The organism is Acinetobacter sp. YH12069, assembly GCF_013419675.1.
Lineage (GTDB): Bacteria > Pseudomonadota > Gammaproteobacteria > Pseudomonadales > Moraxellaceae > Acinetobacter > Acinetobacter amyesii.
In genome coordinates this window covers 57,672-115,342 of sequence record NZ_VOZS01000013.1, presented here as the reverse complement: position 1 = coordinate 115,342, position 57,671 = coordinate 57,672, and the positions used below count along the sequence as shown (strand labels likewise).

The window sequence follows — 57,671 nt, the reverse complement described above, 5'->3', positions numbered from 1 at the left end:
TCTTGTCCGTCGATTAAAAGATGCTGGATTTGATGTGCGCGTGGTGATGACTCAAGGTGCGCAAGCCTTTATGACCCCGCTAACGTTTCAGGCGCTTTCAGGCAACCCTGTACATACCGAATTACTCAATCCCGAAGCAGAAGCGGGTATGGGGCATATTGAATTGGCACGTTGGGCTGATTTGGTATTGGTTGCTCCTGCAAGTTGCGACACGCTGGCAAAATTTGCGGCGGGTTTAGCAGATGACCTTCTTTCAACACTTTATCTTGCGACTAAAGCACCCGTCTGGGTTGCCCCTGCGATGAATCAGCAAATGTGGGCAGCCAAAGCGACACAGCGTAATTTAAATACACTGGTTGAAGATGGCGTACATGTGATCATGCCCGATGCCGGTTCTCAAGCCTGTGGAGATGTGGGCTTAGGACGTATGCCTGAGCCAGAAGATTTAGCGGATCAAGTGACGGCCTATTTTCATCAAGCACAGCGAGCTATTGCTGAAAAATTTGGCATGCTTGCAGGTAAACATGTAGCGATTACAGCAGGTCCAACACGCGAGTCGATAGATCCTGTTCGTTATATTTCCAACCACAGCACAGGGAAAATGGGTTTTGCACTGGCAGCGGCTTGTTATGCAGCTGGGGCTAAAGTAACGCTGATCGCAGGACCCGTCAGTTTAGATACACCAAATGGTGTACGACGGATTAATGTGCAGTCTGCAATTAAAATGTTAGAGACTAGTCTGCAAATGTTAGATGAAGGCTGTGATATTTTTATCGCAACAGCGGCTGTTGCGGATTATCGCGTGGCAGAAGTTGCAGAGCATAAAATCAAAAAAGCTGGCGATGAACTCAATGTGGCTTTAATTAAAAATCCAGATATCGTTGCAACGATTGCGCAGCAGTCAAAACGTCCATTTATGGTGGGATTTGCCGCCGAGACACGCAATGTCGAAGAGTATGCTGCAGGCAAACTTGTGGCGAAAAAACTCGATATGATTGCGTGCAATGATGTCTCACGTAAAGACATTGGCTTTGCTTCAGACGAAAATGCCATGACCGTGTTCTTCGCCGATCAATATCAAATGGAAAAGCGTGATTTAGAGAAGGCGTCAAAACAAGAAATTGCACAGCAATTGGTGGAAGCCATACATGATGCGCTACATCATGAGCCTGAAATGGACGATGAATAATTTCAGTTGATTCCTTAAAAATCCCCGCAATATTCGGGGATTTTTTATGGCGCCTTTACGATGTTTTATTTCAGGATTTATATTGAAAATTCACAATGGAATCGTTTTCATGTTGAAAATATGAAGGTTAGGAAACTACTACCAAAATGGTCATTTTCAACAAAAATATGTCAGCAAGAGACCAAGGTTGTCAGTGTTTTAAAACAGTAAAAATGCAATTTAAGTGATTGATATCAAAATTAAATATAAAATTGAGAAATCTTGATAATTTGGCTTGTACTGTGTGTTTTATTGGCTATTATGAAGCAAACAATGAGGAATGTTTGGATCGGAATCTGTGATCGGTCTGACTTTTTCATCAAGAATAAATGCATCATGGGGGATGCAATATGTTTCGATGGCTCACCATTTTTTTACTGTTGAGTTTGGCTGGTTGTAGCTATTTTGTCTCGACAGATGAATTATCTCGGCAGATTGAGCAGCAGATGCAGCACGAGTTTGATCAGAATCCAGATTATCGGCAGTACCATTTACGGATTCAAAATATAAAAGTGTTAGAGCGTAAGGGATTAAGCTTTAAGGCTCAGGCGACATTGCAATACGATGGTCAGCCTTATACAGTTTTGGTCGATATTTACAAAGACCTGCAAGGCTATGCATGGAAAATAGATGAAGAACAATTTGCCTTCATTGACGAAGCTGAAATTGCAAAATATCAGGCGCAGTTAGATCAAGAGTTGAATCATTTGGTTGAGGAATTGGAACAGCCAACCGAAGAGGTTGAACCTGTTACATCGGCGCCTGAGAGTTATGTGGGTATGCGTGAGGAAGAAGATCCATCTGATTATCAATGGACTGGCTATGATGATGAACCTTTTCCCAAAGGGAATATTACGGTCAATAGTCATTGAGTGATGATGTGACTGTTTAGATGATTTAGCTGAGTTGTAACGATGTTGCAAAACACGTACTTTGTGAAGCATGACAAATAAAAAAGCCCGCTACTTTGCGGACTTTTACTTTTAGAAGATTAATCTTCTAAAACGACTTTAGGATGATCACGTAAATAGTCTTCAGTACGTTGCATTGCATCTTTAATATTTTGGATGGCATTTTCCACATCGGCAAAGGTTTTGGCATTGCCACCACTTAAAGCCTGACGCCATTTTCGAGCACCTGGTAGATTTTGGAATAAACCTAAAATATGACGGGTAATGATAGAAAGCGGCGCACCTTCTTCCATACGTTTAGCAATATACGGTAGCATCTGATCGATAATATCGAAACGGTTGGGTAATTCGAGATCCCAAAGCTGACCGATCTCAGCCAATAAATACGGGTTGTGATAAGCCTCACGACCAATCATCACGCCATCAACATGTTGTAAATGTTGCTGTGTTTCAGCAAAGGTTTTCACCCCGCCATTAATTTCGATCAATAAATTTGGACGTTCTTGTTTCAGACGATAAACATCTTCATAACGTAAAGGTGGCACATCACGGTTTTCTTTTGGCGACAAACCTTGCAGCAGGGCAATACGGGCATGCACGATAAAATTGTCACAGCCAGTCTTTGCCACGGTATCGACAAAATGCAGCATTTCTTCATAAGACTGCATGTCATCAATCCCGATGCGGTGTTTCACGGTCACTGGAATATCAACAGCATTTCGCATTTCAGCAATACATTCAGCCACCAAATCAGGCTCTGCCATCAAGCATGCGCCAATTTTATTGTTCTGAACGCGGTCACTCGGACAGCCGACATTGAGGTTCACTTCATCATAGCCCCAGTCCTGTGCCATCTTGGTACAGGTCGCTAAATCTTTAGGATTTGAACCGCCTAGCTGTAACACAATCGGGTGTTCTTCGTTGTTATAGTCCAAATGACGGTTGGCACCGCCAAATAAAATCGCACCTGTGGTGACCATCTCGGTGTAGAGAATCACATTGGGATTAAACAAGCGTGCAAAGAAACGATAGTCACGAGTCGTCCAATCCATCATTGGGGCAACACTGATTCGCGGTTGAAGTTTATTTTCAATGGGTTGGAGATCAGTCATTAAAAAAACACGCCTTAAAAGAACAAGATGGAAGAACGAAATGGAAAATGGTGAAGAAATACCAAAAGCTGTCTGAAATACTATGAAAAAAACCGCATTTCGAGATGCGCGCAATATTAGCATAAATTGTGGTTTGGGGCATGGTCTTGCTAGCGTGACGTATTCAAGGTCAGGCTAGAAAGAGTCGGAAGTGTGGCTTAAGTAATTTAAATTTTTATGTGATTAATCTATAATTTTATAAACTTTATTGTATGGTTTCTCAGCAGATTTAACTGCCTACCTATATGTCTTTATTTTCCCAATATCTAATGCAACGCCAATTTTGTATCTCGTTTGAATATCTAACGATGCAAAAACCGCATCTCGTCCCAAAGACATTTGCAGGCTTTCCTGTGTGCATGACATTGGCTGATCGAGTACAAAGTGACACGGATATTGCTCCTTTAGAAGCGATGCAAGACTACCCTCAAAGCATTGAAAAAATTCTGCATTATTCGGGGAAAGGTCGAGATATCTCAGATTTTCAAAATTTTCTGAAAGATGCTCAGCAGCACGGTGTAGAGAATTTACTCTTGCTCAGTGGTGATAAGCTCAAACAGCATCAGGATGGGGCAAATGATCCGAGCTTACGGAGCCGCTATTTAGAGTCTGTGAATCAAGTCATGGCAGCCAAAGACTTTGGCGGGTTTTATTTAGGGGTAGCATTTAATCCTTTTAAATATGCAGAAGCAGAAAAGGATGCGCAGTATTTTAAACTGAATAAAAAAATTCAAGCTGGCGCTGACTATGTGATTACACAGTTGGGCTTTGACATGGATGTGTTGAGCAGTTACCAGCGCTATATGCAGCAATATTATCCACGTGTGCCTGTATTGGCTTGTGTCATGCCGCTGACATTTGCCCGTGCCCGCTTTATGGCAAAGCAAAAAGTCGCAGGCATCGTGCTTTCAGCAGATGTATTAAATTTTTTGCAACAAGAACAGCAAACTGATGCCATACAAGCTGAACAAAATGTCTATGCTCGCTGCGCTTTACAAATTTTAATGTGTCAGCATCTGGGCTATGCAGGGGTTCATTTATCGGCCTGTCATAAAGCGGAAGAACAAGAGAAGTTGCAAAAAGCAATTTTGCAATTTGCCACATTAACGTTTGAACAGTGTTTAGCAACATGGAAAATACTTTGGCGCTCTAGTGTTGAGGTGAACTTCCAACCGACGGGCGCAAATAACCATAAGGCTCCAATTGAACAAGTTTTGAAATATAAAAGTATGCATGTCATGCATGAGTTATTTTTTAGTTCAAAACTGGCCAAAGGGGTGGGATCTTATGTTTTTGCGGCCAAATTATGGCAAAAACCGAAAGCCGATGCAGCCTTGCTGAAAACAGAATTTATCAGTAAACATGGCATCGTGGGCTGTGAAAGTTGCGGACAATGTCGTTTAGGTGAAACCTTATATATTTGTCCTGAAACCTGTCCCAAAGGATTAGCCAATGGACCCTGTGGTGGCTCCAACCTTGACCGCTGTGAGTTTGAAGACCGTGAGTGTATACACTCGGTCAAAGCGCGGTTGGCGAAAGCCGTTGGTCAAGAAAAAATGCTGAAGCAAGAGCTCATCCCTACCGTTGCAATTGAAACTCGCCACAGTAGCTCTTGGAAAAACTGGTTTGTTCCACCGACTTCTTCACCTACAGAACAATAATTAACTTAAAGCATTATTTAGTCTAACTCTTCATAAATGTGAATTTTTAAAGTGTTAATCATTCTAAAAATCAGACGAATAGTCGTATAAAAAAATGAAAAAGATGAAAGAAACAATTAAGATCAACAGCAGATGAAAATCAAAAAATTAAAAATAGAAATGTGAAGAATTTGGGGAATACCACATGATGAAACAAACCTGCTTAGGATTAGCTTTAGTTTTCACATTGTCAGGAACAACAGGCTGTTCAGTTGTTATGGCAAGCAAGCAGCCGAGCAAGAAAAATACCGAAATGATTCAACACGGCCTGTCTCGTAACTTGGTGATTGCTGAATTTGGCGCACCGATCACCTCTGAATATAAAAATGGCAAACGCCATGAAATTTATACTTTTACCCAAGGTTATTCGACTGCCAGTAAAGTGGGGCGTGCGTTTTGGCATGGTGCGGCAGATGTGGCGACTGTGGGTTTATGGGAGCTTTTCGGAACACCTGCCGAATCCGTTTTTAACGGGAAGAAAATGTCTTATGAATTAATTTTTGATGAAAATGATCAGTTAGAACGTTATACCTATCTCACACAAGATGAGACCAAATAGTTGAATACAGAGATATTTTGATTGCATGCCGGTAAACAATTGCGCTAAGTTCAAATGGTAGAAAAATAAACGAATTATCCATTGGAATTTAGCAGGCATGATGCTACTTGAAGAAATATTTAAAAGTAAAAAGTCGGAACATACCGACCAATTTAATTTACGCATTCATCGAGGTTTAAGTTGGCTGAAAAAGTCGATTGATCTTCAAGATGATCTCGATTTGCAATTTATCAGTTTGTGGGTGTCCTTCAATGCAATTTATGCGCAAGACTTACAGATTGCGCAGGACAAGCAAAGCTTAAGGCAGTTTTTATATGTGATTTGCCAAAAGGATGCAGAGCATAAAATCTATAATATTTTATGGGAACGTTTTAGTCAGCCGATACGATTGTTTTTGGATAATCCCTATGTTTATCAGGGCTTTTGGGATTATCAAAATCAAAAAATTAGCCATGACGCATGCAAAGAGGGCTTGGCGCATGAAAAACAGAAAGTACTGCGCGCGCTTAAGGAAAAAGATTCCGTTGATATTTTAATGGTGCTGTTCAATCGCATGTATACGCTACGCAATCAAATGGTTCATGGCGGCGCGACCTATAAAAGTTCGGTCAATCGGAAACAGCTTCAAGACGGCTGCACAATACTGTTGGCACTACTACCGGTATTTATGGTAATTCTTTTGGAAAATGCCGAAACATTGGATTTAGGCAAACCCTTTTATCCCGTGGTGCAGGTCAGTTAGTTTCAAAAAATAAAGCCACTTATAGTGGCTTTATTGCGGTGATGAATACTTCTCATTGTGGATATTTTAGTTGCCGCGCAGTGTAGAGTTGATCGATCAATACAAAAAATCCAGCAGCAATGACTAAAGCAATCCCTGTCATGCAGGTGGTGGTCCAGCCGCCATGATGCCATGCAAATACGCCCAAAGCTGAACCACATGCACCACCGACAAAATAAAAAGTCATGTAAATTGAATTGATTCGAGAGCGTGCAATCGGGTTGAGTTGGAAAATAATATTTTGATTACAGCTATGCACCATTGCCAAACCTAGATTGATTAAACCATAGCCCAAAATATAAAAGGCGAGGGACGATCCACCCAAATACAGCAGTCCCCAACTGAGGGCTAAGATGCTGCAACCGAGCCAAGTTAATTTTCGGTTGAAACCCATATCCGCCCAACGGCCAATCCACTGTGTCGAAAGGGCTCCAAACACACCAACTAAAGTCACAATACCGACCCAAACATCTGCCAATTGAAAAGGTGGCTCAGTCAGTAACATGGCAATGGTGGAAAACAGCATACTCATCGCAGCAAAGACACAGCCCCCAATTAGAGAACGGAAAATTAACCGTGGCTCATGTTTGAGTAATGTGCCCATTGACTGGAAAACTTGGCTGTAAGGCATCCGTGTGATGCTGACCACGGGCAGACGTTTTTTGAGTAAGACTGCTAATACCAACATCAAGAGCGCACTGAGGATGTAAATCGATTTCCAATGAAACAGATAGGACAATAAGCCAGAGAGACTGGTTGATAGCAGAATGCCGACCAATAACCCACTCATTAAAAAGCCGACAACAGCCCCAATTTTTTCGGGTCGAATCGCAACCGTGACCAAAGGGATGAGGACCTGAGCAGCCACTGAAAATAGCCCGGTGATAATGGTTCCTGCCCAAAGCATGTATAGATTGGTCGAAAAAGCACAGAGGGCTAAACCGACAGTCGCACCAAGCATGAGCAGAGGAATAAATTTGGCTTTATTCACAATATCGCCAATCGGCACAATAAACAGTAGACCCAAAGCATAAGAAATTTGCGCAAAGGTGACGGTTAGCGCCACTTCTGATTGAGGAATTTGAAAGCTTTGTTGGATAGAAGCCACTAAAGGTTGGCAATAATAATTGGCACCCGCACATAAACCACATGCAGCAGCCATAAGCCATAACAGGGTTTTATCATGGCTAATGTCGATCGAGGCTTTCATAAATTGTCCAGATATTGGGCGGAAGCGTATGCAAAGAATTTGCTGCCACGCTGTTGTGGTCACTATAAGGAAAATCAAACCGGTCTTAAAGTGTTTCTCTGTGAATAGTATCCAAGCACGTGTTTAGGATTTCTTACTGAGACTGATCATCAAGACACCCAGCATATTCAGACCGCAACCGACCCATTGCCATAGGTTTAAATGTTCATTCAATAACGCGACGGCCAGTAAAATCGTTAAAATGGGCCCGATAGAGGCAATCATGGCCGATTGTGCAGCTCCCAGTCGGATGATACTTTGCATCATCAAAATGGTTGGAAGCACGGTTACTAATATTCCGAGCGCTAAACCATATAGCCAGACTTGACTCGGAAGTTGTTGAAGCAAGGCAATGGGCTGCAGTGTTGCAAATAGAAAATGAATAATCGTCCCAATGCAGGCAATGCTCAGGGCTAGACCGGTAAAGTGTAAAGAACCAAACTTTTGCATGAGGCCTGGCGTGAGTAATAAATAAATCGCAAATAACACGGCACTGGCAAAAACCAAACTACATCCGAGCCAAAAATACTGATCATGTGGTGTGGCACTTTGTTCTTGTAGCATCACTAAAACTGTCCCGCCATAACTTAAAATCAGGGCAAGAATAGTTTTAAAACTCAGGGGCTTTTTGAATAAAACAGCGGAAGCCAGTACGGTTAATGTGGGATATAGAAAAAGAATAATCCGTTCAAGCGAAGCACTGATATACATCAAGCCACGGAAGTCGAGCCAGCTTGAAAAGTAATAGCCGATTAAACCGGAAATGAGCAAAAGTACCCAATCTTTTCGTTGAATCGTTTGATAGGAACGTCGACTTAGCCATGCAATGATTAAGAAAAACGGCAATGCACTCATCATGCGTAAAGCCATGAGGACTGTGGCATCGACAAGAGGAGAAAGTGCATAGGTTTGCTTAATAAAAATCGCTTTGGTACTAAACAAGAAGGCAGCAATCAGCGCAAAAATTGCACCGATGAAGTGCGGACTAAGGTTTCTTGACATAAGTGACGGTGTGCCTCATGACGACTGAATAAATTCGACAGCACAGATCTAATGAATTCGAACTGTCATTTTGATTATAAAAAATGCATCGTGCGAGTAAAAATGCAAAAAAAGAATAGTACTTATTCCTTTATGCATAAGGCATTGCTAGATCAAACATGAAAACAGCGGAAGAAATGACCAATTTGGTTTTAAATTTTTTCACCGCAACATGACTCGGCAGGTCAAATATATCAGGCTGAAACATTTAAGGTGAAAATTGCACACAAATGGTGCAATAGTGTTTTTTAGGGATAGAAACTCAGTAGCGATATCATGATGCTAAATATTCAAAAAATTATTTTTTTAACTAAAAAAGTCAATTCTAAGACTTAAGGCGAAGCATCAGGTGGGGAGGACAAGATCTCAATAAACCCGAAACGTGCGCAAAAATTCATCGAATATTCAAGCTGACCGATTTGACGAGACTGTGGCAGAAAAAAGTCAGTTTTCAACACAGGTCAGCACGTCAAAACTGTCAAATGAGTCAACGAACTGATGCAGTTTGGATGAAAGAGTGGCTTTACCTGACTTAAGTCGATTTTTCACGACACGTTCAGGTCATTCTGTGTTGAATGAAAATGTCACAATGATCAATACAGTGAAACAATCTGCACTAAAACCAGCGAAATTATTTATGTTTTTGGTCTTAAGTAATATTAAAAAGTTATAAATAGGATAAAAACGAGTAATAAATCGACAAATAAAACTGAATAAATGAAATATCGCACTATTCTTTTCATGAATCATGAGTTCAAAATATGGGTATTTATTAAATAAATATTGGGTAGTATTTTAAAAAAGTTCAATTAGAATCCAAAAATTGTACAAAAACACATCCTGAGGGGAGACATCGCGGATTGCGATGTTTACTTAAGAAAAATTAGCTTGAGGAACGCTCATGCAGATCGGAATTCCAGCCGAAACTGTTGTCGGTGAAAATCGCGTCGCTGCGACGCCTGAAACAGTAAAGAAGTTGATCAGCGCTGGTCATAGCGTCGTTATTGAACGTGGAGCAGGGGTAAACGCTGCTTACATCGATAGTGCCTATGAACAAGTTGGTGCCAAAATTACGGATGATGCCTATACCGGTAGTCAAATGATTTTGAAAGTTCGTGCGCCTAAAGGTGACGAAATTCAAAAACTCACAGCGGGTACCACCGTTGTGGGGATGTTTGACCCTTACCGCAACACCGAACTTGACCAATTTGCGTCACAAAACGTGTCTGCATTTGCATTGGAACTTTTGCCACGGACCTTATCTCGTGCGCAAAACATGGACGTACTTTCATCTCAAGCCAACCTTTCAGGTTATAAATCTGTGCTTTTGGCTGCGGCAGAATATCAACGTATGTTCCCAATGCTTATGACAGCAGCAGGTACAGTGAAACCTGCACGTGTTGTGATCATGGGCGTAGGTGTTGCAGGCTTACAAGCTATTGCAACAGCAAAACGTTTAGGTGCCGTAGTTGAAGCAACTGACTTACGTCCTACAGCACGTGACCAAGTTGAATCTTTGGGTGGTAAATGGTTAGACGTACCAATGTCACCAGAAGAGCAACAAAAAGCAGCTGATGCTGCGAAAAATGGTTATGGCTGGATGCCGGGTGAAGACTACATTCGCGACCAAGCGATTATTGTTGATAAAGCCGTATCGAATGCTGACATCGTGATTACGACTGCATTATTGCCGGGTCGTGACGCACCACGTTTAATCAAAGCAGAAACTGTTGCCAAAATGAAACCAGGCTCAATCATTTTAGATATGGCGGTTGAAACTGGCGGGAACGTTGAAGGTTCTGTCTGCGGCGAAAATGTTGTGACTGCAAATGGCGTGAAAATTCTTGGTATTCCAAATATTCCTTCAACAGTTTCGACTGAAGCGTCGGCACTATACGCACGTAACGTTTTGAATTTCATTGAAACCCTGTTTGATAGCGAAAAGAACTTCGCAATTAACCCTGAAGAAGAAATTCAAAAAGCACTACTTGTCACTCATGGCGGCCAAGTGCTGCTGAAACGTGGTTAAGGAGAATCATCATGGTTGAAACGATTACTATTTTTGTCTTGGCAATCTTTGTTGGTTACTACGTGGTTTGGGGGGTAACACCTGCACTACACACACCATTAATGGCTGTAACCAATGCTTTGTCATCGATCATTATCGTTGGTGCGATGATTCAAACCGTTGGTATCCCAGGTATTGTGGATGCAAGCGTACAGTTCCAAAGCATTAACGTGGTAAGTATTTTAGGTGCGATTGCCGTTTTCCTTGCAAGTATCAATATTTTTGGTGGCTTTGCGGTGACTGCACGTATGCTTGAAATGTTCAAACCTAAGCAAAAGAAAAAAGAGGGTTAATCCATGGAATTCATTAAAGAATATGCGGATTGGTTCTACCTGATTGGTGCCGTTCTTTTTATCTTAACGTTGCGTGGTTTGTCTGGTCCGAAAACTGCGATTCAAGGTAACCGTTACGGCATGATCGCAATGGCGATTGCTGTAATTACTACATTCTTTGTCGCAGATCATCCAGTGATTTGGATGATTGTGGGTGCAATGGTGTTGGGTGCGGTCGTAGGTATTGCACGTGCAAAAACAGTTCCGATGACGCAAATGCCTGAAACTGTGGCACTGATGCACTCATTGGTCGGTTTGGCTGCGGTACTGATTGCGATCGCTGCGATTCTACATAACAACCAATTGACTGCGGCATTCGCGGAGAATGAAGCGGTATTAACAGCAGCGGGTGTAGAACATGCCCACATGAGCAAAGTTCATTTATTTGAATTGTTTGTAGGCTGTTTCGTTGGTGCGATTACATTCACAGCGTCGGTATTTGCTTACGGTAAATTGGCTGCGAAGAAATGGGCAAAAACCATTTCAGGTGGATGGGTAAAACCTGTTCAAGCCTTAATTTTCCTTGCGATGTTGGCGTGTGGTATCTACTTCTTCACTACAGGCAACATGAATGCTTTCTGGGCAATGACTGTTCTTGCACTTGCATTTGGTTGGGTATGGATTGCGCCAGTAGGCGGTGGTGATATGCCAGTGGTGGTATCGCTACTGAACTCGTTCTCAGGTTGGGCTGCAGCAGGGATTGGTTTCACGCTTGAAAACAACATGCTGATTGTTGCAGGTTCACTGGTTGGTTCATCGGGTGCGATTCTGTCTTACATCATGTGTAAAGCCATGAACCGTTCAATCATCAACGTCTTGTTTGGTGGTGCAATGGGTGGTACAGCAGTAGCGGCGGCGGATAATGGTGAAAAAGCACAGCGTAATCACCGTTCAGGTTCTGCAGACGATGCTGGCTTCTTGATGTCAAATGCGGATAGCGTTGTGATCGTACCGGGTTATGGTATGGCGCAAGGTCGTGCACAAAATGCCGTGAAAGAATTGTGTGAAATCTTAAAAGAGCAAGGTGTAAAAGTTCGTTTTGCGATTCACCCTGTGGCAGGTCGTATGCCGGGCCACATGAACGTACTTTTAGCTGAAGCTGACGTTGCATATGAAGACATTCTTGAAATGGACGAGATCAACTCTGACTTCCCTGCAACAGATGTAGTACTCGTGATTGGTGCGAATGACGTTGTGAACCCAGCGGCAAAAGACGATCCAAGTTCTCCAATTTACGGTATGCCAATCCTTGAAGCGCATAAAGCACGTACCATTATGGTGATCAAACGCTCTATGGCTACAGGCTACGCAGGTCTAGACAATGACTTGTTCTATAACGATAAAACGATGATGATCTTCGGTGATGCGAAGAAAGTTGTGGAAGATATGACAAAAGCCATTAATGGCGGTGGTCATTAATCCATATTGCCAAAGTCCCGCTGTGATAAAGCGGGATTGAGGAAGATTTAAACCACCTTCGGGTGGTTTTTTGTTTTCTTCGCTTTTATTTTCTTGGCTTTTGATTAATGAATGCTTCACACTAAAAGTGCACAAATATTTAGCGCATCAGGTGCTTGAATCAAATTGATGCGTGTTTTGAAACCAAGGTACAGATCGATGAGCTGTTTTGTTCCATTAAATTCGATCTCAGTGATTCAAAATATTGTCGCGAACTTGTTTTGTGACGCAATGCATTGAAAAATAATTAATTGTCTGAAATTTGGTATTCTTTTTGCACAGCATGGTTATTCTTGGGGGAATAATCATGAAAAAAACATACTTGATGGCACTGTTTCTGAGTGTCCTGACATCGACTGCATGGGCAGTCGACCCGCAAATCGCCAGTAATATTCAAGACATTCGTATTTCGCTCGACAGTATTTGGGTGGTACTGGGTGGCATCTTGGTGTTCTTTATGCAAGCCGGATTTGCCATGATCGAAAGTGGTTCAGTTCGCAGTAAAAACACCGTGAACGTACTCATGAAAAACTACATGGATGCCTGCTTGGGTGGTCTGGTGTTCTGGTTGGTGGGTTTTGGTCTGATGTTTGGGGTAAATACCACGGGCTGGTTTGGCTTAAGTCATTTTGCACCCGATCAACTGGATGATTGGCACTGGAACCTTCTATTTTTCCAAATGATGTTTGCTGCAACGGCAACCACTATTGCCAGTGGTGCAATGGCGGAGCGGATTCATTTTGTGGCTTATGTGGTGAGTGCGGCCGTTGTCTCAGGTCTGATTTATCCTGTCTTTGGTAGTTGGGCATGGGGCAGTTTATTTGGCGGAGACGGTTGGTTAAAAGCACTCGGGTTTATCGACTTTGCTGGTTCGACCGTGGTGCATTCGATGGGCGGCTGGGTGGCTTTAGCGGGCATTATCGTACTGGGTCCACGTTTGGGTCGATTTGGACGTAATGGGCAAAGCCATTATTTACCGGGGCATAACTTACCTTTAGTGGCATTAGGCGGTTTTATTTTATGGTTAGCATGGTTTGGTTTTAATGCAGGCTCGACCATTAATGCCAATGTCAGCGTAGGACGTATTGCTTTAAATACGCATCTTGCAGCGTGTGCGGCAGCGGTTGCATATATGTTGCTCTGCCTCATCCGATCTAAAGCCATTTTGATCCGCAGCACGATCAATGCCTCACTGGGTGGCTTGGTTGCCATTACGGCAGGCTGTGCAACGATGTCTCCACTCTATGCAGTCATCACCGGTTTATGTGCAGGTGTAATGGTGACCTTCCTGCCAATGCTCATGGAAAAAATGAAACTGGATGATGTGGTGGATGCGGTGACGGTACATGGTTTCTGTGGCGCATGGGGAACATTGGCTGCAGGGATCTTCCTTGAAAATAATATGTTTAATGGCGATGTCATCGCGATACAAGGGCTTGGGGTGATTGCAGCCTTTTTATGGGGCTTTGGCGTTGCGTTCATTGTATTTAAGGTCTTGGATCAATTGTTGGGTGGCTTACGGGTGAGTAAGCAACATGAACAACGGGGTTTGGACTATACCGAGCATGCTGAATTGTCTTATCCCGAGTTTCAAAAAGATGTGACTTTTGAAACGGATGATATGACCAAGCGTCATTAACAGGAGTAAAGCAATGAGCACCGAACTGTTAAATTTGGCACAACGCCGCGAAGCTTTAGAAAAAGGCTTACAACATTTTATTCATGGGACGTTACTCGACAGTGCGCTACGGCACTGGGAGCAGCAGTACAGCATGAAACCATCATTTGTATTGAATCGCTTCTTAAATGATATCTGTACCACAGAGGAGCTTCGCTTTTATCGTAAAGATATGCTGAAGCAAGTTTTGTATGAGTTATCTACCTTGGAAAAGCAGGAACTGTTAAGGGGTAAAAAACCGCAGGAGCAGGAGCAAGACGACGAGCTCATTGCAGAGACCATTAGCGACGCTTTTTTAGGCTTTATCGAGTCAGTCATGCTGACGGTGAAATCTACAGATCAGGCTGATTTCACCCAAGATGTGATTGAGCAATTAGAAGAAATCGGGCTGGCAATTGCGGCAAATGCACAAATAAATACGGCGAGTTTTGTCGAGTTTTTGCCCTTGACCAGTTATGCCAAAGTTTTAACGAGCATTTATGAAGTGTATTGTGACTTTTATGGCCCGATGCGTGCAGACCAAGTTTATGCACAAACCAAGCTGAAAATTAAAGCCAATTATCCTGAGGTGGATTTACATCAACTGCTTTAGTGTAGGGGGTAAAACACCATGAAGCTGATTGTCCGTGTATAAAGTGAAGGGATAAAAAAAAGCGACCTAATTAGGTCGCTTTTTTCTGGAAGCTTAAGCTACAGTTTCTGGAGCTGTACGCCATAAGCTTTCTAAATCATAGAATTTACGTGCTGTAGGTAACATCACATGTACCACTACAAAACCGAGATCAATCAGGATCCATTCTGCATCACGTTCGCCTTCAACACCGATAGGGCGGAATCCAGCTTTACGTGCTTCTTCTGCCACGTTGTCTGCAAGAGACTTAATGTGACGAGTTGAAGTACCGCTCGCAATAACAATCGCATCTGCTACGTTGCTGATAGTGCTGATATCAAGTTCAATAATATCTTTGGCTTTTACATCTTCAAGTGCTTCACGTACAACAGCTAAGCAAGCTTGTACGTCTTTGATTTGCGTTGATTTTGCGAGATCGAGAGAATTAGAAGCGCTGGGCGATGGTTCTAAATTCATAGAGGGTATGATTTCCTGACAATTTTACATGGTCTAATATAGCGGTTTTGTTGCTGAATTTCAAATCAACACGTTATTGACCATTAGCTAAATGAGGGAAGTATTTGTCTTTCCACGCAAAAGAATGTGATGAGTTGCTTCGTGGTCGGTATTCAGCCGCGATGTAGCCTGTATATTGGCTTTGATCTAACCATTTAAAAATCTCTGCAAATGGAATCTGCGCTGAGTCAGGTTCATGTCGCCCCGGACAGTCAGCAAACTGTATGTGACCGATATCCTGAATATTTTCTGCCAAAGTACTGAGAATATCTTCACCCATCATCGCCATGTGGTAGCAGTCATATTGCATCTTCAAAGCAGAGTGTTGTACAGCTTCAAGCATTTCCTGAGCTTGGGCAATATTTTGGACCAAAAAGCGCGGCATATCAGTGCCATTAATCATTTCAAATACCGGTTGAATATGATGTTCAGACAACATGTGGCACGCCAGTTTGAGGTTGCTCGACAAGGTATTTAAACATGGGAGCAAGTCAGCATCTTGTGGCTGTTTGCCGGCTAAAATATTGACACTCGGTACATTTAACGCAGTGGCATAGCGAATGCATTGTTCTAAGGCTTGATGAAATTGATTTTCACGCCCCGGAACTCCCGCAAGACCATCACCACCTTGCATCAAATCACCCGCAGGGACATTGATTAAACACAGGCTTAAATCATTGATGGTGAGTTGGGTTTGGATCTGCTCAATACTCAGCTCATACGGAAACTGAATTTCTACATGCTTAAAACCGTGTTCACGAGCCAACGCAAAACGCTCTAACAATGGCACTTCGGTAAAAATCATGGATAAATTAACCGCGAGCTGAGTCATGTATATCGTCCTTGAAGCAATTTACTTCTAAAGTGAAAGTCGTTAGTTATATTCGACATGTTGAATGATGGTGGCTAAATCTTTTTCTGCAAAACCATTGTCCTGATGGGCTTTGAGTTGCGATAAAGCAAGGCTAGCAACAGGGATGCTTAACTCAAACTGGGCAGCCAGTTGGACTGCATTATTCAGGTCTTTAGATAAAGTTTGAACTTTCCATTGCACGGGCTCGAACTGATGCGTTGCCATACGTGGAGTTAAAATCTGAAAAGGCTTTGAGTCTGCAAATCCACCAGCAAGTGCTGGTGCTAATAACGTGGTGTCTACACCTGATTTCTCGGCTAATGCGACGGCTTCTGCGATTAACGTGCTATTGGCAGCGACGATCAGCTGATTACAAATTTTGGTGGCTTGACCTGTACCTGAGTCGCCCATGCGGGTAACACGTTGTGATAAAACATTGTAGATCAGACTCAAATCTTGAATCGTTTGAGCATCACCACCGGCAAAGATGACCAAAGTGCCTTGCTCAGCGCCTGCTGTGCCCCCCGAAACAGGAGAGTCAATCCAAGTGACTTGTTTCAACGTTGCAGCATGAGCCAATTGATGAGTTTGATTCACAGAAAGACTCGAGAAGTCGACAATAATTTGTCCTGCCGCTAAATGATTTTCGATGCTTGCATACACCGCGGCAACAACAGCATCATCTGCGAGACAAGATAAAACCACAGGATAATGGGCAATATTCTCCAATTGAAGCGCTGTCGCGCCAATCGCAATCAACTCATCACACGCAGCGGCAGTTCTGTTCCACACCGCAACTTCAAATCCTGCCTGAATGAGGCGCGTGGCCATGCGGCTACCCATCAGCCCCATACCTAGAAATGCAATTTTTGTATTACGATCAAACGCCATGTGCTGTACTCAATCTATCCTGTGTGACTATTTTACTTATATTGGCGTGGTAAAAACTGAACCTCTGGGTTCTTGTCTTTTTTACGTGCCAATTGGCTGTTTTTGCCGAGCAGTAATTTAAATTGCCAGATTTTTTCTAAACGTAAAGATCGTTTTGGACTATGTTCCATGGCATCTAGCACTTGTTTTGCTGCTGCCAAGGCATCTGGTGAACGTTGTGATAATTCTTCGGCTAACTGCTGCGCTTGAAGCAAAGGCTGTTCATTTAAATGCGTCACTAAGCCAATTTCCTTGGCATATTCTGCGTCAAAAATACGTGCTGTTAAGGTTAATTCTTTGGCTAAATCTAGTCCTATCACACCTTTGAGTGAGCGAGTTAAGCCCATATCAGGAACTAAGCCCCAACGACTTTCCATAATCGACATTTGCGTTTTCGGGTGGGCAATACGGATATCGGCAGCCAAGGCAAGTTGCATGCCTGCTCCAAAACAAAAGCCTTCAAGTGCGGCAATCACCGGCACAGGGAGTTGTTGCCAAATCAGAAATGCTTTTTGAAATAAACTTTGACCGGGCTTTAACAGTTCCCACGCGGCATAGGCACGATTTTTCGGATCATTGAGGTCAGCCAAATCAATGCCAGCACTAAATACATTGGCTTCACCCGTTAAAATGACACAGCGTAAGCTACGATCTTTTTTTAATTTTTCAGCGGTGCTAACCAATTCTTTGAGCAATGCAAAGCTCATTGCATTACGTTTTTCTGGACGGTTTAAGTAAACCGTTGCAATGCCATTATTTTTTTCTACACGTAATAAAGCCATGGTAATTACTCTTGTTGTTTCTGCGCCCGAGCATAGCATGCACCCTGACAGGATACATGACAGTGCAGTCACAACAGAAGCTGGACGGCACTGACTTTAGTCGGACTGCGCTTAATTATTTTGTTTGGCTAAGATTTGTTGAGCCGCGTGTTCAACTTGCCTCATGACATTTTTTAACTCATCAAAACGGTTCAGGGTTTCTTGAACAAAAGCTTCATCTGCTTTACGGCGTTCCTTACGTAAGGTCGATACAAATTGCTCAAATTGACCTGAAACCTCTTGGAGGGTCGGAGCGCCCACATAGCGGGTTGCACCATAAAGCCGATGTAGCACATGCTCTAATTGTGGAAAATCTTCATCTTCGATGAGCTGTGCCATTTCATGGATTTCTTGCTCAAAGCTATCGACGAGCATTTTCAGTAAATCGACTGCAAGGTCTTCTTTATTCGCGGCCAACTGCAAGCTTTGTTGCCAATCTAAAATGCTCGGCTCTAGGGCTTCAATCACTGAACTGCGCTCTAAAACCGGCACTTTCTTAAAGTTATCGGTAGTCCATTGGGTCAAGATTTGAATAATTTGATCCATCTGAATTGGCTTCGTCACATAGTCATCCATACCACTTTGCAGCAGCTTTTGTTTTTCATCTGACAGGGCATGAGCAGTAAGCGCAATAATTGGCAAGCGTTTATGTTCTTCAAATGTGGACTCTAAAGAGCGAATCGCTCGTGTAGTATCAATACCAGACATGACTGGCATTTGAATATCCATAAAGACCAGATCGAAAGCCGATAAATTTTGTTCATGTCGTGATTGAATAACTTCAATGGCTTCTTGCCCACTGAGCACTTTTGTGGTTTTGACATTTAATTCTGAAAGTAAGGCTTCAAGTACAATTAAGTTGGGTAGATGATCATCCACCGCCAAAATGTGTAAACCTTGCCCATTGAATTCTTCATGTTGTTCTTGATCGAACCATGGTTCATTACTCAAAAGTTGAACTAACGCAGTACGGCTGAGCGGTTGGTGCAATGGACGAGCTCGGTACTCATTCAACATGTTTGGATCAAGCATCATTTGATAACCGTACACGGCTAAATTGCCGGTATAACGGTTACGAATTTCTTTCAATAAGGCTTCAGAGTCACCACTATGATCGACAATCAGCCAAGTGTTTTCATTGCTTTGCAGTTGATTGAGTCGGCTAAACAAATCTAAAATTGACTGAGTTTCAATGTGCTGCACATCATAATCTTCTAAATAATGACGAAGTACATTCGCGGTGGCAGGGTGTGCTAAATAGGACACCACTTGCAAATGGCTAAACTGTGGATGAACAATTTCAACGTCATCATCTACACTAAAGCGGGCAGTGAACCAGAAGGTTGAACCTTTTTCGGTCGGTGCACGTTCTTGGTTGTCTTCAAAGCCAATTTGCCCATGCATAAGGCTTACCAATTGTTTTGAAATTGCCAGTCCGAGTCCTGTTCCACCAAATTGACGGGTCACAGATGCATCACCTTGCGAGAAGGATTCAAACAGTTTTTTGCGGTCGGTACCGCTTAAGCCAATTCCACTGTCTTGGACACTAAAGTGCAGCAGACATTGACCGATGTCATCATGCTCCATACGGACACGGACAATAATTTCACCATCTGGGGTGAACTTAATCGCATTTGAAATTAAGTTGGTCAAAATTTGCTTGAAGCGTAGGGCATCGCCGACCACAAATTTCGGCACATTGTCCGCATAGTAGAAGGTCATATCAATATGCTTTTGCGCTGCCAATGGCGACAACATATCCATCACATCAAAGACGGCTTCTTCTAGGTCAAATTGCGCAGTTTCGAGTTCTAGTTTGCCGGCATCAATTTTGGAGAAATCGAGCACGTCATTAATTAAAGCCAATAAATGTGCAGAAGATTTACGAATCGTTTGTAGATATAAATTTTGCTCATTACTGAGGTTGCCTTGGCGCAGTAAAAGATGAATAAAACCATCAATACTGTTCAGCGGTGTGCGCAGTTCATGGGAAATATTGGCCAAGAACACCGACTTAGACTGATTGGCATGGATTGCTTGGTCACGTGCTTGACGGTAGGTGATGTTTTGCACTTCTAAAGTATCAAGCGTGCGTCTTAAATCATCTTCAGTTTGTTCGGTATGTTCACGCAGTTCTAAAAAGCTGAAATGTAAGCGTTTAACCACATTGGCAATATCACGCTGTAATAAACGGAGCTCGCCAGTACTGTTAATGATCATGTGCTGATCTAGAGTATCGGCATTTAAACGTTGTAACTGCATGCGAATTTCGTACATTGGTGCGATCCAACGACGTGAATAAAAATTCAAACACAGCAAAAGTAATAAGAGTGTCAATAAACCTGTTGCAATCAACACGATTAACACGCGATAGCGGGCAATTTGCAGCGGTTGATTATCCAGTTCAATGCTTAACCATGCCGGCGTCTGGGTTGAATCTGAAATTTTCAGGGCATAAACATGGTTACCCTGATGTGGAATTGGTCCAATAAAAGATGCTTTACTCTCAAAAGCAGGCCAAATAGCTTGATCTTGAAAGCCAATGCTCAGGCGGTTATTGCCTTTGAAATCTATAATCGCAGCACGAATCAAATGTTTTTCGTTCAACATGCTTTGCATGGCATTACGAGCTTGATCAAACTGCCACGGATAATGGTTGAGTAACTCTATGGCAGATTCTGACGTGGGTTGATAGCGCGTCAGGATCGCGACAGCCATTTGTTTTTGTTGTGCTTTGGCTGCATTGGAGGTTTCTGTTATTACCAACATTGCACCGACACAGGCCAAAATGGTGATCGGCACGAAAATAAGTGCAATCAACTGACCATAGGCATGATTTAAGTGTAGGCGTTTAAAAAGCTTTTTGTTGATATTTGACATGGTTTAAGCAGTTTATTCCTTATGCCCCGAATATTAGCATGGATTATTTAAAACTGATTGCGCTTTAATCACTTTCGCGAAAAAGCGAGGCAAATGGGTGCAGGCAAAGGCATTTTTTCATACAATAGGCGCACCTCGATATAGGTGTGAATAATGAGTAATACAACCCCTGATTTTCAAGCAGACGATTTTTTATTAGACCATTACGTCGGCAACACGCCGTTAGTGCGTTTACAGCGTCTGGCAAGTCATACTCAAGCAACAGTATTAGCCAAGTTAGAAGGCAATAACCCAGCGGGTTCGGTCAAAGATCGCCCTGCATATAACATGATTATGCAAGCGGAAAAGCGTGGTCAGATTAAACTGGGTGATACGTTGATTGAAGCGACGAGCGGAAATACGGGGATTGCTTTAGCCATGGTTGCAGCAATGCGTGGCTATAAAATGACTTTGATCATGCCCGCAAGTTCTAGCCAAGAGCGTAAAGATGCCATGCGTGCCTACGGTGCTGAACTGATCGAATCAGAAAACATGGAAGAAGCACGTGATCTTGCCCTTCAAATGGAAAAAGACGGCAAAGGTTTAGTCCTAAACCAGTTTGGTAACCCAGACAATGTGGAAGCACATTACCTTACTACTGGGCCTGAAATTTGGAAACAAACAGGTGGTAAAATTACACATTTCGTCAGCTCAATGGGAACCACCGGGACCATTATGGGGATTTCGAAATATTTAAAAGAACAAAATCCGGATATTCAAATTGTTGGTTTACAACCGTCTGAAGGTTCAAACATTGCCGGTATTCGCCGTTGGCCACAAGAATATCTTCCTACGATTTTTGACCCTTCACGTGTTGATCGCATTATGGATATTCCGCAAATTGAAGCGGAAAAAACAGCTCGTCGTTTAGCACGTACAGAAGGTATCAGTGCAGGTACCTCATCGGGTGGTGCGGTATGGGCTTCAGTTAAATTGGCTGAAGAAAATCCGGATGCCGTGATTGTTTGCATCGTATGTGACCGTGGTGACCGATACTTGTCTACTGGTCTATTCTCTGTTGTTGATCCTGAATAATTACAGTGGCCGATCGGCACTGGTGAGTACTTATGCGTTTACCTGTTTTAATTTTTGATATCGAAACACTGACAGATTTGAAGTCAGGTGCGCATTTGTATGGACTGGATCTGCCTGAGGTGGATCTAGATGCTGCGCTGACTAAACTGCGTCGCCAAGAGGCGGGCACGGATTTTCAGCGTTTGGCCTTGCATGAAATTGTCTGTATCTCTGGACTATGGATTGATGAAAAGGGCATGAAGTTGTTTTCATTTAGCCGTGAAGACAATAGCGAAGCTGAAATTTTAAAAAAATTCGTTTCTATTTTTGAAAAGCGTCATCCGACCTTGGTCAGTTGGAACGGTTCACAGTTTGATTTGCCTGTGATTTTGTTCCGTGCCATGTATCACGGACTATCTGCACCAAGTTTGTTCGATCAGGGCGAGATTGATACGCAAAAGCGCTATAATAACTACCAGAATCGTTATCATCATCGTCATGTAGATTTGATGGATGTCATGGCCATGTTCCATGGTCGTCATTTTCAAAAGCTCGACGATGCAGCACATTTACTTGGTTTCCCCGGTAAACGTGGTGATGGTGGCTACCATGTGCCTGAATATGTGCGTGAACAACAGTGGATGGAACTGACCAGCTACTGTGAAGGTGATGTGCTCAATACATGGTTGATTTATTTACGCTGGCTGTTGCTGAAAGGACAGTTATTGTTGAATGATCATCAGCACTTGATTCAAAGTACGATTCAATATTTACAAACTCAGCCGCAACACGCTGACTTTTTATTGGTATGGCAGCAAACCTCGCAACGTACCGAATTCACCCAATCTGATTTCCCATCTTCCACACATTAGGTACGCATGAAACACAAAGCCAAACCCCAAAAAGCCCAACAACCCATTTATACATTTCAGGTTGAATCGCTTTCACATGAGGGGCGAGGCATAGCGCACTTTGGGACGCATTCAGATCATCCTGCGGAAAAACACGGTAAGAAAGTATTTATTCGTTATGCATTGCCAGGTGAAACGGTGCATGCGCGTATTACTAATGTCGTTAAGCGTCTCGAAGAAGCAGATAGTCTGGAATTGCTGAGTGAAGAGTCTGCTCTACGGGTTAAACCGGCCTGCCCACATTATGGGGTCTGTGGTGGGTGTAGCATGCAGCATATTCATCCCGACGAGCAAATTCGTTTAAAACAAGATGTTTTACAATCACATTTGCAACATTTTGCTGGGATACAACCTGATCAATGGTTAGCTCCTTTACGTTCATTGCGTGAAGATTACCGTCGTAAAGCGCGTATCGGTGTGCGTTACTTACCTGCAAAAGATAAGCTCGTGGTCGGCTTTCGTGAAAGCCAGTCAAATAAACTGACTTCGATTGACCGTTGTATGGTGTTGGATCGTGAGTTTGGCTCAATCACCACACTCAAACAACTGTTACAAGGTTTGCAAGGTAAAGCAGATATTGGGCATATGGAACTGGCCATGGGAGATCAAGAAATTGCTCTCCTGATTCGTCATACGGCGGAACTTTGCGCGGAAGATGTCAACCAATTAGTAAAATTTGCGTTACATAAAGAGTGGCAACTGTACTTACAACCTGAGGGACCGGACAGCTTACATCGTGTGGATCATCCCGATGCACCGATGCGTCTGCACTATGGTCTAAGTGACTTTGCTGTGGAATTTGGCTTTAATCCTCAAGACTTCACGCAAGTGAATTCCACGATTAATCCGCAAATGGTGAAACTGGCATGTGAATTGCTTCAGTTACAACAGGGTGAGCGAGTTCTAGATCTGTTTTGTGGCTTAGGAAACTTTTCTTTACCACTTGCTCAATGTGTGGGTTCAACGGGTCAAGTCGTTGCAGTTGAAGGGAGTGAAGAAATGGTTCAGCGTGGTGCAGAAAATGCACAAAACAATGGCCTTTCGCAACTGAAATTTTATTCACAAGATTTAACAAAAGATTTTTCGCATCATTCTTGGGCAAAACAAGGATTTGATGCATTATTGATAGACCCACCACGTTCTGGTGCAGAAGAAATAATGCGTTATGTGCCCAAATTTGGTGCAAAAAGAATCGTTTATGTGTCATGTAATCCTGCAACACTAGCACGCGATGCTGGAATGCTGGTACAACAAGGCTACCGTTTGAAAAAAGCGGGTGTCATGGACATGTTTACCCATACAGGGCATGTCGAATCGATTGCTTTGTTCGAAAAAGAAAATCAGATAAACGATCAAAAGTTATGAAGCGTAGAAAACTAGGAGTAGGGTATGGTCACAGTACGTGAACAATTACCTGGACGTCTCAATGAGCTGTCTCAGGAAACGACTGTAGAACATGCCGAGCAAGCACAGCATGATTTGGCTGAATGGCTAGAGCGTGTGAGTGGCATGTTTGACGGGGCTCCTCTAAAGCAACTCGAAGAAGTTGCACATCTGACTTTACAGAATGAACTTGAAACAACGGTCAACCATCGCTCGAATACCTTCTATACGGGTATTGAAATGGCGGATATTCTTGCTCATCTGTATGCGGATGAAGATACGTTATCAGCAGCCATGCTGTATCGAAGTGTTCGTGAAGGCGTAACCAGTTTAGAAGAAGTCCAAAGCAAATTTGGCGATCAAGTGCATGCTTTGGTGAAAGGCACGCTTGCCATGGGTAAGTTGTCTGACCTGATTGAGCAAAATAAACGTTTAGAAGATCATTTTAATAATAACCAGCGTGAACATTTGACCGGCATTTATAAAATGCTGATTTCGGTGACCGAAGATGTTCGCGTTGTATTAATCAAACTTTCTGAACGTACCTATGCATTACGTGAGTTAGCGCATTCAACCAAAGAACGTCAAGAGCGTGTCGCACGAGAAATTTTAACCATTTACTCGCCGCTTGCGCACCGTTTAGGGATTGCACAGCTTAAGTGGGAGCTTGAAGATCTCGCTTTCCGTTATCTTGCACCTGAACGCTATAAAGAAATTGCCTCTTTACTGAATGAAAAACGTTTAGAGCGTGAACAATATATTCAGTTCGTGACAGAAAAGTTGCGTAAAGAACTATTAGATCATGGCATTGAGGCCGAGATTAATGGTCGGGTGAAACACATTTATTCGATTTATCGAAAAATGAAGAGTAAGAACCTGAGCTTTGATCAGCTTTATGACATTCGAGCGGTTCGTGTTTTGGTGGATAATGTGCCTGAGTGTTATCACACATTGGGGATCGTTCATCAGATTTGGCGTCATATTCCGCATCAGTTCGATGATTATATTACCAACCCGAAAGCCAATGGTTATCGCTCACTGCACACGGCCGTGATTGCAGAGAACAAATCTTTAGAAGTGCAAATTCGTACGCATAATATGCACGAAGAAGCTGAGCTCGGGGTGTGTTCGCACTTTAACTATAAAGAAGGTTCTAAAACCACAGATTATTCATTTAATCATCGCTTACATTCTTTACGTGCAGTGCTTGAACATTATCAAGAACGAAATGATGCTAGCGCCCATAAAGAAGATGAGGCTTCTGAAAACTTCGAACAAATCCAAGAGTTTGAAGATTTTGAGAAAATCTATGTGTTTAGTCGTGATGGTGATATCAAAGAATTACCACGCGGTTCGACTGTGCTCGACTTTGCCTATCATGTGCATACTGAAGTGGGCAACAAGTGCTATGCAGCACGGGTGAACCAACGTTATGTACCTTTAACCTATACCCTAAAAACTGGGGAACAGGTCGAGATTTTAACCAAGAAAGATCGTGAACCGAACCGAGATTGGTTGGTAAACTCGCTGGGTTATATCAAGACGGCTCGTGCACGTGATAAGTTGCGTCATTGGTTCCGTCAGCAAGACCGTAGTAAAAACTTGGAAGTGGGACGTGAGATTCTGAATAAAGAATTGTCACGTTTGGCGATTCACCCGAAAAGTATCGATTTGAATGATTACTGCAATCATTTTAATGTGAAATTGGGTGAAGATATATTGATTGGCTTGGTGAGTGGTGACATTAGCTTGCATGCTTTAATCAATCAGGTTAACCGTCATATGCACCTCGATCAGGATGAGCCTGAACTGGTGTTAAAACCAACCTTGAACCCACGTGCAAGTCATACGCTTTCGGCGCATGGTATTTTGATTGATGGTTTGGACAATGTAGAACTACACATTGCTCAGTGTTGTCAGCCTGTGCATGGTGAATCGATTGCTGGTTATATCACCCTGAATCGTGGCGTAAGTATCCATAAGGTCGCATGTCCGGATTATATCCGTATGATTGGGCAAGAGCCTGAACGTGCGGTTGAAGCGGATTGGGAAATGCAACCAACTCGTGGTCAAAGTGTGCAAATCGTGGTGGAAGCTTATGACCGTCGTGGTTTGCTTAAAGATCTGACTCAAGTGATTTTCTCAGACCAAATCAATATTCGTCAGGTGAATACCATTTCCGAGAGTGATGGTATTGCCAATATGAAGCTGTTGATTGAAGTGAAAGGCTTGGCGCAGTTGTCGAAACTGTTGGCACGTCTAGAGCAACAACCAGGCATTATCAGCGCACGTCGCTTGGTACAAGGTAGCTAAAAATAAAGCTGTATAAAAAACCCGCTGCGTGCGGGTTTTTTATTATATTGGGGGAGAGAAATTATAAAATTGAATGCTTATGCTGCCTTCAGAGCTTTTTGAAAAGCGTCGACAGAATCTAACACAAGCCATTGACCACTGGGTGGCAACAGGCTCTTTTAAAAATGGCAAAGCCGTGTGTGAACATTTTGGCTTAGCAGTTCCTTTAATTTCCCAATTATTAAATAGTCATCGGCAGATTGGAGAGAAATTTGCACGTGAATTAGAGTCACAATTGGGACTCATAAAGGGAAGTTTGGATGATGAAGTTCAGTTTATAGAGCAAGACAAGCGCGCTAAGGAGCAAGTAAGTTTAGTCCTTTTTGAAATGCAGGTGGTTGAGACACAGGCATTTTCATTAAAACCGATTTCAAATAATGCATCTCAATATTCAGCATTATTTAAAAACACTCAAGACCTGTATTTCATTCGAATCACAGCGTCGTATTATACCCCTGTATTACAAGAGGGTTGGCTTGTGGTCTGTGATGAACGGCGAGGAGTGGAGAGATCGGATCTAGCCTGTGTATATTTGCGGAATGGTTTAAATCTTATTTTAAACGTAATGCAGCAAACAGATGATACGTGGCAATTTGCAAGTCTAGACCAAAAACGACAGGTGGAATTCCTGCAATCAGATATTGAAAAATTACATCCTATTATTGCGATCTTACCTAGCCCATTTATTTAACGTAGTCGCATAAAAAAACCCATCCGAAGATGGGTTTTGATCTGAACTATAAGTTGAAAAGCTTAAGGAATCTCTTCTTCTTCAAATTCAGGCTTCACTTGTACAATGAAGTCTTGACGGTTTAGACCACGCCATAGCGCGAAGGCTGTACCAATGTAGATTGATGAATATGTACCCACAAATACACCAACAAACATTGCAACAGAGAACCATTTCAGACCATCACCACCCAGTACCATCATTGCTACAACAACCAATAATAGTGTCATAGAGGTATGAATGGTACGGCGAAGTGTTTCAGTCAAAGCACTGTTCACAACTTCAAGAGGTTCAGCACCGCGAATCTTACGGAAGTTTTCACGAATACGGTCAGATACAACGATGTTATCGTTGAGCGAGAAACCGATAATCGCGAGTAGCGCAGCCAAAACTGTTAAGTCAAACGGCCACTGCATCATGGCAAAGATACCAATGGTCACCACGATATCGTGGAATAAAGACAGTACAGCACCCATCGCAAGTTTGAACTCAAAGCGAATAGTGACATAAACCAGCATGAGCAGTAGGGCAAGACCTACAGCACCCGCAGAACGCACATAGAGTTCATTACCGACTTGACCACCAACCACATCAACTTTATGTACTTCTGCTTTATTGCCTGGCAATTGAGCGGCAGTCGTAATGGCTTTGGTTAGGTCTTCAGCTTCAATGTCTTTTTGAACTGGCATACGAACCATCAGGTCGCGGTCAGATCCTAAGGTTTGTACCACAGGGTCTTTAAAACCAGCTTTTGTCAGCGCTGAGCTCACATCGGTAGATTTTACTGGTTGACTATAGTTCAACTCTGCTGCCACACCGCCAGTAAAGTCCAAACCGAGGTTTAGACCTTTGGTGCAAATAAAAAAGATACTTGCGAGCGTTAAAATAATCGATATAAAGGCTGCCGGTTTGGCAATCTTCATAAATGGAATAATGCGCTCGTTGTCCGGACGGCCGTATTGTTTCGGTTGAGTATTTTCAGTCATCTTCGATCTCCTAAATGCTCAACTTCTTCAGGTTACGTTTTTTACCATAAATGATTTGTACGATTGCACGTGTCACAGTAATTGCTGTGAACATTGAGCAGACAATACCAATCATTAGGGTAACCGCGAAGCCTTTAATTGGGCCAGTACCAATTGCGAACAGAATGAAAGCCACCAAGAATGTAGTTAAGTTGGAGTCAAAGATGGTGTTATACGCACGATCATAACCCGCAACAATCGCCTGTTTTGGCGAGGCACCCCATTTAATTTCCTCTCGTATCCGCTCACAGATCAGTACGTTGGCATCGACCGCCATACCAATGGTAATCACGATACCTGCAATACCCGGAAGGGTGAGGGACGCGCCAATCCAAGACATGATGGTTAAAATCATGGCAAGGTTAACCACGAGAGCAAAGTTGGCAATCAAACCGAACACACGGAAGAAGACCACCATCCAAATCGCAACCAATAAGAAACCGATTTGAGTTGATAATACGCCTTTGTCGATGTTTTCTTGACCGAGACTCGGACCAATCACACGTTCTTCCACGAAGTACATTGGCGCTGCTAATGCACCTGCACGTAACATCAATGCAAGTTCAGACGCTTCTTGAGGTGAATCTAGACCAGTAATACGGAACTGGGAACCCAATACGGCTTGAATCGTTGCCGCATTGATGACCACAGATTCGGTATAAGGTGTACGAACTTCAGTTTGTGTGCCTGTTGTAGGGTCTGCAACATAACTAATTTTTTGTTTGTTCTCGATGAACAAAACTGCCATTCGTTTGCCTACAGCATTACGAGTAGCTTCAGACATCAACTTACCGCCCGCAGTGTCCAAAGTAATATTTACTTCAGCACCACCTGTATCTTGGCTAAAGCCTGATGACGCATTTTGTACACGTTCACCTGTTAAGATACGGTTACGGTTAAGCAATAATTGACGACCGCTGTCCAAAGATTCATAAGCAAATGCTTCTGTACCTGGCGGTAATGAGCCTTTTGCTTGACCTGTGTAAGGATCGATATATTGATCATTTAAGTCAGAAACCAAGCGGAACTCAAGGTTCGCAGTACGACCAAGTACACGTTTTGCTTCAGCAGTATCTTGCACACCCGGTAATTCAACCACAATACGATTGCTACCTTGAGTTTGTACTAATGCTTCCGCTACACCTAACTCGTTAATACGGTTACGTAAAGTTGTTAAGTTTTGGTTGACAGCATAAGACTGAATTTCTTGTTTACGTGTATCTGTGTAGCTTAAACGTAGTGTTGAACCTTCAGTTGTTGCAACCGCTTGTTGAGTATATTCATTGCCGTTACGACGAAGGAAATCCATAGCTGCAGAACGGTCATCATTATTTGCAAATTGCATCGTAATGGTGTTGTTGTTCAAAGATAAGCTATTGAATTTTAATTTATTGTCGCGAAGTTGGCGACGTAAGTCAGCCGCAGACGTTTCCATACGTTGTGAAATGGCTTTATCCATATCCACTTCAAGTAGGAAATGTACACCACCACGTAAATCCAGACCCAGCTTCATTGGTTTAGCACCAATTTTTTGTAGCCATTCTGGCGTAGTAGGCGCAAGGTTTAATGCGACGACATAATTTTCACCGAGCCCACGACGCAGTGCTTCTTTCGCTTTTAATTGTTGTTCGCTCGAATCAACACGTAATAAAGCGGCATTATTGGTGAAGCTATTGTCATGGCTGGCAATATTTTCAGATTTTAAAATCTGCTCTGCTTTTTGTACGATGCTTTGGTCAATCTGGGTACCGGCTTTGGCACCTGAAATTTGAACAGCAGGTTCATCAGGATACAAACTTGGCAGGGCATATAATGTACTGATGACTAGTACCACTAGAATCAGTAGATATTTCCATGCTGGGTAACGCATTCGTTTTCTTCTTAAAATGAAAAAAGCCGTGCGGGTGCACGACTTATTTTTTGATTAAAGGTTATTTAGAGTGCCTTCAGGCAGAACTGAAATCACACTTGCGCGTTGTACTTTTACTTCTACGCCACGGTTCAGTTCAACAACTGCAAAATCACCTTCGATTTTTGTGATTTTACCCATTAAACCGCCCGCAAAAACAACTTCACTACCAACACCTAGGCTTTCAATTAGTGCACGATGTTCTTTTGCACGTTTTGATTGAGGGCGCCAGATCAAGAAGTAGAAGATTGCGACAAATACCGCAATCATCAACAGGTTTGCCATCATGCTTGGTTGCTGTGCAGCTTCACCTGCCGCGTGAGCAGTAGAAATAAAAAGGCTCATTTCATTTTCCTAAACTAAAAAAACTGGTTATCAATACTTTGATAAATAAATTGGACTTGTTCAGCAATTTACCTTGTCTTTTTCTTCAGCGCAAATACTGAAAGAATTAATCTTGAGGACAAGGTGGCACTTCCATGCCGCGACGACGATAAAAGTCTTCAACAAACTCATCAAAAGTGCCATGATCGAGAGCATCACGCATCGCTTCAGTTAGACGTAGGTAATAACGTAAGTTATGAATAGTACCGAGCATCGAACCGAGCATTTCGCCGCATTTCTCAAGATGGAAGAGATAAGATTTGGTGAAATTTGTACAGGTATAGCAGTCGCAATGTGGGTCAAGCGGACTTTGATCATGACGATATTTGGCATTGCGAATACGCACTAAACCATCAGTCACAAAATAATGACCATTACGTGCATTTCGTGTTGGCATCACACAGTCAAACATATCGACACCGCGACGAACTGCTTCTACGATATCTTCTGGTTTACCGACACCCATCAAGTAACGTGGTTTATCCGCAGGCATTTTCTCTGGAAGATAATCCAATACTTTGATCATTTCTTCTTTAGGTTCGCCAACAGACAAGCCACCAATGGCATAACCATCAAAATCAATTTCTTTGAGACCATTTAAAGATTCATCACGTAAATCTTCATACATGCCGCCTTGGATAATACCAAATAGTGCATTACGGTTTTTCAGCACGTCATGATGTTGAGTCTTACAACGTTTCGCCCAACGCAATGAAAGCTGCAGTGATTTTTGCGCTTCTTCATGTGTCGCAGGATAAGGCGTACATTCATCAAAAATCATCACGATGTCTGAATTCAGCGTGTGCTGAATATCCATCGAAATTTCAGGAGATAAAAAGACTTTAGAGCCATCAATCGGAGAGCGGAAAGTCACGCCCTCTTCTTTAATTTTGCGCATAGCGCCAAGGCTGAAGACTTGGAAACCGCCTGAATCTGTCAAAATCGGGTTATTCCATTTCATGAATTGGTGTAAACCACCATGTTCACGAATGACATCTAGGCCTGGGCGTAGATATAAATGGAAAGTATTGCCCAAAATAACTTGGGATTTAATTTCTTTAATGTCACGTGGGAGCATGCCTTTTACAGTACCGTAAGTACCGACAGGCATAAACATAGGTGTTTCAACAACACCATGTTCAAGGGTTAAACGGCCGCGACGAGCACGGCCCGATTGCGCCAATTTTTCAAACTTCATACAAGGTCCAGATCAAGGCGAAAAAACAGTTCGCTGATGGTAAGAGTGCTAAAAGTGCTCTATTTTCCTTGATTCTGCGGTTAAACGCTAGCTTTGTCGGGTGTTAAGTCTGTAAATTTATAGATCGCATCTTGTGACAAGGCTTCATCTGAACTCTTGGCATTAAAATAAAACTGGTTAATTCGCTGCAAAATTTCTTCTTTATCCATCGCAAACGTACCTTTTGGGTCCGATGTCATGGCCACGATGCTGTCAATGAGCTTTTGAATATAGGGATTCGTGCTTGCATAGCTTTTTTCTAAGCTTAAAAGATAGACTTCATTGGCAACATGTAAATAGTTATAAGGTTGTATTTCAACGATTTGTGCCAAATCAATCAGCAGGTCTTTATCATACTGAGACAGCTTCATACGTTTAGGTAAGCTGTCGAGCTTGAGCGGTTGTTTGGATTTAAGAAAATCATCAAGTTGTGTACTTGGAGTATTTAAAACTTGAGCTGAATAAATCTCTATTTCGGGCTGTGTAGGCACCGTGATAAAAAACAGAATATTGTCCAATTCAATGCCGTAGGACTGAGCCAAGTCGACTTTTGTTTGTTGTATGGCATTGAGCAAGATTGAAAGATGGTTAGTTGACTCAGACTTCATTGAGCTTTCGATCGAAGATGGATCAAGGTCTAAAAGACCCACTTCATTTACCGATGTCATTTTGAACTGCGACAAGTCTTGGCCGAGGGAAAGGGTACTACGATAGCGCCATTTCGACACATTCCATCGATCATGCGCTGCAAGATATTGAGCAGAATCTTCATCTTCGGCAAAAATACTACGCTGCGTAGAGACAGCAATATAGTCCATGGACAAATAGGGATTGAACACCAACGTACATGCGTAAATATGGTCGTCTTGGTGCTGCTCATAGAGTTTGAAAAACGCCTGAATCAGCACATTTTTTAGTGCATTAATTTGATTGTGCATATTATATTTTTCTTTCTAGTTTTGGAGGTGCTTGATCACCTCATCATTATTTTTTTACTTTGGTACGTTAAAGCCCGAACTTAAAAGTTCGGACGATAATCAAAATTTTGGCTGGCAGCTTGATCGCGGAAAGGGCGAACCGCTTTTTTACTCAGCAATAGCGTATTAATAATATTGTTAGGAAACACTTGAATGTGGTTGTTGAACAACTCGACGTTGCGGTTAAAAATAGTAATTGCCGCACCGACATTTTCGTTTTGTTCTTCAATTTCATTCATCATTTTCAGATAAATATCATTGGCTTTGAGCTCAGGATAGTTTTCAACTACAACATTCAGGCTGCGCATCAGATCTTGATTCAATGCTTCGATACGCTGTAATTGGCTGACATCGGTACTATTTACGTTCAAATTCATAATGTTTTGACGGAGTTCAGTGACTTTTGCCAAAGTCCCTTGTTCAAAATTGGAATATTGCTCAACCAAAGGCTGTAATCCATCTAAAATTTTGATTTTTTGACGTTCATAGCTGGCTACATCTGACCATGCACGAATGGTTGCATTGTGATGTCGGACAATGTTGTTGCGAATCATGATTGCGCCAATCACCAATACAATGATGATTAAAACAAAGATCAAAAGCCCCATAAAATTTTATCCTCAAGATAAAAGGTCGTAGTTTAAAACATTATTGTATGAAATCTATTTTAAAAACTGCGTTAAGTCGTTTTTCAAATTTTCTAAAGCATTTAATTTAAAGGTTCTGAGATGTCCTCGCAATGTCGAAACATCTTGAATTCGTTTTGCTTTACTACTGACTTTAAATAAATCTGTAGAGCCAAGATAGCACATTATTCGGTGGCTCGGATGAAATAGCAGATCACCTTCACGGTTTTGAAAAAAATCCGCCAGTCGGAGGACAAAGCCCGGGCTGAGTAATTTAGCGATTTCCATTTGGTTATCGCCATAAAACTTTAATTTTTGATTGGTTTGAATGTCGCTGCTGTGCCAAGGAAAACTATAGGGATAGCCAAAGTTTTTGCCTGTTGCAGATACGGCAAGTCCATGGATGCCAATATCAAAAACAAATACGCCCCACAGGTCTTTATGAATTTCTTTGACCGTGACTTCATCACCGTCTTTGTCACTTACTTTCAGTTCATTCACATAGTGATAATGAAAGACCATGACCTGATGCTGTTGCTGATTTTCATCTTCCCAAACGGTGCTCGCAAAGGTCTGAATATCATTCGAAAGGCTGCCTTGCTTAAACACGGGGAACATACGTTTAAGATTGCCAATAAATTGTAGATTATTCAGTGGCATCGAAATGTATTCAGGCTGTCGGTTAAAGGCCAGTTGGTATTTTTTTGCAATGCATTCGGTTTCTAAAAATGCAATAACATCTTCGAGCGAGTCATCTTTTTCATAGCTGATATACGCCCAAAACACCATGACCAATCCCGCAGCAAAGCAAAGCTGTGCCCAGCCATGATCGGGCTGAATCACAATAAACAGCATGAAGCCGATACCCAGTGCGGCTAAAGCCAGCGGCAGTAAATTTTCAAATTTGAGCGTAATGGGCGCGTTCCATGGATGCAGCCCATCGAGGAGTTCTTGGTGAGTTTTTGCGTTTCGGCCGATATCCCAAAGCCGAGCGATATTCTGAAAAACCGCAGCATTCTTCTTACGACGAATATGGATGGAGTGCTTTACAGAATCGATCGGCATGGGGACTAAGTCATCGCATGATTATTGATGGTTAATATTATCAATTAACATCGCATCACCATAACTAAAGAAGCGATATTGGCTTTCGACGGCATGGTGATAGGCATTCAAAATATTGTCTCGATTAGACAACGCTGACACTAACATGAGCAGGGTAGACTCAGGTAAATGGAAGTTGGTAATTAAACGATCGACCACTTTGAACTCATAACCAGGGTAGATAAAGATTTGCGTATCACCTGTCCAGCCCTTGAGTTCGCCGCCATTGGCTTGAGCGGCACTTTCAGTCGCGCGAGTCGCTGTAGTACCGACAGCAATGACTTTATTGCCACGTGCTTTTGTCTCACGGATTAAAGCCATAGATTCTTCTGACACGTCACACCATTCGCTGTGCATGATGTGATTTTCAATGTCATTGGTACGTACGGGTAAAAATGTGCCTGCACCCACATGCAAGGTAACAAAGGTTTTATTCACACCTTTGTCTGCCAATTTTTTGAGTAGCGCTTCATCAAAATGTAAGCTTGCTGTTGGTGCTGCAACTGAAGCCAATTTGGTCGGATCGTTAAAAACAGTTTGGTAACGTTCGGTATCAATCGCTTCTGCTTCACGGTTAAAGTAAGGCGGAATCGGTAAAGCACCGTATAAATCTAAAACTTGTAAAATAGGCTGTGAAAATTCCACAACAAATAAGTTTTCATGACGGCCTTGAACGGTCACTTTAACTTCGTCTGGACCAATAAATAATTCCGCACCTTCTTTAGGCGTATTGCTGGCTTTAATGTGGCAATGTGCGGTTTTTGGGTCAAGAATACGTTCAACCAAGACTTCAACTGCACCGCCAGTTGCTCGTTTGCCTTTCAAGCGGGCTTTCATTACTTTGGTATCGTTCAGTACCAATAAGTCACCTTCATTGAGCAAGTCTAAAATGTCAGTGAAATGATGGTCGTGATATTCACCATTGATGTCGAGATGGAGCAGGCGTGATGCACTACGTGTTTCAAGCGGATAGCGGGCAATGAGTTCGTCCGGGAGATTGAAGTTAAAGTCAGAAAGTTGCATGTTAAGAAATCTGAAAAGGGGATAATGAAATTTGGCTTAGTATAAGCTTTTTTGGGTTTTAACGCTGAAATTGATGGATTATCCATCTAAAAATTCTTATACGGTTTATTTTTAATCAAATGAGAACATCATGCGTTGACAAGTTTTTGAAACAGTTTATTATACGTTTCAACACCTTCCCGAGGTGGTGAAATTGGTAGACGCGGTGGATTCAAAATCCACTATCAGAGATGATGTGTCGGTTCGAGTCCGACCCTCGGGACCAAAATTCTAAAAAACCCCAAGCTTATTAAGACTTGGGGTTTTTTTATGTCTAAAAGTAATGACTTATATAAAATTTCTAGAAAATTTCCAATGATTTCACTAGCCACGTTTCAGGTGGTCACTTCGTAAAATGAGTACTCGGATGAGTACCTGAATTTTGTTTGGGTACTCATGGTGGAATCAGATGCTAAGCTTAAATTATTAGATCAATACAATAATCAAATGTGATTGATCGGGTGTATTATAGGGCTTGTAGTATTTAAAAGCTTTATTAACTATCTAAAGCTACTTTGATGACATCTGCAATTGTCTCAGTGTTGACACCTCTTTTTCGAGCATTCTCAGAGTGGAACCAAGTTGCTAAGTCTTTATTGCCTTTAGATGCATTGCAGCCAACACAGCACAATGCAATATTGGTTAAGGTTGTAATTCTTATATCGTTGATAATGTGTTCCCAAGACTTCTTGTTGGCTCTTTCAGTGCCAAACTTTTTGCCGCAATATACACAGCACAGGTCTCGCTCCGAGACCGCATCTTCTATGTGCTTTGGTATTCCCCATGAATTTGCCATTTTAGGTTTTCCTTATTTTATGGCTGTAGTTGGATGAAAAAGCCTACCTTTGATAGCTCACATTCATAAAATTTAGAGCAAAGTATTAAATGAAAGAGTTGTCATAATACTATAGAAATGAGGGTAAAAAAAACCAGCGCCGAAGCGCTGGTTTTTTACATCACTAACTTAGGTTAGTTTTGCATCAACTTATTGAGCGGCATCAAGAGCAGCATTTAACGTTGCGCTTGGACGCATTACAGCATTTACTTTCGCTGTATCTACAGCGTAGTAACCACCGATGTCCGCAGCTTTACCTTGAACTTCAGCAAGTTCTGCAACAATTTTTTCTTCGTTGTCAGCAAGTGCTTGAGCAAGAGGAGCAAATTTCGCTTTAAGATCTGCATCTTCGTCTTGCGCAGCAAGTTCTTCAGCCCAGTATTTAGCAAGGTAGAAGTGGCTGCCACGGTTGTCAAGTTCGCCAGTACGACGTGATGGAGACTTGTCATTGTCAAGCAATTTACCAGTCGCAGCATCAAGCGTATTTGCAAGAAGTTTAGCTTTCGCGTTGTCTTCTTTGATGCCCATTTCTTCAAGAGAAACAGCAAGCGCCAAGAACTCGCCTAAAGAATCCCAACGTAAGTGGTTTTCTTCTACAAGTTGTTGTACGTGTTTAGGCGCAGAACCACCCGCACCAGTTTCGTACATGCCGCCACCAGCCATTAGAGGCACGATAGAAAGCATTTTCGCAGAAGTACCCAATTCCATAATCGGGAATAAGTCTGTTAGGTAGTCACGTAGGATGTTACCAGTTACAGAAATTGTATCTAGGCCACGAGCAACACGTTCAAGTGTATAACGCATAGCACGTACTTGAGACATGATTTGAATGTCTAAACCAGTAGTGTCGTGCTCTTTCAAGTAAGTTTGAACTTTCTTGATGAGTTCGTTTTCGTGTGGACGGTACGGGTCAAGCCAGAAGATCGCAGGCATTCCTGAGTTGCGTGCACGAGTCACAGCAAGTTTCACCCAGTCACGGATTGGAGCGTCTTTCACTTGGCACATACGCCAGATATCGCCTTCTTCCACGTTTTGTGACATCAACACTTCACCAGTTTCTAGGTCGGTGATGTTTGCAACACCCGCTTCAGCGATTTCGAAAGTTTTGTCGTGTGAGCCGTATTCTTCAGCTTTTTGCGCCATCAAACCAACGTTAGGAACTGTACCCATAGTGCGTGGGTCAAAGTTACCATTCCATTTACAGAAATTGATCATTTCTTGGTAGATACGCGCGAAAGTAGATTCAGGCATTACAGCTTTACAGTCGTACTGTTTGCCGTCAGCACCCCACATTTTACCGCCACCACGGATCATTGCAGGCATAGATGCATCTACAATTACGTCATTAGGTGAGTGGAAGTTCGTGATGCCTTTTGCAGAGTCAACCATTGCAAGTGCAGGACGGTGTTCTTGGCAAGCATGTAAGTCAGCAATGATTTCTTCACGAAGAGAAGTCGGAAGAGTTTCAATTTTTTCGTAAAGACCAGACATCCCGTTGTTGATGTTAATACCTAACTCATCAAACAATTTGCCGTGTTTTTCGAATGCTTCTTTGTAGTAAATCTTCACACAGTGACCGAAAACGATTGGGTGAGACACCTTCATCATCGTCGCTTTTACATGTAGAGAGAACAAAATGCCAGCTTCTTTACAATCATCTAATTCTTTTTCATAGAAGTCGCAAAGCGCTTTTTTGCTCATGAACATTGAGTCGATGATTTCGCCATCTTGAAGCGCAACTTTTGGCTTAAGAACAACAGTTTCACCAGACTTCGTGATCAATTCCATTTTTACATTGCGAGCGCGGTCTAAAGTCATAGACTTTTCGCCGTGGTAGAAGTCACCTTCGTCCATGTGAGAAACGTGAGTTTGTGACCACTGTTTCCATTCGCTCATAGAGTGCGGATGTTTCTTCGCGTAATTTTTTACTGCAGTAGGTGCACGGCGGTCAGAGTTACCTTCACGAAGTACAGGGTTTACAGCAGAACCTAGGCATTTGCTATAACGCGCCTTGATTTCTTTTTCTTCCTCAGTCGCTGGGTTTTCTGGGTAGTTCGGAACTGCAAAACCTTTAGACTGTAATTCTTTAATGCAAGCAGTTAATTGGCCAACTGAAGCACTGATGTTCGGAAGTTTGATAATGTTTGTGCTTGGATCTTGGGTTAATTGTCCAAGCTCTGCCAAGTTATTTGGCACCTTTTGTTCTTCGCTTAGATAGTCTGAAAATTCAGCGAGTACACGTGCTGCAACTGAGATATCGCGTTTAACGATTTCAACGCCAGCAGGTTTAGTAAAGGTTTCAATGATCGGCAGCAGAGAGTAAGTCGCCAATAATGGCGCCTCGTCGGTCAGTGTGTAGATGATAGTTGACTTTCCACCAGCCATATATAGCCCCTTGCTTTAGATTGTGTCTTTGAGGTCCGAGCTTGTGGCTCGCCTCTATGAACCGATTTGCTTAAATAAAACTATGAAAGTATCGGGGTTCATTGCTTTTCAGTCAACGCAAGATCCTGTGATGTGGTCATTTCGTAGAAAAATGATACAAAAGAAGTGCAGTTTGACGCCCAATTTTAGCGCAAAACCGAGAAGGGGAATATTGAAAGCTTGTTATTCATAGCTTAAAGCTATTGAACAATTAAATTTATATCGTTTTCTTGGGGCTGATCTGTTCTTTATGGCTCGTTCGAAATTTAGTTGTAAAGCAAAGCGTAGGACAGGTCAAACCGAAAGCCTTAGCTTTTAGGTGTAGATTTGGTGCGTAAGTTCGAAAATTAGTCAGGATTGGTGACTTTATAAAAGAACGACGTGAGTTCAATGCTCTATTTGACTTTGAGCGCTCTCGGAATGTTTATACGATAACTTATATATCTGATGAATAAGGCATGGCTATTTTTTAGCTTCAGTCATTTGGGTGAATGAGTTCATGTACAGTAGAAGCATGAAACGAATCTTTAGCTCAGTTTAATAAAGTAAAAGCGAGCAGGTATGGTTTAACGCTCAAATGACACACACAACTGATAAAAACTAATAAATTAGTCTAATAGAAAAACTTAAAAATAGATTCATTTAGTGTAGCTGACTGAAACGAGCATCCTGATGAGCAATCTGGTCGTAGAATAATCATAAAACTCACTATTTTTTGTGATGTAGTTAAAGAAAATTAAACCCAGTTTTTTAGGTCTTATGTAAGTGAATATTTCTTTTAGTCATGTTTTTAGTTTGAATAAAACGCGAAAAGTACGATTTAAAATAAACAGTCAATAAAATTTAAATTAATTTAAGTTTCTAATTTTATTGTTTTAATTTTTGTTTTACCTTTAATGTTATGTTCTTTATAGATATTTTTATTTTCTAATTGGATGAAAGTTCGATTAAATAGCGCATTCGTAAATGATGTTTGTTTTTTTGTTGGGTTTTGTTATTGAGTGTTTGGGCTATTTTTGCTATTAATCTTGAACAGAACAGTTGGTTTTTATCTTTAAGATAAACCCTGAGGAGAGCAACGGGATGGCTTTACGTTTACTGGATATTGGTACACAAACCGAATTATTAACTGCCTGTCGTTTGTCTTTATTGATGGGGGTTTATACGGACGACAACCGCATTGCAGAATTTTTAAAGTTTGCGCGTGGTATTGTGCAAGTCGATAATGCTGTCCTCGCATTTAAAAATGAACCTTATATATGGTATGCGTCAGAGCACATATTTAAGGCCTTTATGGCCGAAGCTGATGATGATCGCCTCGATCAGTTTTTTGCTGAACATTCTCGTATAGACCGAGACGCTGAAAATTACCAAGCTTATTCCGACTATATGCAGGAACTGGGTTTAGGGCATCAGCGTTTAGTCGCTTTCGATTTAAAATATGATCAAGACTCTATTGGTAAAGTGATTTTGTTTGATGATCAAGTCACTGCATTTGAAGCCAAACAATTAAAGATCGTTGAAGAATTTGTACAAAGTCTAGTCAACATCATTCAACTCCGTGTTGAAAATGCCGAATTAAAAGAAGCCTATGAACAGCAGTCGGCACTGAATTTTAGTAAGACTAAATTTTTCCAAATTATTGCTCATGATTTAAGAGCACCTTTTCATGGTCTATTAGGTTTTTCTGAAGTTTTGGCGCAGGAACGCAATACCTTAGATGATTCGAGTGTGCAAAATATTGCAGACTATTTATATGACACCACACAGTCGACGTATAACCTTTTAGAAAGCTTATTAAACTGGGCTATGGCAGAAGGTGGTCGCTTTGTTTATCACCCGATTAATTTTGATTTACATCAGTCTGCAAAAATCGTCAGTGATGTCTTAAATAGCTTGGCTGTGAAGAAAAATATTCGACTGATCAATGCCGTGCCTGAAGGCATTAAAGTCAATGCAGATATCAATATGATCACATCAGTGATGCAAAACTTGGTGTCAAACGCATTGAAATTTACCCATACCGATGGTAGAGGTGTGGTGACGATTTCAGCCGATCGAGATGGAGAACGGGTTGTATTCACTATTCAAGATACTGGATTGGGGATGACCCAAGCTCAGATTGATGATTTATTTCAGCAAAAACTCACTGTCAGTATTAAAGGTACGGCAGGAGAACGTGGTACGGGGTTGGGGTTAGTGCTTTGTAAACGTTTTGTGGACTTAAATCAGGGGGAAATTGTGGTGTACTCGAAAGAAGGTGAAGGCACACAATTTAAAGTCTGGTTGCCAAAGGCGACGAGTTTGCATCAAACCTTAAGTACTGAGAGTAGCAGCGTACAGAAAGATGCGACCTTAAGCGAGCTTTAAACCGCGTCTATTGGTATAAAAGCCTAAAAATACTTTTCCCTAAGCGTTATCAACTGTTATAACTAGAAAAAAATCACGCTAGGGTTTGTGAAATGAATGCGGAGCAATTGCAGAAAACATTACGTGCCAGTCAATATGCTGAACAGGTGCTCGGAATCCATCAGGCCAGTTTAGAACAAGACTATGCAATTGATCAGTTTCAAACCTCGCTCAGTACAGCACAAATTCAACATTTTGTCGCAAGCAGCCTCGCTGATATCCAAGATGAAAATAGCTGGATGCGTGTAATTCGTGTGCTGCGCGCACGCCTCATGTTCCGTTGGATTTGGCAAGATGCCAATCAACTCACCGATGTCGTTACCTTAACTCGAGAGCTTTCAGACTTTGCCGATGCGTCCATCTGTGCGGCAAAAGATTTTGCACTAAAGCCGTTGATTGCGAAATATGGCGAACCGCTAGGCTATAAAGGGAAAGTTCAAGACCTAATTGTGGTTGCCATGGGAAAACTTGGTGCACAGGAACTTAATCTTTCAAGTGATATTGATCTTATTTTTGCCTTTGATGAACAGGGCGAAACCAATGGTCGAAAATGTATCGATGTACAGCAGTTCTGTATTTTGTGGGGACAAAAATTAATTTACCTGCTTGACCATATTACGGCAGATGGTTTTGTCTTCCGTGTAGATATGCGCCTTCGCCCATGGGGTGATGGTTCTGCCTTGGCAATCAGTCATGCGGCATTAGAAAAATATTTAAGCCAGCATGGACGTGAATGGGAGCGCTATGCTTGGATTAAGGCACGTATCGTCACGGGCGGTAAAGAAGGCGCAGAGTTACTAGAAATGACCCGACCTTTCGTCTTCCGTAAATATGTCGATTACACTGCTTTCGAAGCTATGCGTGAAATGAAAGCCATGATCGAACGTGAAGTGCTGCGTCGTAATATCGAAGATGACATTAAACTCGGTGCAGGCGGAATTCGTGAAGTAGAATTTATTGTTCAAGTCTTTCAGCTCATCTATGGCGGTTCAAAACTCGAGTTGCAAGACCGTCAATGTTTAGTGAGTCTGCATCATTTAGGTGAAGTCGGATTATTAGAAAAAACCGCAGTTGCTGATCTAGAAGATGCATATTTATTTTTACGTCGCATTGAACATGCGATTCAAGCGCTCAATGATCAGCAAACCCAATCGTTGCCACATGAGCCTGAACCCCGCCAACGTATTTTAGATACTTTAGGTTTTGCATCTTGGGATGACTTTTTGCATGTACTCAATCAGAAGCGTGCCAAAGTCATTTACCAATTTGAGCATCTTATTAAAGAAAAAGAACCCGATCCGTTATTGGAAAGCTTTAGTCATTTAGAAGCACAGTTAAATGATGTTTTAGATGATGATGCCAAAAATTTAATTCACGAATTTTGGTATGGGCATGCGCTGAAAAAATTACCTGCCAAAGCAGTACAGCGTTTAAAAACTTTTTGGCCACATCTCATTGAAGCGATATTACAGTCAGATAAACCTCAGGTGGCTTTACTACGTCTCATGCCTCTGGTGGAGTCGGTGCTGCGCCGTACGGTCTATTTGGTGATGCTGATTGAGAGCAAAGGGGCATTACAACGATTAGTGAAAATGGCAACAGTGAGTCCGTGGATCTGCGAAGAATTGACGCATTATCCCGTGCTGTTGGATGAGTTTTTATCGATGGATTTTGAGCTGCCAAAGCGTAAAGATTTAGAAGACTCTCTACGTCAACAACTGCTTCGAATTGAAATTGATCAAGTTGAAGATCAGATGCGTGTTCTTCGATTATTTAAAAAATCCAATGTCTTAGCAGTAGCAGCTAGTGATGTTTTGGCTGAAAGCCCATTGATGAAAGTATCGGATGCATTGACCGATATTGCTGAAGTGTCGGTGAATGCAACCTTGCATTTGGCATATCAAATTGTTGCCAAAAAACATGGTTATCCAATCGATGCAGAAGGGCAGCGTTGTTCGATTGATCACACGGCTTTCGCGGTAATTGGCTATGGCAAGGTGGGTGGCATCGAGCTGGGTTATGGTTCGGACTTGGATTTGGTGTTTATTCACTATATGGACGAACAAGCGGATACCGATGGACAGAAACCAATTAGTGGCTTTGAATTTGCCATGCGGGTGGCACAAAAATTTATGTCCTTAATGACCACGCAAACCCTAGATGGTCGAGTGTATGAGGTGGATACACGTTTACGACCTTCGGGGGAAGCGGGCTTATTGGTGACCAGCTTAAAAGCCTTTGAGCAATATCAACATAAAAATGCTTGGGTCTGGGAGCATCAAGCTTTAGTACGTGCCAGAACGATTGCAGGTGAGCACAGTTTACGGATTGAAATTGAAAACTTGCGCTGCAATATTTTGACTCAGCCACGAGATGAGAACAATGTTCGTGCAGAAGTGCTAAAAATGCGCCAAAAAATGAAAGACCATCTAGGTTCTTCTAAAGAGCAGCAAAAAGATGGAATTTTTCATTTAAAACAAGATGCAGGTGGTATCGTTGACATCGAATTTATGGCACAGTATGCAGTATTAGCATGGAGTGGGTCGAATCCCGATCTCGCCCATTACTCTGACAACGTACGAATCCTTGAGGATGCCGCAAGAACGGATTGCTTATCCAGCGCCGATGCGACAGCATTGATTCAAGCTTATCTCCGTGAACGAGCCGAGAGCCACCGTTTAGCACTTGCGAATCAATCCATGCAAGTTTCAGCTGACGATTGGCACGATACCCGAGTGGTCGTTTGCAAGCTATGGCAAAGATTAATTGATCCAACTGCAACGTTTGCATTGGATAAAAATGACTGTGTATAAAAATTTGGAGTGTGTGCCATGAACTTGGCTGATCGTGATGGTTTTATTTGGCAAGATGGACAATTGGTTGACTGGCGTGAGGCGAAAACTCACGTATTAACACATACATTGCATTACAGCATGGGTGTGTTTGAAGGCGTCCGTGCTTATGAAACTCCGAATGGAACGGCTATTTTCCGTTTAAAAGAACACACTAAGCGTTTATTAAATTCTGCAAAAATTTATCAAATGAAAGTCCCATTTGATCATGCAGCATTAGAACAAGCTCAAATTGATGTGGTTCGTGAAAATAAATTGGCTTCTTGCTATTTACGCCCAATTATTTTTATTGGTTCAGAAAAATTAGGTATTGCAGCAACTGACAATACAATTCATGCCGTTGTTGCTGCATGGAGCTGGGGTGCTTACCTTGGTGATGAAGCGATGGCGAAGGGTATCCGTGTTAAAACGTCTTCATTTACGCACCATCATCCAAACGTGACCATGTGTAAAGCAAAAGCATCTGGTAACTATACTTTGTCAATTCTTGCACACCAAGAAGTGGCACATGCTGGCTATGACGAAGCAATGTTACTCGACCCACAAGGTTATGTATGTCAAGGTTCAGGCGAAAACGTATTCTTAGTTCGTGATGGCGTGATTCATACTCCTGACATCGCGGGTGGTGCACTTGATGGTATTACCCGTCAAACCATTATTACGATTGCGAAAGACCTTGGTTTTGAAGTGGTTGAACGTCGTATTACACGTGATGAATTCTACATTGCAGATGAAGCATTCTTCACAGGTACAGCAGCTGAAGTAACACCAATCCGTGAATATGATGATCGTCAAATTGGTGAAGGTCGTCGTGGCCCAATTACTGAGCAAATTCAAACTGCATTCTTTAATGCTGTTCAGGGTAAAGACCCTAAATATGCACACTGGTTAACTTACGTAAAATAAGTTGATCGGTTAAGATGGAAAGGCGAAATGAAAGTTTCGCCTTTTTTTATGGCCCTAGATTATTGAAAGATTGGAAAGTGACTATGCATATTGTTTATGTCAGTGATGGTAAAGCCGGACATTGCTCACAAGCCTTAGGGTTATTTAAAGCTATGCAGCGTCAATATACATCGACTGTTACTTTTCAAGAAATTTCAATTGATGATTTACCGATCGGCACATTGCTGTCGGGTCTATTTCGTCATCAAGTCGCAGGTGTGGATCAGGCGCCGAATTATATTTTTGGTGTCGGGAGTCATACTCATTTTCGTGTATGGTTATTCGGACAAGTTTATCGACAAGCTAAAACCGTTATTTTAATGAAACCAAGTCTACCTTTTGCTTTGTTTGATTATGCGGTGATTCCAGAACATGATGGGGTTACTGCATCCAAAAAAGTGTTGGTCACTCAAGGTGCATTAAATCCAATTGTGAATGAACAGCGCCATCAGCAAGGGCGAATTTTGATTGCCTTAGGTGGCTCGTCGAAACGCCATCAATGGAATGATGCAAAAGTACTTAACTCAATCCAACACATAACCGCAGATAACCCAGAAGCAGAAATTATATTAACCACCTCTCGTCGTACACCGAAGGCATTTTTGAACGTATTGGAACAACAAAATTTTTCTGCGCAACTTCAGATTTATCCAGTGGAACAAACGCCGCAAGGTTGGATTTTTAAGGAAATGCAAAAAGCCGAAGCCGTCTGGGTGACAGGGGATAGTGTGTCGATGATTTATGAGGCACTGACTGCGGGGTGTAAAGTCGGGGTGATTCAAATTGATCGTTTGAAAGAGGACCGTATTACAGGTTCGGTGGATTTGATTTTGCAAAAGGGTTTGGTTTCTTTATCAACTTCAAGTTCGGAATTGACTGAACCTAGTGCTTTTAAAGAAGCGGATCGTGTGGCAACATATCTTTTGACAAAATAACTGGTCGTAACCGTGATTTATATATTCATTTTTCTGTTGGTTTTGATGATTGCATTTAGTCTTAAATATGCATGGTGGAAACCAGCGGTAGATTGGAAAAGACCGCGCGTCTTAATGTATCACATGGTACGCGAACACATTGATGGTGCAAAATTTAATAAGTTGAGGGTGAAACCTGAAGAGTTTGAGAAGCAAGTGGCTTGGATGAAAGCCGATGGTTTTTATTTTGTGACGATGCATGAGTTGCAACAAAACTGGGGACAGCATCCGGAAAAAACTGTTGCCATCACATTTGATGACGGTTATCTGGATAATTTGGAAAATGCTTATCCAATCTTAGAAAAATATCAAGCTAAAGCGACGATCTATGTAGTGGTGGATCGTCATGACCGAGACTGGTCAACCTATAAAAAAGCTCATCACAATAGCGGTGAGTTAGCGCGAGAACCTAAACTGAATGATGAGCAAGTTCAGTATTTGGCACATAGTGGTCTTGTTGAAATTGGTTCGCATACTTTGACGCATGCCAATTTGGATAAATTAGATGATGCAGGATGCGTGTTTGAACTTACAGAATCTAAAAAACAATTAGAGCAATTAATTGGTACGTCTGTGAGTAGTTTTGCTTATCCTTTTGGTATTTATTCGAATCGTGATGTATGTCTGGCAAAGGAAGCAGGTTATAGTAATGCTGTGACCACCAAAGAGGGGATTGATGGTCTCAGTCCTGACTTTATGCAATTACAACGGATCAAAATTAGTGGTAAAGATTCGATGTTGGCAGTGAAATGCCGTTTGAAACTTGGTCAGCGTGGATTATAACAGAGAGAAGAATCATGCATATTTGTTTGGTCATGGCCGGTGATGAAGAGGGTGGTTTAGAAAAACATGTAGTTGAATTGGCACAGGGCTTAACTCAACATGGACATGTTGTTACAGTAATTGCGCATGAAAAATACCGAGCACGTTTGGTGCCGCTTAATTTTATTGCAGTTGATCTGAGCAAAAGTCGCCGTAATCTGTGGGTTTTATATCAACTATATCAAGCCTTAAAAACATTAAATCCCGATATCGTTCATGTGCATGGTAACAAGGCAGCTGTCATGGTTGGGGGATTGTTGCCATTCCTTAAACAAAAAAGTGTTGCAACGCTGCATAGCCGTAAGAAAAACACAAAAATGTTTAAGAATTTTGATGCGGTGATTGCCGTTAGCCCAAATGCAGCAGAAGTATTAAATCATCCAAATAAATGTGTTGTCCTGAATGGGATTGTTCCGCCTATTTTAAATCCTACGATCAAAAAACCTGCACAGCCGATTGTTTTGGCTGTGGGACGATTGGTGCCTGTTAAAGGTTTTGATATTTTAATTCAGGCGTGGAAAGGTATCGAAAATGCTGAATTATGGATTGCTGGAGAAGGTTTTGAGCAGGAAAAACTGGAACGGCTCATCAGTGATAATCATTTGAATGATACTGTTAAATTATTAGGTTATCGAACGGATATCACCAGCTTAATGCAACAGGCTTCGCTTTATGTTATGTCTTCTCATTATGAAGGTTGTCCTTATACCATGGTGGAAGCGTTATTGTGTGAAACACCCATGATTTCAACTGCAGTTGGAGCAATGGCTGTTATTTTACCGCAGCAATATTTATGTCCTGAAAATGACGTCCCGGCATTGCATTTGTTAATACAGAAAGCTTTGAATGATTTTGGACAAATTCAAATGGATCACCAGCCTGTATTTGAATTTGCTAAAGAGCAATTGGTACTGGATGGTATGATTGATAATATTGAAAAAGTTTATGGATCAGTACTTGATGAATGAAGTGAAGCCATTCATATTGGCGATCTCTGATGGTAAAGCGGGTCATGAAACACAGACGCAGGGTTTGGTACAGTTGCTTAATGCATCCAATGAATTCGAAGTAAAATGGATTACAATTAAACTTCCTGATAAATGGCTTTACCGTTATTTAAGATTTTTACTCAAATTTTCCTGTAATACTGCTTGGCTCAAATACTTTATAACTCAGGAAGAATGGTCTCGGCTTCATAATCGAACGATACGTTATATTGTTTCATCGGGTGGAAACACGCTTGTGGTAAATGCTTTATTGAAACAGTATTTCTGTGAACAGAATAAAACTCAAAATATTGTTGCAAGTTCTTTACATGGGATCCCAGCACGATTGTTTGATGTTGTATTTACTATTCATAAAGAACAAAAACAATTTCCTCATTATGTTTATTATCCGATTGCGCCCAACAAAATGACAGCATTGCCATTAACACAAACTCAGTCACGTCAGCACCTGGGGATTGAGGAAAATGAACAGGTAATTACTGTTTTACTGGGGGCAGATACAAAAACTGTAAAAATAGGATCGGTGGAAAAATGGGGACAGGCTTTATTGGAAATTCGCGCACAATATCCACAGGCAAGAATTTTATTGAGCTCCTCCCGGCGTACTCCAATCGTCTTTGAAAAATCTTTGGAACAAGTATTGCAGCAAGCAAACATTATCCATAAGAATGATCAATTTGTATGGGTCGCACAAGGGCAGAGCTGTGATGTAAAAGACTTTATTAAAGCCGCAGACTGGGTTTTGGCAAGCCCTGATTCAACTTCCATGGTCGCTGAGGTGATTATGGCTGAACAAAATTTGATTGTTATGGAAGCCGAGAGCATATCAGATGCAGATATTCAGCAGCAACTGGATTTTTTGCAACAACAGAAGCAACTTATTTTATGGCATTTAGCCTCTCCGGTTGTACTACGTGATTTGCTTAAACAGCTGGATTTAAAATCACATACCCAATTATTCAGTCAAATTTTAAAAAATGGCTTAAAATAATCAATAAAATAAATTAATTCTTCTGAATGTGAGTGATTTATGCAGGAGCCTGCGATGCTCGACCATGTAAATGAAAATACGATCGTTTTCGTAGTGGGGTCCCCGCTACAGTTATTAAATGCAATAGAAGCAAGAGATCGTTTTCATTTACAGGATAAAACACATATTTTTGTGATTTGGGCAAAATCGGTTGAATATCAGCAAATGTGTCAGATGCTTGATGCCGAATGGTCTGAAACCTATATTTATCAGCACACCAAGGCTTTTAAATTATTTTACTCATGGATGTTGTCATCTGTACTGACTACGTTGGGAAGTGTTCATCGTTTATATTTGGGCTACCCATTTAAAATACGGGCACACTTTGCCAATCAGTTGAAAGCGGAAAAAACTATCTTTCTTGATGATGGTAATGCATCATTGATTCTAGCTCAGGAACTCAGTGGTCAGGTGCTTTATCAAAAGCATCAGCCACAATGGTACGACCACGTATTGCTTAGAAAGATTGATTTGCAGTATGCAAAAAATGCTTATTTCTTTACAGCATATACAGAAATGCAATGGCCATTAGAAAAAGTCATTCCGAATGATTATCGTTGTATTAAACAGCATGTAGATAGTGTTAATTGTGGTGTGAATACTGAGGTGATGTTTATTGGTTCAGCAATAGCTGGTGCCGTTGTCAACACAGAACAAGAAAAACATCTGATTCGGGCTATGGCTAATTATTATCAGGAAAGTCAGGTTTTATATGTTCTACACCGGTTTGAAGATTTTGCATATTTTCAGTCAGAATTTAAAGAATTGAACATCACATTTGTGCAATTTGACAGTGCAGTGGAACTCGCTTTATTTCAGAATAAAATTTATCCAAAAAAGATATCGAGTTTCTGTTCTTCTGCTTTAAACACCTTGGCAATGCTGTATGATTGTCACTTTGAAGTCTTGGCAATTCCTCAGCCCTGGATAGAAACGAGTGTGGCTAAACGATTAGAAATCATTTATGAGGACTTTGCTCAACGGGGAATTTTCATTCAGGATATTACTAAGGAAATTAACAATGTCGCTTAATGCGAAATCTATTTTAATCACAGGTGGTACAGGTTCATTTGGTAAAGCGTTTGTGAAGCGTATTCTTACGGACTATCCAGAAATCAAACGTGTTGTCATCTTTAGCCGCGATGAGCTCAAACAATTTGAAATGAGCCAGACTTTTAGTGAAGCTGAATATCCAATGATTCGTTATTTCATTGGTGATATTCGTGATGAGGCCAGAATTCGCCGAGCATTGGAAGGCATTGATATTGTTGTGCATGCAGCTGCTTTGAAGCAGGTTCCTGCTGCTGAATACAATCCATTTGAATGTATTAAAACAAACATTCTTGGCGCTCAGAATCTGATTGAAGCCTGTCTAGATTCCAACGTAAAAAATGTTGTTGCACTCTCTACAGATAAAGCCGCAGCACCAATTAACTTATATGGTGCAACAAAGTTGTGTTCAGATAAGTTATTTGTAGCAGCAAATAATATTAAAGGCCCACGTGAAATGCGTTTCAGCGTTGTTCGTTATGGCAATGTTATGGGCAGTCGTGGTTCTGTTATTCCATTTTTCCTCGGTAAGAAGAAAAGTGGGGTGTTACCGATTACAGATACAGCAATGACACGTTTTAACATCTCTCTAGATGATGGTGTGGATATGGTGTTGTGGGCAATTCAACATGCATTGGGCGGCGAGGTTTTAGTACCCAAAATTCCATCTTACCGAATTACTGATGTCGCAGAAGCCATTGCACCTGAAGCAGAACATCCTGTTGTTGGTATTCGACCTGGTGAAAAAGTACATGAAGAAATGATCACTGAAAGTGACAGTTTCAATACTTATGATTTGGGACGTTACTTTGCAATTTTACCTTCTGCTGATCAAGTGCTAGGGAAAAAATATGCAGAGAAAGAAGGTGTGGTCAAAGTTCCTGAGGGCTTCTGCTATAACTCTGGCACCAATACTGAGTTTTTAAGTGTAGAGGAAATTCGTGAATTAATTGTTCAACATGTTGATTCATCATTTAAAATTTAAAATTTATTCGCCTGATTTCATGTGCTGAGTCAGGCACCATTTAGAGTCCAGAACATGATACCTTATGGTCGCCAAACCATTTCTGATGAAGATATTGCGGCGGTTGTCGCTGTTTTAAAATCTGATTTTCTGACGCAGGGCCCAGCTGTTCCACAGTTTGAGCAAAGTATTGCAAATTATTGTGATGCCAAATATGCGGTTGCAGTCAATAGTGCAACCTCAGCATTGCATATTGCCTGCCTAGCATTAGGTATCAAGGAAGGAGATTATGTTTGGACGACACCAAATACATTCGTTGCAAGTGCAAATTGTGCCCGTTATTGTGGGGCAAAAATCGATTTTGTTGATATAGATCCACTGACATTTAACTTGTCGCCTGAAAAACTTGAAGAAAAATTAAAGCAGGCAGAACAGAAAGGTTGTTTACCCAAGGTGGTGATTCCTGTCCATTTTTCAGGCTTATCCTGTGATATGGAAAAAATATACGCATTATCAAAACAATATAATTTTAAAATTATTGAAGACGCATCTCATGCGATTGGTGGTCGATATCAGGACACAATCATAGGGTGCGGAAAATATAGTGATATTACAGTCTTCAGCTTCCATCCTGTTAAAATTATTACCACCGCAGAAGGTGGGATGGCAGTCACCAATGATCCGGAACTCGCCACACAGATGCAACTGTATCGTTCACATGGCATCACCCGTGATGCAGATCAATTGCTTGAAGAGAGTCATGGTCCCTGGTACTACGAACAACAGCAACTGGGTTTTAATTATCGTATGACCGAATTGCAGGCTGCTTTGGGTACAACACAATTGACTCATTTGGATGAGTGGGTTGCACGTCGCCATGAACTCGCGCACAGATATGATGCGTTGTTGGCAGATTTACCGGTCATTTTACCGCAGCATTCTGGGCGTGATTATTCGGGATTACATTTATATGTGATTCAATTGGATGAATCCAGGACATCATTGGACCGTAAATTTATCTTTGGTGAATTACGACGTTTGGGAATAGGGGTAAATGTACATTATATTCCTGTACATACCCAACCTGATTTCCAGGCGCTTGGTTTTAAATGGGGAGATTTTCCTCATAGTGAATATTATTACAAACGCTGTATTTCACTACCTTTGTATGCAACTTTGACAGATGCTCAGCAAGACCAGGTGGTGAATACCTTATCTCAGATTTTGACAGGAATTGCTCAATGAAACTGGGGTTGGGAACTGTTCAGTTTGGTTTGAGTTATGGCGTTGCCAATGCTTCTGGACAGGTCAGTCTGACTGAAGTTAAAAATATTTTAGCTTTGGCTCATACAGTGGGTATTCGAACTTTGGATACAGCAATTGCCTATGGCAACAGTGAAGCGTGCCTAGGGCAGGCAGGGGTAGAACAGTTTAATATTGTTTCCAAACTCCCTCCATTACCTGAAAATGTAGACGTAAATGAATGGGTGGAGACACAAATTCAGGCCTCTTTACAGCGACTAAACTTAAAACAGCTTGATGCATTATTATTACATCGCTCATTAGACATTGTTGAGTCACAAGGTGTGGTGTTGCAGCAGGCTCTGCAGCATGCTGTTGATCGAGGTTGGCTAAAAGCAGTGGGTATTTCGATCTATAATCCTGTCGAACTTGAGCAGATTATTCCAATATGGAAGCCCGATTTAATTCAAAGCCCTTTGAATATTTTTGATCAGCGTTTGATTCAGTCTGGCTGGTTACAAAAGCTTAATGAGCTGGGTATTCGGGTACATACTCGTTCGGTTTTTTTACAAGGTTTGTTGTTGATGCCTGAGGAAAATATTCCTGCATATTTTCAACCGTGGACTAAATATTTGTCTGCATGGCATAAATGGTGTAATGAAAAGAATATTGAGCCGATTGCGGCTGCAATTGCATTTTTGAATGGAATTACAGAAGTTGAAAACATTATTGTTGGAGTGGACAGCGAAGCTCAGCTGCAACAAATTGTGGAAAGTGCCCGCGTACAGATCGATACCGATTGGCAACACTGGGCAATTTCAGATAAGGCACTGATAGAGCCTTCACGTTGGCAACTGAATAAATAAGTTGGAAAATATGTCACAGGTTCACTCATTACGTATTATCGCAATTGTACAGGCCCGTATGGGTTCCACCCGTTTACCCAATAAAGTGATGTGCCCGATTCAGGGTGTTCCAATGATTGAAATACTTTTGAAGCGTTTGTCAGCATCAAAATATATTAATCAAATATGGCTTGCCACTGCACAAAATCAAATAAATGTGCCCTTGGCGGAACATGTGATGGGGATGGGATATTCGGTATATCAAGGCGATGAAAATAATGTCCTTGATCGCTTTTATCAGACAGCTGTGCAAGCTCAGGCAGATGTTGTTATCCGGATTACAGGTGATTGTCCTTTAATTGATGCACAACTTGTCGATCAGGTGATTGATAAATATCTGTCAAGTCATGCCGACTATGTGAGTAACTGTTCACCTGCAAGTTTTCCTGATGGACTTGATACAGAAGTATTTTCATTTCAGGCACTTGAAAAAGCATGGCGACAGGCTGAAAGCCCGTTTGACCAAGAACATGTTACTCCGTTTTTACGTAATTCAGGCTTATTTAAAGTTGATAGTTATTGCTCTACAACAGATTACTCTGATGAGCGTTGGACAGTCGATGAACAAACCGATTTTGATGTTGTAGAAAAAGTTTTTCAGCATTTTCATCCTCGTATTGAATTCAGTTGGACTGAAGTATTGGAACTGCGCCAGACTCAGCCTCAAATTTTCGCAGCAAACCAGCATTTGATTCGAAATGAAGGAGCAACGATGAGCACAGGTCAAAAACTTTGGAAGCGTGCTAAAAGTGTCATTGCAGGGGGCAATATGTTGCTCTCTAAGCGACCAGAAATGTTTTTGCCAGAACAATGGCCAGCATATTTCAGTCGGGCCGAAGGTTGTACAGTATGGGATCTTGATGGTATAGCCTATACGGATATGACCATTATGGGTGTAGGGACCAACACCTTAGGTTATGGTGATCCTGAGGTGGATGAGGCAGTGCGTCAAACCGTAGCAGCAGGAAATATGTCTACTTTAAACTGTCCTGAGGAAGTGTATCTCGCGGAAAAGTTAATCGAGTTACATCCTTGGGCTGATATGGTACGTTTCGCCCGTTCAGGCGGTGAGGCCAATGCATTGGCGATTCGTATTGCCCGTGCAGCAAGCGGCAAAAGTAAAGTTGCTATTTGTGGCTATCATGGCTGGCATGATTGGTATCTTGCCGCAAACCTGGGTGATGAAAAAAATCTGGCGGGGCATTTATTACCAGGCTTGGAGCCTAATGGTGTGCCTGAAAATTTACGCGGTACTGTTTTTCCTTTTAATTATAACCGTTATGATGAGTTGGAAGCCTTGGTGAACCAGCATGATATTGGTGTGATAAAAATGGAAGTATCACGTAATCATGGTCCTGAAGATGGCTTTTTACAAAAAGTTCGGGATTTAGCGACAGCAAAAGGAATTGTACTAATTTTTGATGAATGTACTTCAGGATTTAGACAAACCTTTGGTGGATTACATAAACTATATGGCGTAGAGCCTGACATGGCCATGTTTGGTAAAGCGTTGGGTAATGGTTATGCAATTACCGCAACCATTGGTCGTAAAGAAATTATGGAAGCTGCACAGACTACATTTATCAGTAGTACCTTCTGGACAGAACGTATAGGACCAAGTGCTGCGTTAAAAACATTGGAAGTCATGGAAAAAAACCATTCGTGGGATATGATTACTCAGACAGGCTTAAAAATTAATGAGCGATGGAAGCAGTTGGGTCAAAAGCATGGCTTAAATGTTTTAACAAGCGGTTTACCTGCATTGACGAGCTTTTCCTTAAATAGTGATAATATGCTTGCCTATAAGACGCTGATTACTCAGGAAATGTTGAAAAAAGGGTATTTGGCTAGCAATGCCATTTATGTTTGTACCAAACATACTGATGATATTGTAAATGGCTATTTTGAGGCATTGGATCCAGTGTTTGCATTAATCAAAGAGTGTGAAGATGGTCGTGATGTACATTCTTTATTGAATGGCCCTATTTGTCATGCTGGTTTTAAACGATTAAATTAATAGGTTGATTATGCAGGTCGTATTTCGTGCTGATGCTTCAGTGCATATTGGTTCTGGGCATATCATACGGTGTCTGTGTCTGGCCGATGCTTTGGCACAGCATGGTGCACAAATACGATTTGTCGTCAGACATATTACCGATTATTTAAAAAAACTGATTGTGGACAGAGGATTTCAGCTGAGTATGCTGAAAGAACAGTCTGCAGCCAGTGATGAATTATTTCATAGTGCCTGGTTGGGGGTATCTCAACAGGATGATGCTGAGAAAACACTACAGATCCTTCAGGATTATCATCAAACAATAGAATGGTTGATCGTTGATCATTATGCATTGGACCAGCGCTGGGAGAGAATACTACGTCCAGCCGTGGATAAGATCATGGTGATTGATGACCTTGCAGATCGTATTCACGATTGTGATCTTTTATTGGATCAGAACCAATATCTGGATTTAGCAAATCGCTATCACAATAAAGTTCCGGTAAAAACCCAATTATTATTGGGTGCGCGCTATGCATTATTAAGAGATGAATTCCGAATTGCTCGTCACAAAAAACAGCTAGCTTTTACAGTGAAAGTCAAAAAAATCATGGTTTTTTTTGGAGGGATGGATAAGGATAATTACACCGGAAAATTATTAAGAAGCCTTGATCATTCAAATTTTTCCTTACAATATCAATTGATTGTTGTCGTGGGGGCACAGCATCCTGATTTATTGTATATTCAGGGCGTGTGTAAACAGTACCATTATGAGTGTCATATCAATAGCACTGAGATGGCGACATTAATGCTACAGGCCGATATGGCGATTGGAGCAGGAGGTTCAGCAAGTTGGGAACGTTGTGCTTTGGGACTGCCTAGCCTAGCCATAGCAGTGGCAACAAATCAGCAATTGTTGACTAAACATGCAGCATTACAGAGCCTAATTGATTCGCCTATTATTGACTGGAATAATGTAGTATCCATTCGTCAGGCTGTTATGGGAATGATTGATAATCCATTGGCACGCCAACGTATAGCCCAAACATCATGGCAAACAGTAGATGGGCGTGGTGTACAACGGGTGTTACGTGCCATGGGAATATATTCCGTTCAGGTGCGCAAGGCTGAGTTATCTGATAGCCATTCGCTTTGGATGTGGCGCAATCATGATTCAATACGATTGGTTTCACGTCATACTGAGATTATTCCACTAGAAAGTCATCAGCAGTGGTTTGAACAGACTTTGCTGAGTACGGATCGGATTATTCTGATTGCAGAATTAGCTTCTGAACCTGTGGGTGTGATTCGATTTGATTTTAGTGGAATAAGTGCAGAAATTTCCATTTATTGTGTTCCCGATGCTAAAGGTAGTGGAAATGCACTTGAAATGCTGCAGCAAGCTGAGCATTATCTTCAGTATAACCATATACAAATCAAGCTGATCAATGCGGTAGTACTTGCTGAAAATCAGTCATCCCATCATTTGTTTATCAATGCGGGCTATCAAAAAAAATCAACGACTTATTTGAAAAATATAGAGAGATCTTGATGAATTCAGTGATTCATATTGGACACCGTGCAATTGGTGCTGATCATACACCATTTATTATTGCTGAAATGTCTGGCAATCATAATCAATCATTGGAACGGGCATTTGAAATTGTGGATGCAGCCGCCGAGGCAGGCGCACATGCATTAAAATTGCAGACCTATACCGCAGATACAATTACTTTGAATGTCCGCAATAAAGATTTTTTAATAGAAGATAAAAATAGTCTGTGGGATGGCAGTAATCTGCATGATTTATATCAAAAAGCATATACGCCATGGGAATGGCACAAGCCAATTATGGAGCGTGCTGAAAAGCATGGCATGCTGTGTTTCAGTTCGCCGTTTGATGAGAGTGCTGTTGATTTCCTTGAAAGCTTGAATGTTCCTGCATATAAAATTGCATCATTTGAAAATAATCATTTGCCGTTGATTGAAAAAGTGGCGAAAACAGGTAAACCAATGATTATTTCCACGGGTATGGCAACTTTATCCGATATTGAGGAAGCAGTGAAAACAGCGCGAGCTGCGGGCTGTAAAGATTTGATTTTACTCAAATGTACAAGTACTTATCCTGCTTCTCCAAACAATACCAATGTCTTGACGATTCCACATTTAAAACAAATGTTCGATTGCCAAATTGGTTTATCTGATCATACGATGGGGGTTGGAGTATCTGTTGCAGCAGTTGCACATGGTGCTACAGTTGTTGAAAAGCATTTTACTTTAAATCGTGCAGATGGCGGTGTAGACAGTGCATTTTCGCTTGAACCCGCTGAGTTAAAATCGTTGGTGGTTGAGTCTGAACGTGCTTGGCAAAGTCTGGGGTCTGTTCAATATGGACCTACAGCAGCTGAACAAAAATCTTTAATGTTTAAGCGTTCTGTATATTTTTCGGAAGATGTTAAGGCAGGTGAAGTGCTGACAGTAGACAATCTACGTGTAGTACGTCCAGGTTTTGGTTTGCACCCGCGGTTTTATCAGAACCTGATTGGCAAAAAAGCACGCATTGCTATTGAGAAGGGAACACCAGCAGCTTGGGCTTTGATTGAATAATATTGAATTTACAATTTGATAGGGGGAATAAGAAAAATTTCTTTTTCCCTCAATATTACATACAGAATTCGATATTTTAGTTTATTCAGC

Annotated in this window: 48 protein-coding genes and 1 tRNA gene (2 of these 49 cut by a window edge); 30 read left to right on the top strand and 19 right to left on the bottom strand. The window is 41.7% G+C overall.

The annotated features are described in order from the left end of the window. Nucleotides 1–1,189, top strand: partial view of a bifunctional phosphopantothenoylcysteine decarboxylase/phosphopantothenate--cysteine ligase CoaBC gene (gene coaBC, locus FTU16_RS11510; protein ID WP_180163296.1) — the 3' portion only. Its footprint begins 83 nt before the window's first position; 1,189 of the gene's 1,272 nt are visible here — the last part of the coding sequence; its start codon lies beyond the left edge, outside the window; its stop codon occupies nucleotides 1,187–1,189. Nucleotides 1,190–1,578: 389 nt separating this feature from the next. Then, a complete protein-coding gene (locus FTU16_RS11505; RefSeq protein WP_111885440.1) occupies nucleotides 1,579–2,100 on the top strand; it encodes an Asp-tRNA(Asn)/Glu-tRNA(Gln) amidotransferase subunit GatC in 522 nt (173 codons plus the stop codon). Nucleotides 2,101–2,219: 119 nt separating this feature from the next. On the opposite strand, the gene dusA is transcribed toward FTU16_RS11505, so the two are convergent. Further along, a complete protein-coding gene (dusA, locus tag FTU16_RS11500) occupies nucleotides 2,220–3,251 on the bottom strand; it encodes a tRNA dihydrouridine(20/20a) synthase DusA (protein WP_111885441.1) in 1,032 nt (343 codons plus the stop codon). Between the two features lie 284 nt (nucleotides 3,252–3,535). Here dusA and FTU16_RS11495 point away from each other — a divergent pair, with 284 nt between their 5' ends. From FTU16_RS11495 to FTU16_RS11485, 3 genes are all read left to right on the top strand, one after another. Beyond that, a complete protein-coding gene (locus FTU16_RS11495) occupies nucleotides 3,536–4,951 on the top strand; it encodes a methylenetetrahydrofolate reductase C-terminal domain-containing protein (RefSeq protein ID WP_180163295.1) in 1,416 nt (471 codons plus the stop codon). Between the two features lie 187 nt (nucleotides 4,952–5,138). Continuing rightward, nucleotides 5,139–5,549 carry a hypothetical protein gene (locus FTU16_RS11490; protein ID WP_180163307.1) on the top strand — a complete coding sequence of 137 codons (411 nt, stop codon included), beginning with the start codon at nucleotides 5,139–5,141 and terminating at the stop codon, nucleotides 5,547–5,549. Nucleotides 5,550–5,646: 97 nt separating this feature from the next. After that, entirely contained in the window at nucleotides 5,647–6,291 is a 645-nt protein-coding gene (locus FTU16_RS11485) for a HEPN domain-containing protein (RefSeq protein ID WP_180004612.1), read from the top strand. 52 nt (nucleotides 6,292–6,343) lie between these two features. Here FTU16_RS11485 and FTU16_RS11480 read toward each other — a convergent pair whose 3' ends face one another. Both FTU16_RS11480 and FTU16_RS11475 read right to left on the bottom strand, forming a co-directional pair. Beyond that, nucleotides 6,344–7,540 carry an MFS transporter gene (locus tag FTU16_RS11480; protein ID WP_180163294.1) on the bottom strand — a complete coding sequence of 399 codons (1,197 nt, stop codon included), beginning with the start codon at nucleotides 7,538–7,540 and terminating at the stop codon, nucleotides 6,344–6,346. A 123-nt stretch (nucleotides 7,541–7,663) separates the two neighbouring features. Beyond that, nucleotides 7,664–8,581 (bottom strand): DMT family transporter, encoded by a 918-nt coding sequence (locus tag FTU16_RS11475; RefSeq protein WP_180163293.1) that lies wholly within the window; start codon nucleotides 8,579–8,581, stop codon nucleotides 7,664–7,666. A gap of 940 nt (nucleotides 8,582–9,521) precedes the next feature. On the opposite strand from FTU16_RS11475, the gene FTU16_RS11470 reads away from it, so the two are divergent. From FTU16_RS11470 to FTU16_RS11450, 5 genes are all read left to right on the top strand, one after another. Next, complete coding sequence (locus FTU16_RS11470) at nucleotides 9,522–10,649, top strand: Re/Si-specific NAD(P)(+) transhydrogenase subunit alpha (RefSeq protein WP_111885447.1); 1,128 nt, start codon at nucleotides 9,522–9,524, stop codon at nucleotides 10,647–10,649. A gap of 11 nt (nucleotides 10,650–10,660) precedes the next feature. Continuing rightward, complete coding sequence (locus FTU16_RS11465) at nucleotides 10,661–10,981, top strand: proton-translocating transhydrogenase family protein (protein WP_078191287.1); 321 nt, start codon at nucleotides 10,661–10,663, stop codon at nucleotides 10,979–10,981. A gap of 3 nt (nucleotides 10,982–10,984) precedes the next feature. After that, nucleotides 10,985–12,439, top strand: coding sequence for an NAD(P)(+) transhydrogenase (Re/Si-specific) subunit beta (locus FTU16_RS11460; protein ID WP_078191286.1), 1,455 nt, complete (start codon nucleotides 10,985–10,987; stop codon nucleotides 12,437–12,439). A gap of 346 nt (nucleotides 12,440–12,785) precedes the next feature. Next, a complete protein-coding gene (locus FTU16_RS11455; protein WP_180163292.1) occupies nucleotides 12,786–14,117 on the top strand; it encodes an ammonium transporter in 1,332 nt (443 codons plus the stop codon). A gap of 13 nt (nucleotides 14,118–14,130) precedes the next feature. Further along, nucleotides 14,131–14,748 carry a hypothetical protein gene (locus FTU16_RS11450; RefSeq protein ID WP_180163291.1) on the top strand — a complete coding sequence of 206 codons (618 nt, stop codon included), beginning with the start codon at nucleotides 14,131–14,133 and terminating at the stop codon, nucleotides 14,746–14,748. Nucleotides 14,749–14,841: 93 nt separating this feature from the next. Here the strand turns inward: FTU16_RS11450 and rsfS are convergent, their stop codons facing one another. From rsfS to FTU16_RS11425, 5 genes are all read right to left on the bottom strand, one after another. Next, nucleotides 14,842–15,243, bottom strand: a complete 402-nt coding sequence (gene rsfS / locus FTU16_RS11445; protein WP_078191283.1) for a ribosome silencing factor — start codon at nucleotides 15,241–15,243, stop codon at nucleotides 14,842–14,844. Nucleotides 15,244–15,316: 73 nt separating this feature from the next. Further along, nucleotides 15,317–16,114, bottom strand: coding sequence for a hydroxypyruvate isomerase family protein (locus FTU16_RS11440; protein WP_180009001.1), 798 nt, complete (start codon nucleotides 16,112–16,114; stop codon nucleotides 15,317–15,319). A gap of 42 nt (nucleotides 16,115–16,156) precedes the next feature. After that, nucleotides 16,157–17,026 (bottom strand): NAD(P)-dependent oxidoreductase, encoded by an 870-nt coding sequence (locus FTU16_RS11435; RefSeq protein WP_180163290.1) that lies wholly within the window; start codon nucleotides 17,024–17,026, stop codon nucleotides 16,157–16,159. A gap of 32 nt (nucleotides 17,027–17,058) precedes the next feature. Then, nucleotides 17,059–17,847 (bottom strand): crotonase/enoyl-CoA hydratase family protein, encoded by a 789-nt coding sequence (locus tag FTU16_RS11430; protein WP_180039859.1) that lies wholly within the window; start codon nucleotides 17,845–17,847, stop codon nucleotides 17,059–17,061. 111 nt (nucleotides 17,848–17,958) lie between these two features. Beyond that, nucleotides 17,959–20,766 (bottom strand): ATP-binding protein, encoded by a 2,808-nt coding sequence (locus FTU16_RS11425; RefSeq protein ID WP_180163289.1) that lies wholly within the window; start codon nucleotides 20,764–20,766, stop codon nucleotides 17,959–17,961. A 153-nt stretch (nucleotides 20,767–20,919) separates the two neighbouring features. Between FTU16_RS11425 and cysM the strand changes: the two genes are divergently transcribed. The 5 genes from cysM (at nucleotide 20,920) to FTU16_RS11400 (ending at nucleotide 27,156) form a co-directional block, all read left to right on the top strand. Continuing rightward, nucleotides 20,920–21,840 carry a cysteine synthase CysM gene (gene cysM, locus FTU16_RS11420; RefSeq protein ID WP_180055878.1) on the top strand — a complete coding sequence of 307 codons (921 nt, stop codon included), beginning with the start codon at nucleotides 20,920–20,922 and terminating at the stop codon, nucleotides 21,838–21,840. Between the two features lie 32 nt (nucleotides 21,841–21,872). Next, nucleotides 21,873–22,691: a 3'-5' exonuclease gene (locus FTU16_RS11415; RefSeq protein ID WP_180009011.1), complete on the top strand. Its 819-nt coding sequence runs from the start codon at nucleotides 21,873–21,875 to the stop codon at nucleotides 22,689–22,691. A 6-nt stretch (nucleotides 22,692–22,697) separates the two neighbouring features. Further along, nucleotides 22,698–24,095: a 23S rRNA (uracil(1939)-C(5))-methyltransferase RlmD gene (gene rlmD / locus FTU16_RS11410; RefSeq protein ID WP_180163288.1), complete on the top strand. Its 1,398-nt coding sequence runs from the start codon at nucleotides 22,698–22,700 to the stop codon at nucleotides 24,093–24,095. Nucleotides 24,096–24,119: 24 nt separating this feature from the next. Further along, nucleotides 24,120–26,426: a bifunctional (p)ppGpp synthetase/guanosine-3',5'-bis(diphosphate) 3'-pyrophosphohydrolase gene (locus FTU16_RS11405; RefSeq protein ID WP_078194183.1), complete on the top strand. Its 2,307-nt coding sequence runs from the start codon at nucleotides 24,120–24,122 to the stop codon at nucleotides 26,424–26,426. 79 nt (nucleotides 26,427–26,505) lie between these two features. Next, nucleotides 26,506–27,156, top strand: a complete 651-nt coding sequence (locus FTU16_RS11400) for a hypothetical protein (RefSeq protein WP_180163287.1) — start codon at nucleotides 26,506–26,508, stop codon at nucleotides 27,154–27,156. A gap of 62 nt (nucleotides 27,157–27,218) precedes the next feature. Here the strand turns inward: FTU16_RS11400 and secF are convergent, their stop codons facing one another. The 8 genes from secF to queA all read right to left on the bottom strand — a co-directional run bounded on the left by secF (nucleotide 27,219) and on the right by queA (nucleotide 35,480). Beyond that, nucleotides 27,219–28,181, bottom strand: coding sequence for a protein translocase subunit SecF (gene secF, locus FTU16_RS11395; RefSeq protein WP_180004599.1), 963 nt, complete (start codon nucleotides 28,179–28,181; stop codon nucleotides 27,219–27,221). A 10-nt stretch (nucleotides 28,182–28,191) separates the two neighbouring features. Beyond that, nucleotides 28,192–30,090, bottom strand: a complete 1,899-nt coding sequence (gene secD / locus FTU16_RS11390; RefSeq protein WP_078194180.1) for a protein translocase subunit SecD — start codon at nucleotides 30,088–30,090, stop codon at nucleotides 28,192–28,194. A gap of 54 nt (nucleotides 30,091–30,144) precedes the next feature. Continuing rightward, nucleotides 30,145–30,474: a preprotein translocase subunit YajC gene (gene yajC, locus FTU16_RS11385; RefSeq protein WP_078191271.1), complete on the bottom strand. Its 330-nt coding sequence runs from the start codon at nucleotides 30,472–30,474 to the stop codon at nucleotides 30,145–30,147. Nucleotides 30,475–30,580: 106 nt separating this feature from the next. Next, the gene (gene tgt, locus FTU16_RS11380) at nucleotides 30,581–31,711 is read right to left on the bottom strand and encodes a tRNA guanosine(34) transglycosylase Tgt (protein ID WP_078194179.1); all 1,131 of its coding nucleotides are present in this window, start codon (nucleotides 31,709–31,711) and stop codon (nucleotides 30,581–30,583) included. Between the two features lie 80 nt (nucleotides 31,712–31,791). Further along, on the bottom strand, nucleotides 31,792–32,688 hold the full coding sequence (locus tag FTU16_RS11375; RefSeq protein WP_180163286.1) for a DUF4303 domain-containing protein: 897 nt from the start codon (nucleotides 32,686–32,688) through the stop codon (nucleotides 31,792–31,794). A gap of 80 nt (nucleotides 32,689–32,768) precedes the next feature. Next, nucleotides 32,769–33,335: a LemA family protein gene (locus FTU16_RS11370; protein WP_180050020.1), complete on the bottom strand. Its 567-nt coding sequence runs from the start codon at nucleotides 33,333–33,335 to the stop codon at nucleotides 32,769–32,771. 54 nt (nucleotides 33,336–33,389) lie between these two features. Beyond that, complete coding sequence (locus FTU16_RS11365; RefSeq protein ID WP_180163285.1) at nucleotides 33,390–34,418, bottom strand: hypothetical protein; 1,029 nt, start codon at nucleotides 34,416–34,418, stop codon at nucleotides 33,390–33,392. Nucleotides 34,419–34,439: 21 nt separating this feature from the next. Next, on the bottom strand, nucleotides 34,440–35,480 hold the full coding sequence (gene queA / locus FTU16_RS11360) for a tRNA preQ1(34) S-adenosylmethionine ribosyltransferase-isomerase QueA (protein ID WP_180114443.1): 1,041 nt from the start codon (nucleotides 35,478–35,480) through the stop codon (nucleotides 34,440–34,442). A 178-nt stretch (nucleotides 35,481–35,658) separates the two neighbouring features. On the opposite strand from queA, the gene FTU16_RS11355 reads away from it, so the two are divergent. Then, nucleotides 35,659–35,745 (top strand) — tRNA-Leu (locus FTU16_RS11355). A 270-nt stretch (nucleotides 35,746–36,015) separates the two neighbouring features. Here the strand turns inward: FTU16_RS11355 and FTU16_RS11350 are convergent. After that, entirely contained in the window at nucleotides 36,016–36,315 is a 300-nt protein-coding gene (locus tag FTU16_RS11350; protein WP_168378735.1) for an HNH endonuclease, read from the bottom strand. 189 nt (nucleotides 36,316–36,504) lie between these two features. Continuing rightward, nucleotides 36,505–38,739: an NADP-dependent isocitrate dehydrogenase gene (locus FTU16_RS11345; protein WP_180163284.1), complete on the bottom strand. Its 2,235-nt coding sequence runs from the start codon at nucleotides 38,737–38,739 to the stop codon at nucleotides 36,505–36,507. Nucleotides 38,740–39,861: 1,122 nt separating this feature from the next. On the opposite strand from FTU16_RS11345, the gene FTU16_RS11340 reads away from it, so the two are divergent. The 14 genes from FTU16_RS11340 (at nucleotide 39,862) to pseI (ending at nucleotide 57,581) form a co-directional block, all read left to right on the top strand. Beyond that, entirely contained in the window at nucleotides 39,862–41,148 is a 1,287-nt protein-coding gene (locus FTU16_RS11340; RefSeq protein WP_180163283.1) for a sensor histidine kinase KdpD, read from the top strand. Nucleotides 41,149–41,240: 92 nt separating this feature from the next. Beyond that, nucleotides 41,241–44,000 carry a bifunctional [glutamate--ammonia ligase]-adenylyl-L-tyrosine phosphorylase/[glutamate--ammonia-ligase] adenylyltransferase gene (gene glnE / locus FTU16_RS11335; RefSeq protein WP_180163282.1) on the top strand — a complete coding sequence of 920 codons (2,760 nt, stop codon included), beginning with the start codon at nucleotides 41,241–41,243 and terminating at the stop codon, nucleotides 43,998–44,000. An 18-nt stretch (nucleotides 44,001–44,018) separates the two neighbouring features. Then, nucleotides 44,019–44,945: a branched-chain amino acid transaminase gene (locus FTU16_RS11330; RefSeq protein ID WP_180163281.1), complete on the top strand. Its 927-nt coding sequence runs from the start codon at nucleotides 44,019–44,021 to the stop codon at nucleotides 44,943–44,945. Nucleotides 44,946–45,028: 83 nt separating this feature from the next. After that, complete coding sequence (locus FTU16_RS11325; RefSeq protein WP_180163280.1) at nucleotides 45,029–45,919, top strand: ELM1/GtrOC1 family putative glycosyltransferase; 891 nt, start codon at nucleotides 45,029–45,031, stop codon at nucleotides 45,917–45,919. 12 nt (nucleotides 45,920–45,931) lie between these two features. Next, nucleotides 45,932–46,741, top strand: a complete 810-nt coding sequence (locus FTU16_RS11320) for a polysaccharide deacetylase family protein (protein WP_180163279.1) — start codon at nucleotides 45,932–45,934, stop codon at nucleotides 46,739–46,741. 14 nt (nucleotides 46,742–46,755) lie between these two features. Continuing rightward, on the top strand, nucleotides 46,756–47,748 hold the full coding sequence (locus FTU16_RS11315; RefSeq protein WP_180163278.1) for a glycosyltransferase: 993 nt from the start codon (nucleotides 46,756–46,758) through the stop codon (nucleotides 47,746–47,748). Continuing rightward, complete coding sequence (locus tag FTU16_RS11310; protein WP_180163277.1) at nucleotides 47,741–48,778, top strand: ELM1/GtrOC1 family putative glycosyltransferase; 1,038 nt, start codon at nucleotides 47,741–47,743, stop codon at nucleotides 48,776–48,778. The genes FTU16_RS11315 and FTU16_RS11310 overlap by 8 nt, the downstream gene beginning before the upstream one ends. 39 nt (nucleotides 48,779–48,817) lie before the next feature. Continuing rightward, nucleotides 48,818–49,849 (top strand): hypothetical protein, encoded by a 1,032-nt coding sequence (locus tag FTU16_RS11305; protein ID WP_180163276.1) that lies wholly within the window; start codon nucleotides 48,818–48,820, stop codon nucleotides 49,847–49,849. Further along, complete coding sequence (gene pseB / locus FTU16_RS11300; RefSeq protein WP_180163275.1) at nucleotides 49,839–50,852, top strand: UDP-N-acetylglucosamine 4,6-dehydratase (inverting); 1,014 nt, start codon at nucleotides 49,839–49,841, stop codon at nucleotides 50,850–50,852. Before FTU16_RS11305 ends, pseB begins: the two co-directional genes overlap by 11 nt. 54 nt (nucleotides 50,853–50,906) lie before the next feature. Next, nucleotides 50,907–52,076: a UDP-4-amino-4,6-dideoxy-N-acetyl-beta-L-altrosamine transaminase gene (gene pseC / locus FTU16_RS11295; RefSeq protein WP_180163274.1), complete on the top strand. Its 1,170-nt coding sequence runs from the start codon at nucleotides 50,907–50,909 to the stop codon at nucleotides 52,074–52,076. Beyond that, nucleotides 52,073–52,939: an aldo/keto reductase gene (locus FTU16_RS11290; RefSeq protein WP_180163273.1), complete on the top strand. Its 867-nt coding sequence runs from the start codon at nucleotides 52,073–52,075 to the stop codon at nucleotides 52,937–52,939. Before pseC ends, FTU16_RS11290 begins: the two co-directional genes overlap by 4 nt. A gap of 10 nt (nucleotides 52,940–52,949) precedes the next feature. Further along, nucleotides 52,950–54,995: an aminotransferase class III-fold pyridoxal phosphate-dependent enzyme gene (locus FTU16_RS11285; protein WP_180163272.1), complete on the top strand. Its 2,046-nt coding sequence runs from the start codon at nucleotides 52,950–52,952 to the stop codon at nucleotides 54,993–54,995. 10 nt (nucleotides 54,996–55,005) lie between these two features. Next, on the top strand, nucleotides 55,006–56,526 hold the full coding sequence (gene pseG / locus FTU16_RS11280) for a UDP-2,4-diacetamido-2,4,6-trideoxy-beta-L-altropyranose hydrolase (RefSeq protein ID WP_180163271.1): 1,521 nt from the start codon (nucleotides 55,006–55,008) through the stop codon (nucleotides 56,524–56,526). Next, entirely contained in the window at nucleotides 56,526–57,581 is a 1,056-nt protein-coding gene (gene pseI, locus FTU16_RS11275) for a pseudaminic acid synthase (protein WP_180163270.1), read from the top strand. The genes pseG and pseI overlap by 1 nt, the downstream gene beginning before the upstream one ends. 81 nt (nucleotides 57,582–57,662) lie before the next feature. On the opposite strand, the gene FTU16_RS11270 is transcribed toward pseI, so the two are convergent. Further along, a protein-coding gene (locus tag FTU16_RS11270; protein ID WP_180163269.1) for a hypothetical protein crosses the window boundary here: on the bottom strand, nucleotides 57,663–57,671 show its 3' portion. Its footprint extends 213 nt past the window's final position; the window shows 9 of its 222 coding nt (coding positions 214–222); its start codon lies beyond the right edge, outside the window; its stop codon occupies nucleotides 57,663–57,665.

Bases quoted from the DNA above. Each gene is read 5' to 3' on its own strand.
- FTU16_RS11430 (WP_180039859.1), bottom strand. From the start codon at position 17,847: ATGGCTTTATTACGTGTAGAAAAAAATAATGGCATTGCAACGGTTTAC.
- FTU16_RS11485 (WP_180004612.1), top strand. From the start codon at position 5,647: ATGATGCTACTTGAAGAAATATTTAAAAGTAAAAAGTCGGAACATACC.
- FTU16_RS11505 (WP_111885440.1), top strand. From the start codon at position 1,579: ATGTTTCGATGGCTCACCATTTTTTTACTGTTGAGTTTGGCTGGTTGT.
- FTU16_RS11370 (WP_180050020.1), bottom strand. From the start codon at position 33,335: ATGGGGCTTTTGATCTTTGTTTTAATCATCATTGTATTGGTGATTGGC.
- FTU16_RS11475 (WP_180163293.1), bottom strand. From the start codon at position 8,581: ATGTCAAGAAACCTTAGTCCGCACTTCATCGGTGCAATTTTTGCGCTG.
- FTU16_RS11365 (WP_180163285.1), bottom strand. From the start codon at position 34,418: ATGCCGATCGATTCTGTAAAGCACTCCATCCATATTCGTCGTAAGAAG.
- FTU16_RS11285 (WP_180163272.1), top strand. From the start codon at position 52,950: ATGTCACAGGTTCACTCATTACGTATTATCGCAATTGTACAGGCCCGT.
- cysM (WP_180055878.1), top strand. From the start codon at position 20,920: ATGAGTAATACAACCCCTGATTTTCAAGCAGACGATTTTTTATTAGAC.
- pseG (WP_180163271.1), top strand. From the start codon at position 55,006: ATGCAGGTCGTATTTCGTGCTGATGCTTCAGTGCATATTGGTTCTGGG.
- FTU16_RS11465 (WP_078191287.1), top strand. From the start codon at position 10,661: ATGGTTGAAACGATTACTATTTTTGTCTTGGCAATCTTTGTTGGTTAC.
- secF (WP_180004599.1), bottom strand. From the start codon at position 28,181: ATGACTGAAAATACTCAACCGAAACAATACGGCCGTCCGGACAACGAG.
- FTU16_RS11470 (WP_111885447.1), top strand. From the start codon at position 9,522: ATGCAGATCGGAATTCCAGCCGAAACTGTTGTCGGTGAAAATCGCGTC.
- yajC (WP_078191271.1), bottom strand. From the start codon at position 30,474: ATGAGCCTTTTTATTTCTACTGCTCACGCGGCAGGTGAAGCTGCACAG.
- pseC (WP_180163274.1), top strand. From the start codon at position 50,907: ATGATACCTTATGGTCGCCAAACCATTTCTGATGAAGATATTGCGGCG.
- FTU16_RS11455 (WP_180163292.1), top strand. From the start codon at position 12,786: ATGAAAAAAACATACTTGATGGCACTGTTTCTGAGTGTCCTGACATCG.
- FTU16_RS11350 (WP_168378735.1), bottom strand. From the start codon at position 36,315: ATGGCAAATTCATGGGGAATACCAAAGCACATAGAAGATGCGGTCTCG.
- FTU16_RS11405 (WP_078194183.1), top strand. From the start codon at position 24,120: ATGGTCACAGTACGTGAACAATTACCTGGACGTCTCAATGAGCTGTCT.
- FTU16_RS11490 (WP_180163307.1), top strand. From the start codon at position 5,139: ATGAAACAAACCTGCTTAGGATTAGCTTTAGTTTTCACATTGTCAGGA.
- rsfS (WP_078191283.1), bottom strand. From the start codon at position 15,243: ATGAATTTAGAACCATCGCCCAGCGCTTCTAATTCTCTCGATCTCGCA.
- FTU16_RS11495 (WP_180163295.1), top strand. From the start codon at position 3,536: ATGTCTTTATTTTCCCAATATCTAATGCAACGCCAATTTTGTATCTCG.
- FTU16_RS11400 (WP_180163287.1), top strand. From the start codon at position 26,506: ATGCTGCCTTCAGAGCTTTTTGAAAAGCGTCGACAGAATCTAACACAA.
- FTU16_RS11315 (WP_180163278.1), top strand. From the start codon at position 46,756: ATGCATATTTGTTTGGTCATGGCCGGTGATGAAGAGGGTGGTTTAGAA.
- FTU16_RS11345 (WP_180163284.1), bottom strand. From the start codon at position 38,739: ATGGCTGGTGGAAAGTCAACTATCATCTACACACTGACCGACGAGGCG.
- pseB (WP_180163275.1), top strand. From the start codon at position 49,839: ATGTCGCTTAATGCGAAATCTATTTTAATCACAGGTGGTACAGGTTCA.
- FTU16_RS11340 (WP_180163283.1), top strand. From the start codon at position 39,862: ATGGCTTTACGTTTACTGGATATTGGTACACAAACCGAATTATTAACT.
- FTU16_RS11375 (WP_180163286.1), bottom strand. From the start codon at position 32,688: ATGCACAATCAAATTAATGCACTAAAAAATGTGCTGATTCAGGCGTTT.
- FTU16_RS11460 (WP_078191286.1), top strand. From the start codon at position 10,985: ATGGAATTCATTAAAGAATATGCGGATTGGTTCTACCTGATTGGTGCC.
- FTU16_RS11440 (WP_180009001.1), bottom strand. From the start codon at position 16,114: ATGACTCAGCTCGCGGTTAATTTATCCATGATTTTTACCGAAGTGCCA.
- glnE (WP_180163282.1), top strand. From the start codon at position 41,241: ATGAATGCGGAGCAATTGCAGAAAACATTACGTGCCAGTCAATATGCT.
- tgt (WP_078194179.1), bottom strand. From the start codon at position 31,711: ATGAAGTTTGAAAAATTGGCGCAATCGGGCCGTGCTCGTCGCGGCCGT.
- secD (WP_078194180.1), bottom strand. From the start codon at position 30,090: ATGCGTTACCCAGCATGGAAATATCTACTGATTCTAGTGGTACTAGTC.
- FTU16_RS11330 (WP_180163281.1), top strand. From the start codon at position 44,019: ATGAACTTGGCTGATCGTGATGGTTTTATTTGGCAAGATGGACAATTG.
- FTU16_RS11305 (WP_180163276.1), top strand. From the start codon at position 48,818: ATGCAGGAGCCTGCGATGCTCGACCATGTAAATGAAAATACGATCGTT.
- FTU16_RS11450 (WP_180163291.1), top strand. From the start codon at position 14,131: ATGAGCACCGAACTGTTAAATTTGGCACAACGCCGCGAAGCTTTAGAA.
- rlmD (WP_180163288.1), top strand. From the start codon at position 22,698: ATGAAACACAAAGCCAAACCCCAAAAAGCCCAACAACCCATTTATACA.
- FTU16_RS11325 (WP_180163280.1), top strand. From the start codon at position 45,029: ATGCATATTGTTTATGTCAGTGATGGTAAAGCCGGACATTGCTCACAA.
- FTU16_RS11480 (WP_180163294.1), bottom strand. From the start codon at position 7,540: ATGAAAGCCTCGATCGACATTAGCCATGATAAAACCCTGTTATGGCTT.
- pseI (WP_180163270.1), top strand. From the start codon at position 56,526: ATGAATTCAGTGATTCATATTGGACACCGTGCAATTGGTGCTGATCAT.
- FTU16_RS11435 (WP_180163290.1), bottom strand. From the start codon at position 17,026: ATGGCGTTTGATCGTAATACAAAAATTGCATTTCTAGGTATGGGGCTG.
- dusA (WP_111885441.1), bottom strand. From the start codon at position 3,251: ATGACTGATCTCCAACCCATTGAAAATAAACTTCAACCGCGAATCAGT.
- FTU16_RS11310 (WP_180163277.1), top strand. From the start codon at position 47,741: ATGAATGAAGTGAAGCCATTCATATTGGCGATCTCTGATGGTAAAGCG.
- FTU16_RS11425 (WP_180163289.1), bottom strand. From the start codon at position 20,766: ATGTCAAATATCAACAAAAAGCTTTTTAAACGCCTACACTTAAATCAT.
- FTU16_RS11290 (WP_180163273.1), top strand. From the start codon at position 52,073: ATGAAACTGGGGTTGGGAACTGTTCAGTTTGGTTTGAGTTATGGCGTT.
- FTU16_RS11415 (WP_180009011.1), top strand. From the start codon at position 21,873: ATGCGTTTACCTGTTTTAATTTTTGATATCGAAACACTGACAGATTTG.
- queA (WP_180114443.1), bottom strand. From the start codon at position 35,480: ATGCAACTTTCTGACTTTAACTTCAATCTCCCGGACGAACTCATTGCC.